The 57671-nt window shown below is 45.1% G+C and carries 45 protein-coding genes and 1 pseudogene (2 of these 46 running past the window's edge); 8 read left to right on the top strand and 38 right to left on the bottom strand.

What is annotated here, in order from left to right; genetic code table 11:
• Positions 1–1779 carry the 5' portion of a glycoside hydrolase family 3 protein gene (locus AC0QUU_RS03255; RefSeq protein WP_474544564.1) on the bottom strand. The gene continues 762 nt to the left of window position 1, outside the view, so only the first 1779 of its 2541 coding nucleotides appear in the window; it begins with the start codon at positions 1777–1779; its stop codon lies off the left edge, out of view.
• Positions 1780–1967: 188 nt separating this feature from the next.
• On the opposite strand from AC0QUU_RS03255, the gene AC0QUU_RS03250 reads away from it, so the two are divergent.
• Positions 1968–2831: a phosphoribosylaminoimidazolesuccinocarboxamide synthase gene (locus tag AC0QUU_RS03250; protein WP_474544563.1), complete on the top strand. Its 864-nt coding sequence runs from the start codon at positions 1968–1970 to the stop codon at positions 2829–2831.
• Positions 2832–3099: 268 nt separating this feature from the next.
• Here AC0QUU_RS03250 and AC0QUU_RS03245 read toward each other — a convergent pair whose 3' ends face one another.
• Entirely contained in the window at positions 3100–3462 is a 363-nt protein-coding gene (locus tag AC0QUU_RS03245) for a molecular chaperone Hsp90 (RefSeq protein WP_474544562.1), read from the bottom strand.
• A gap of 283 nt (positions 3463–3745) precedes the next feature.
• On the opposite strand from AC0QUU_RS03245, the gene AC0QUU_RS03240 reads away from it, so the two are divergent.
• Positions 3746–4351, top strand: a complete 606-nt coding sequence (locus AC0QUU_RS03240) for a helix-turn-helix domain-containing protein (RefSeq protein ID WP_474544561.1) — start codon at positions 3746–3748, stop codon at positions 4349–4351.
• Positions 4352–4369: 18 nt separating this feature from the next.
• Here AC0QUU_RS03240 and AC0QUU_RS03235 read toward each other — a convergent pair whose 3' ends face one another.
• The 9 genes from AC0QUU_RS03235 to AC0QUU_RS03195 form a co-directional block, all read right to left on the bottom strand.
• Positions 4370–5005: an ATP-binding cassette domain-containing protein gene (locus tag AC0QUU_RS03235; RefSeq protein WP_474544560.1), complete on the bottom strand. Its 636-nt coding sequence runs from the start codon at positions 5003–5005 to the stop codon at positions 4370–4372.
• A 14-nt stretch (positions 5006–5019) separates the two neighbouring features.
• Positions 5020–6243: an ABC transporter permease gene (locus AC0QUU_RS03230; protein WP_474544559.1), complete on the bottom strand. Its 1224-nt coding sequence runs from the start codon at positions 6241–6243 to the stop codon at positions 5020–5022.
• A 151-nt stretch (positions 6244–6394) separates the two neighbouring features.
• Entirely contained in the window at positions 6395–7726 is a 1332-nt protein-coding gene (locus AC0QUU_RS03225; protein ID WP_474544558.1) for an ABC transporter permease, read from the bottom strand.
• A 244-nt stretch (positions 7727–7970) separates the two neighbouring features.
• The gene (locus tag AC0QUU_RS03220) at positions 7971–9332 is read right to left on the bottom strand and encodes a sensor histidine kinase (protein WP_474544557.1); all 1362 of its coding nucleotides are present in this window, start codon (positions 9330–9332) and stop codon (positions 7971–7973) included.
• Positions 9313–9993 (bottom strand): response regulator transcription factor, encoded by a 681-nt coding sequence (locus AC0QUU_RS03215; protein ID WP_474544556.1) that lies wholly within the window; start codon positions 9991–9993, stop codon positions 9313–9315. The genes AC0QUU_RS03220 and AC0QUU_RS03215 overlap by 20 nt, the downstream gene beginning before the upstream one ends.
• Positions 9994–10352: 359 nt before the next feature.
• A complete protein-coding gene (locus AC0QUU_RS03210) occupies positions 10353–11426 on the bottom strand; it encodes a helix-turn-helix domain-containing protein (RefSeq protein ID WP_474544555.1) in 1074 nt (357 codons plus the stop codon).
• A gap of 118 nt (positions 11427–11544) precedes the next feature.
• Complete coding sequence (locus AC0QUU_RS03205; protein ID WP_474544554.1) at positions 11545–13638, bottom strand: TIGR02452 family protein; 2094 nt, start codon at positions 13636–13638, stop codon at positions 11545–11547.
• Positions 13639–13871: 233 nt separating this feature from the next.
• On the bottom strand, positions 13872–14231 hold the full coding sequence (locus AC0QUU_RS03200) for a hypothetical protein (RefSeq protein ID WP_474544553.1): 360 nt from the start codon (positions 14229–14231) through the stop codon (positions 13872–13874).
• A gap of 204 nt (positions 14232–14435) precedes the next feature.
• The gene (locus AC0QUU_RS03195) at positions 14436–15089 is read right to left on the bottom strand and encodes a DUF4317 family protein (protein WP_474544552.1); all 654 of its coding nucleotides are present in this window, start codon (positions 15087–15089) and stop codon (positions 14436–14438) included.
• A gap of 297 nt (positions 15090–15386) precedes the next feature.
• Here AC0QUU_RS03195 and AC0QUU_RS03190 point away from each other — a divergent pair.
• Positions 15387–15883 (top strand): annotated as a pseudogene (locus AC0QUU_RS03190) (MerR family transcriptional regulator); the annotation flags it as partial.
• 348 nt (positions 15884–16231) lie between these two features.
• Here AC0QUU_RS03190 and AC0QUU_RS03185 read toward each other — a convergent pair.
• Together AC0QUU_RS03185 and AC0QUU_RS03180 are read right to left on the bottom strand one after the other, a co-directional pair.
• Positions 16232–16570, bottom strand: a complete 339-nt coding sequence (locus tag AC0QUU_RS03185) for a type II toxin-antitoxin system RelE/ParE family toxin (protein ID WP_474544551.1) — start codon at positions 16568–16570, stop codon at positions 16232–16234.
• Entirely contained in the window at positions 16570–16875 is a 306-nt protein-coding gene (locus AC0QUU_RS03180; RefSeq protein WP_474544550.1) for a type II toxin-antitoxin system RelB/DinJ family antitoxin, read from the bottom strand. Before AC0QUU_RS03180 ends, AC0QUU_RS03185 begins: the two co-directional genes overlap by 1 nt.
• Before the next feature lie 257 nt (positions 16876–17132).
• Between AC0QUU_RS03180 and AC0QUU_RS03175 the strand changes: the two genes are divergently transcribed.
• Positions 17133–17747: a hypothetical protein gene (locus tag AC0QUU_RS03175; RefSeq protein WP_474544549.1), complete on the top strand. Its 615-nt coding sequence runs from the start codon at positions 17133–17135 to the stop codon at positions 17745–17747.
• A gap of 47 nt (positions 17748–17794) precedes the next feature.
• On the opposite strand, the gene AC0QUU_RS03170 is transcribed toward AC0QUU_RS03175, so the two are convergent.
• The 4 genes from AC0QUU_RS03170 to AC0QUU_RS03155 form a co-directional block, all read right to left on the bottom strand.
• Positions 17795–18607, bottom strand: a complete 813-nt coding sequence (locus AC0QUU_RS03170) for an HAD-IIA family hydrolase (protein WP_474544548.1) — start codon at positions 18605–18607, stop codon at positions 17795–17797.
• A gap of 156 nt (positions 18608–18763) precedes the next feature.
• Entirely contained in the window at positions 18764–19564 is an 801-nt protein-coding gene (locus AC0QUU_RS03165; RefSeq protein WP_087151638.1) for a helix-turn-helix transcriptional regulator, read from the bottom strand.
• A 470-nt stretch (positions 19565–20034) separates the two neighbouring features.
• Positions 20035–21432, bottom strand: coding sequence for an MFS transporter (locus AC0QUU_RS03160; RefSeq protein WP_087173574.1), 1398 nt, complete (start codon positions 21430–21432; stop codon positions 20035–20037).
• Between the two features lie 169 nt (positions 21433–21601).
• On the bottom strand, positions 21602–24640 hold the full coding sequence (locus tag AC0QUU_RS03155) for a glycoside hydrolase family 2 TIM barrel-domain containing protein (protein ID WP_474544547.1): 3039 nt from the start codon (positions 24638–24640) through the stop codon (positions 21602–21604).
• Between the two features lie 202 nt (positions 24641–24842).
• On the opposite strand from AC0QUU_RS03155, the gene AC0QUU_RS03150 reads away from it, so the two are divergent.
• Entirely contained in the window at positions 24843–25706 is an 864-nt protein-coding gene (locus AC0QUU_RS03150; RefSeq protein WP_474544546.1) for a helix-turn-helix domain-containing protein, read from the top strand.
• 72 nt (positions 25707–25778) lie between these two features.
• Here AC0QUU_RS03150 and AC0QUU_RS03145 read toward each other — a convergent pair whose 3' ends face one another.
• The 21 genes from AC0QUU_RS03145 to AC0QUU_RS03045 all read right to left on the bottom strand — a co-directional run bounded on the left by AC0QUU_RS03145 (position 25779) and on the right by AC0QUU_RS03045 (position 53936).
• The gene (locus AC0QUU_RS03145; RefSeq protein ID WP_474544545.1) at positions 25779–26675 is read right to left on the bottom strand and encodes a helix-turn-helix domain-containing protein; all 897 of its coding nucleotides are present in this window, start codon (positions 26673–26675) and stop codon (positions 25779–25781) included.
• A gap of 182 nt (positions 26676–26857) precedes the next feature.
• Positions 26858–27865, bottom strand: a complete 1008-nt coding sequence (locus AC0QUU_RS03140) for a response regulator (protein WP_474544544.1) — start codon at positions 27863–27865, stop codon at positions 26858–26860.
• On the bottom strand, positions 27858–27980 hold the full coding sequence (locus AC0QUU_RS03135; protein ID WP_474544543.1) for a hypothetical protein: 123 nt from the start codon (positions 27978–27980) through the stop codon (positions 27858–27860). Before AC0QUU_RS03135 ends, AC0QUU_RS03140 begins: the two co-directional genes overlap by 8 nt.
• A 383-nt stretch (positions 27981–28363) precedes the next feature.
• Positions 28364–29911, bottom strand: a complete 1548-nt coding sequence (gene guaA, locus AC0QUU_RS03130; RefSeq protein WP_474544542.1) for a glutamine-hydrolyzing GMP synthase — start codon at positions 29909–29911, stop codon at positions 28364–28366.
• A 104-nt stretch (positions 29912–30015) separates the two neighbouring features.
• Entirely contained in the window at positions 30016–30645 is a 630-nt protein-coding gene (locus tag AC0QUU_RS03125) for a 4Fe-4S binding protein (RefSeq protein ID WP_474544541.1), read from the bottom strand.
• Entirely contained in the window at positions 30642–31325 is a 684-nt protein-coding gene (locus AC0QUU_RS03120) for a rubredoxin-like domain-containing protein (protein WP_474544540.1), read from the bottom strand. The genes AC0QUU_RS03125 and AC0QUU_RS03120 overlap by 4 nt, the downstream gene beginning before the upstream one ends.
• A gap of 300 nt (positions 31326–31625) precedes the next feature.
• Positions 31626–31853, bottom strand: a complete 228-nt coding sequence (locus AC0QUU_RS03115; RefSeq protein ID WP_474544539.1) for an HPr family phosphocarrier protein — start codon at positions 31851–31853, stop codon at positions 31626–31628.
• Between the two features lie 146 nt (positions 31854–31999).
• Entirely contained in the window at positions 32000–33529 is a 1530-nt protein-coding gene (locus AC0QUU_RS03110) for a response regulator (protein WP_474544538.1), read from the bottom strand.
• Positions 33530–33766: 237 nt separating this feature from the next.
• Positions 33767–34603 (bottom strand): carbohydrate ABC transporter permease, encoded by an 837-nt coding sequence (locus AC0QUU_RS03105; RefSeq protein WP_474544537.1) that lies wholly within the window; start codon positions 34601–34603, stop codon positions 33767–33769.
• Positions 34604–35446 carry a carbohydrate ABC transporter permease gene (locus tag AC0QUU_RS03100; protein WP_474544536.1) on the bottom strand — a complete coding sequence of 281 codons (843 nt, stop codon included), beginning with the start codon at positions 35444–35446 and terminating at the stop codon, positions 34604–34606.
• A gap of 178 nt (positions 35447–35624) precedes the next feature.
• Positions 35625–36920, bottom strand: coding sequence for an ABC transporter substrate-binding protein (locus tag AC0QUU_RS03095; protein WP_474544535.1), 1296 nt, complete (start codon positions 36918–36920; stop codon positions 35625–35627).
• 171 nt (positions 36921–37091) lie between these two features.
• Positions 37092–38432, bottom strand: coding sequence for an ABC transporter substrate-binding protein (locus tag AC0QUU_RS03090; protein ID WP_474544534.1), 1341 nt, complete (start codon positions 38430–38432; stop codon positions 37092–37094).
• Complete coding sequence (locus AC0QUU_RS03085; protein WP_474544533.1) at positions 38422–40209, bottom strand: sensor histidine kinase; 1788 nt, start codon at positions 40207–40209, stop codon at positions 38422–38424. Before AC0QUU_RS03085 ends, AC0QUU_RS03090 begins: the two co-directional genes overlap by 11 nt.
• A gap of 19 nt (positions 40210–40228) precedes the next feature.
• A complete protein-coding gene (locus AC0QUU_RS03080) occupies positions 40229–41821 on the bottom strand; it encodes a response regulator transcription factor (RefSeq protein WP_474544532.1) in 1593 nt (530 codons plus the stop codon).
• 201 nt (positions 41822–42022) lie between these two features.
• Positions 42023–42277 (bottom strand): sporulation transcriptional regulator SpoIIID, encoded by a 255-nt coding sequence (spoIIID, locus tag AC0QUU_RS03075; protein WP_474544531.1) that lies wholly within the window; start codon positions 42275–42277, stop codon positions 42023–42025.
• Between the two features lie 147 nt (positions 42278–42424).
• Positions 42425–42772, bottom strand: coding sequence for a hypothetical protein (locus AC0QUU_RS03070; RefSeq protein ID WP_474544530.1), 348 nt, complete (start codon positions 42770–42772; stop codon positions 42425–42427).
• A 183-nt stretch (positions 42773–42955) separates the two neighbouring features.
• Positions 42956–45055, bottom strand: coding sequence for a sodium-translocating pyrophosphatase (locus tag AC0QUU_RS03065; protein WP_474544529.1), 2100 nt, complete (start codon positions 45053–45055; stop codon positions 42956–42958).
• A gap of 318 nt (positions 45056–45373) precedes the next feature.
• Positions 45374–47299: a 1,4-alpha-glucan branching protein GlgB gene (glgB, locus tag AC0QUU_RS03060; RefSeq protein WP_474544528.1), complete on the bottom strand. Its 1926-nt coding sequence runs from the start codon at positions 47297–47299 to the stop codon at positions 45374–45376.
• A gap of 255 nt (positions 47300–47554) precedes the next feature.
• Positions 47555–50704, bottom strand: coding sequence for a hypothetical protein (locus AC0QUU_RS03055; RefSeq protein WP_474544527.1), 3150 nt, complete (start codon positions 50702–50704; stop codon positions 47555–47557).
• Positions 50705–51766: 1062 nt separating this feature from the next.
• Positions 51767–53233, bottom strand: a complete 1467-nt coding sequence (locus AC0QUU_RS03050) for a sensor histidine kinase (protein ID WP_474544526.1) — start codon at positions 53231–53233, stop codon at positions 51767–51769.
• Positions 53202–53936 carry a response regulator transcription factor gene (locus AC0QUU_RS03045; RefSeq protein ID WP_474544525.1) on the bottom strand — a complete coding sequence of 245 codons (735 nt, stop codon included), beginning with the start codon at positions 53934–53936 and terminating at the stop codon, positions 53202–53204. The genes AC0QUU_RS03050 and AC0QUU_RS03045 overlap by 32 nt, the downstream gene beginning before the upstream one ends.
• A gap of 139 nt (positions 53937–54075) precedes the next feature.
• Here AC0QUU_RS03045 and AC0QUU_RS03040 point away from each other — a divergent pair, with 139 nt between their 5' ends.
• The 3 genes in view from AC0QUU_RS03040 to AC0QUU_RS03030 are tightly spaced (at most 2 nt apart) and all read left to right on the top strand, a layout consistent with a single transcriptional unit that may run on beyond the window.
• Positions 54076–56883, top strand: coding sequence for a YfhO family protein (locus AC0QUU_RS03040; protein ID WP_474544524.1), 2808 nt, complete (start codon positions 54076–54078; stop codon positions 56881–56883).
• Positions 56884–56885: 2 nt separating this feature from the next.
• Complete coding sequence (locus AC0QUU_RS03035) at positions 56886–57278, top strand: GtrA family protein (protein WP_474544523.1); 393 nt, start codon at positions 56886–56888, stop codon at positions 57276–57278.
• Positions 57271–57671: the 5' end (the start) of a glycosyltransferase family 2 protein gene (locus tag AC0QUU_RS03030; RefSeq protein WP_474544522.1), read on the top strand. Its footprint extends 520 nt past the window's final position; the window shows 401 of its 921 coding nt (coding positions 1–401); the start codon lies at positions 57271–57273; the stop codon falls past the right edge of the window. The genes AC0QUU_RS03035 and AC0QUU_RS03030 overlap by 8 nt, the downstream gene beginning before the upstream one ends.

Genomic DNA, 57671 nt, shown 5'->3' with positions numbered 1-57671 from the left:
ACATGGCTGTTTCTCCGGATTTCCCAGGCTGAATCTGGTCAGCACTTTCGGGAAATATTTCATGGCTGACATAGATGGCGCAACACCTTTTACCTTTCCGCTTCTTGTGACTGTGGACATCCGCTGCAAACGGAGTCCGGCAGGCCCGTCCGCCAGACAGACATTTGGGATTCCTTTTCCCAGCAGCCGTCCGGTAGTATAACCTGCTGACCCCGGAGCTTCGAAAAATCTGGGGCCGCCGCCATGTACTCCCGCGCCCACAAGCAGTTCACACAGCTCATCATCATCCAGAGAATCCAGAAGTTTCGAAACTTCCCCTTCGCGAGGAATCTCCGGCAGCACGTACCGGTGCGTCTTCGCCGCAATTTTCTCCGCGCTGACTGCAATCCGCTCCACATCTGTATCCTGTATATCCGCCGTATCATCCAGCTGCGGAGGATCAATCTCTTTTACTTTGCTCATTCCCCTACATACAGACCGGCAGACCTCTGTCACTGCATCCCGATCCAGCGTAAGTACGGCAGCCGGCCATGTATTCCGGCTGGATGTTCCCAGACGCAGCACATAGTCTCCGGCCTCCAGCACATAGCTGGCATCTTCTTCCCGAAAATATGCCAGATCTCTCAGATCAAAATCAAGCTGCAGCTCCATGCTTTCTCCCGGCGCCAGCTCCCGGGTCTTGCCGAATGCGGCCAGTTTCTGATACTCTTTCGGCGCCCCGGTCTGCGGACAGCTTACATAGAGCTGGACCACTTCTTTTCCCGAAAACCGGCTGCCTGTATTGGTCACTTTAACTTTTACCTGTACCGATACGGCACCGTCCGCCTGGCGTACATTCACCTGCTCCTTTTCCACAGAAAAGTCTGTGTAGGAGAGACCATAACCGAAAGGATACCGGGGTTCTACTCCGAAACTGTCAAAATAACGATATCCCACATAAATACCTTCCCGGTAATACTCTTCATCCACATTTCCGTTCAGGTAGCTGTATTCCATTGCGCAGGGAATATCTTCATATTTTCCGGACCATGTATCTGCCGTTTTTCCCGAAGGAGATATCTTTCCGCTGATCAGATCCGCGAACGCCCTGCCGCCTTCCATTCCCTGCTGGGCAAAGAAAACAACGCTGTTAATGCCATGGATTCTGTCCAGGAAACTCATGTCAAAGACTGAGCCTGTATTGATTACTACAATTGTCCTGTCATATCCTCCGGCGCATGTCTTCAGGTTGGCCAGTTCCGCGTCAGACAGAGAATATTCTCTGCCCTCAAGCCTTTTGTCTCCGCCCTCGCCTGCCTGACGCGCAATTACATAAATACATGTATCCGTATCAGAGGCCTGAATATCCGTCTCTGTAACCGGCTGCCCGAAAGGATACTGATAGGGAACACTCATAAAATTCATGATTTCGGAAGGTTTCATCCGCATGATCTTCCGCCGGAACTCTTTCCGGTACGCTTCCTCACCTTCCCGGTACAGTCCGGCATACTCCTCAATCCATTTCTTTGTCGTCACAGTAAATCCGGCCTGCTCCAGACCTTCCAGGATGGTCACTGCATGCCGCTCATTTACCTCACCTGAACCGGTTCCGCCTTTGATCGTCATCCCTGCTCCGGCTCCGTACAGCGCAATTTTCCCGGGAACGAGGGGAAGTGTTCCGTCATTTTCCAGCAGTACGATCCCTTCCAGCGCCGCCCGATAGGAAATCTCTTTGTTTGCTTCTTCCAGAGGCGTTACCCTGTCTGTAAACACCGCTTTATTTCTGATCTTTATTTTCATGGCCGGTTCCTCCTTTTTCTCTTATGCTATTATAAGGCAAACCACACAGATTTTGTAAAAAAATAAAAAAAGTATTGTTTTTTATTCTCATCCTGCTTATTCTATTATAGGAACACAAACGGCAGTCCGGCCGCGCACAGCCCTTCCGGACCGCCAGAAACATATTATAAACAGACGAGGTATACAAAATGAAACCGATTAAAGAAGGAAAAGTACGCGAAATCTATGACAACGGCGACAGCCTGATTCTGGTTGCGACTGACCGGATCAGCTGTTTTGACGTTATCCTGAAAAACATGATTACCAAAAAAGGAACCGTGCTCACACAGATGTCCAAGTTCTGGTTTAACATGACAAAGGATATCCTGCCGAATCATATGATTTCCACAGATGTAAAAGATATGCCGGAATTTTTCCGGAAACCGGAATTTGACGGAAACAGCATGATGTGCAAGAAGCTGAACATGCTTCCCATCGAATGTATTGTCCGCGGATATATTACAGGCAGCGGCTGGGCAAGCTATCAGAAAGACGGCACTGTATGCGGCATCCGCCTGCCGGAAGGGCTCAAAGAATCCGATAAACTGCCGGAACCCATCTATACACCGTCCACAAAGGCTGAGATCGGCGACCACGATGAGAATATTTCCTATGAGCAGAGCATTGCTCATCTTGAAAAGGCATTCCCGGGCAAAGGGGAAGAATACGCTTCCAAGCTCCGCGACTACACCATCGCTCTTTACAAAAAATGCGCGGATTATGCCCTGAGCCGCGGTATCATTATCGCAGATACCAAGTTCGAATTCGGTCTGGACGAAAACGGCAATATCGTGCTGGGCGACGAGATGCTCACACCGGACAGCTCCCGTTTCTGGCCGGCTGACGGATATGAGCCGGGACACGGCCAGCCCTCCTTTGACAAACAGTTTGCCCGCGACTGGCTCAAGGCCAACCCGGACAACGACTGGACGCTTCCGGATGATATCGTGCAGAAGACAATTGATAAATATCTGCAGGGATATGAGATGCTGACAGGAGAGAAACTGCAGTAATACGGTTTCAATTAAAGACAGATTCAGCAGAACCGGTCACTCCAGTCTTTCTAAATGAATACTGACATAAAATCATTCCTGCAGTATATGCAAGAACAGGAAATAGTACTGTCACAGACAGTTTTATGATATTCCACATATCAGCATTATACTGCGGGAATTTTATACTTCAGACAGCAACATTCACTTCTGCCTTCTTTCGGGTAAAAACCACCTGTTCTGTATATTTTTTTAAGCAATTCACAGGGATACTTTTCTATAAAATATCTTATTTTAACATTTCCTCTTTCTTCTCCAGAATCGCCGCAACAGCAGCACATGCCGGACAGTCACAGTATTTTCCGCCTGCGGCCTTAATCTGACGTCCGTGTTCAGCTACACCTTTTGCAGCTTCCTCACCGCCGAATACTTTCGCGCCCATCTCTGACTCCGCAAATGCAATCAGATTGTCTACCGGCATAATGTCAGCTTCCAGCTCCTCAATGTATCTGGCTGTCTCTTCCGGCTCTTTGTCTGTACCGGCAGCATCCAGCCATGCCTGCGCCGCTGCTTTTGCCTCTGCACTGCAGGAATGCGCTGCCATAAGATCCTTTGTTTTTTCAATAACAAAATCACGTACTTCTTTTGTCATAACAAAAACCTTCTTTCTTATAAATTTGTCTCTATTGTATCACAGGATCCAGGATTTTACGATATACTTCCCTTAACCGGAAAAATTATCGGGAAAATATATCAAATCCGGAATTCTGCCGGATTTACTGATGTCATTTTCTTACTGCTGCGGTATAATCCTGAAGAAGGAGGTATCGGCCCCGGTAAACGATCCGTAGAGTTTCCGGAACTTATAAAGTAAAGTCTTCATCGGTTTTAAAAACATTCTAAATATTATATCTTTACAGCAGGAGGTGAACACCATGGATGCAGAAAAATTCGGCGCTTTTATCGCAGTATGCAGGAAAGAAAAAAATATGACACAGGCAGAACTGGCACAGAAACTGAAAGTAACAGATAAAGCGGTAAGCCGCTGGGAAAGAGGAAAAGGATTTCCCGATATCAGTATTCTTGTCCCTCTGTCTGACGCTCTTGATATTTCTCTTCCGGAACTGATGAATTCCGGAAAATCGAGCAAAAGAAACGATAATATTTCTAATATTGATTTAAAATATATGATAACTGATATGGCTGAAATGGATAACAAAAACCGGCAGGACAATCGTATCATTGCATGGACTGCATATCCGGTCGTAATCATAACCGCACTCTGGGCTGTATTATCCGGTCATGCAAGTATTCTCGCGGCATGGATATTCGGCGCCGCCGTCGCTCTTGCCATAACAGGGCTCTGTCTCTTTGCCGTTAATCAGAACGATACTTCCGGCCGCAGAATCTATGGTATATTTATGATTCTCGGAACAGGACTTTCTTTACTGTTTTCATATTTAATGGGATTCAACAGTTCAATCCTGTTGTGTGTGGTATTTATCCTGTTCAGTACCGTAGTGGGAATCGCCATCCGGTAAAACAGAACATCCCTGTTTTCAGGAGCGATTCTGCATCAACACTCCTCTCTTCAGACGAAAGACCACATCCGCCTGATCTGCCAGCTCACCGGAATGGGTCACTACAATCACACACTTATTCATCCTGTGAGCACTGTCTTTGAGTATTTCCGTAATGTCTCTGGCGGTATCTTCGTCCAGACTGCCGGTAGGCTCATCCGCCAGAATAACCGGCGATTCACTGGCCAGGGCCCGGGCGATGGCCACCCTCTGCTGCTGTCCGCCGGAAAGTTTCAGCACATTGCGCCGGGTCTCTTCTTCTGTCAGACCCAGGCGCTCCAGGATCGGCAGGGGCGGCAGTTTTGATGTCAGCGCCACATTCTCCCGGGGCGTCAGATAATCAATCAGATTGTAGCTCTGAAAAATAAAAGCCACATGATTTTTCCGGTGATCGGCAAGTCCCGTTCCGGCAATATCCTGACCTTTATACAGAATCTGTCCGACTCCGGGACTGTCCAGACCTCCCAGCAGAGACAGCAGTGTAGTCTTACCGCATCCGGAAGGACCCAGAATGGCATACAGCTTTCCCTGTTCCATCTGCGCACTGACTCCCTTCAGAATCCGTTTCTTATTATTGTAGGAATATTGAACATTCTTTAGTTCCAAAATACACATGGGTATGATCCTCCTTAATTCATCTTTGTCAGTATTTCTTTCGGCTTCAGCCGCAGAACGGGAATCCCCGCGGCGGTCACAGAGAAAATAATCAGCACAGTTCCGGCGCCGTACACAAACAGAATATCCTGTCCGTTTACCCCGACCTGTATCTGCGTCAGTTCAACGGGATCCTCTGTCTGTTCCGTCTGTTCATTTCCGCTTAGCCGGGCCGCCTCATATTCCGGGGCAGCAGCCTGTTTCAGCAGATATTCCCCGGCGAATCCGGTGATGTTCCTGCTGCAGACAGCCGCAACGGCAAACGCGCAGACCGCGGTCAGGCATACCTCTGCCAGATGCTGAAGCAGTATATTCCATCTGCCGATTCCCATTGCCAGGTAAACACCGGTTTCATGTACCCGGCCCCGCATCCACATAGCAAGGATCAGGATCAGCAGAGCGGCACTGACAGCCGGAACAGCCAGAGACAGGATAACAACGATCTGTTCCAGAGCCTCCAGAGATTTCCTGGCATTTTCATAGTCCACCGCATGCTTCGTAAAAGTACACTGATCCCAGGAAACTCCTTCCAGCTCCCGGATCTGCTGAATAAGCGCATCCAGTTTTTCCGGATCGTCAACCTGAAAATCCGCAGATTCAAAATAAGCATCTCCCCCTTCCGGAAACAGTTCGCAATAACTCTGAACGTCAATAAAAATGGTATTTTCATAAAGCACATGAGAAAGAAGCACCTCATCCTCCTGTGGTTCTGTGCTTTCAAAAATTCCCTTGATCTCTACCTGCACAGACTTACCCGCAATGCCTTCCCCGGTCATTACATCATCTGATACCATCTGTTCGTTCAGACTCAGCAGTATGGTATCGCCGATCTGCAGATCATTTTCCTCCGCCAGCCAGCGATGGATCACTGCCGCATATTTTCCCCCTTCGGTTACAGGACTCCCCTCCTCAATTTCAAATCCCTTTTCTGTAAAAAATTCATCCTTCTCCGTAAACGAATCTGCTACCACTTTTCCCGCATGTTCGAAGCCTTCCACAACCTGAAAGGCGCCCTCTGTCCTGATCTGCAGCGGTGTCCCGTCCTCATGCAGATATTCTGCATAGGAGGCGGAGCGTCCGTTGTATCCTATGATTCCCGGGAGCTGCCGGATTGCCTGCAGCACCTCTCCCGTCAGCTGGCCGCCGGACGCTCCGGCATCTATGGTGAAAGCGCCCTTCAGGGACTGACGTACATTCAAAGCAGCTGTTTTTGTAGCTCTTTGGATAGAAAAACAAATCAAAAGCAACATTCCAATTACCAACAAGAGTAAAAAAAGTAAAAGGGTTTTCCCTTTTTTCCGGACGTTATACAGAACCGCCCGCCTGATCCAGTTCATCCTGTGCCTCCTCTCATTCCATCATGGAAAGAATTTCTCTGGGTTTATATCTGAAAACAGGGATGCAGGAAAGAAGAACCGCCGCTGACAGAATAAGCGCGCCGCCGGCGCATACCCTCGCAAAGTCCCACTCTGATACAGCTGCAGTCCCGGCTGCGATACCTGATTCAAACAGACCGGTAATCCATCCGGCAGACCATCTGCTCGCAAACCACGCCGCGCCAAAAGCGGGAACTGCTGTCAGAGCCGTCTCTGCCATGTGCTGAAGCACCAGCGCTGTTTTCGGAATTCCCATGGCCAGCAGGATGCCTGTCTCCCGCAGACGGCTTTTCAACCAGAAGGAAAGAAACAGAGCCACAACTCCTGCGCTTATCACTATAATAACAATAATCAGAGTCCGGATCAGAATTGTTGTATTTGATATAGAACCTGCGGCGCGCTCGTATACTTCATCATTGACTGTCACATTGAAGTTATTCCAGTTAATGCTGTCAATTTCCTGAACGCTGCGGATAATGCTCTCCAGCTGTTCCGGGTCATCCACATAGAAATCCGCATACTCATACCCCTCCCGCTCAGCTTCATCATCCACCCAGTCTATAAGAGATTTGGTCACACACATAGGCGCAAATATATAATTTTCATAGATATTGTAAGGAGCCATACTGCTCCGGTCTTCCTGTGAGGCAAGAATCCGGAACATTCCTACAATCTCCGCCTCCACACTTTTATCTCCGGCATTTACCGCTCCGGTCACCCAGTCCGGGCGGTAGATCAGCACCCGGTCTCCCAGGGAAAGACCGTGCTTTTCCGCCAGATCCTCACTGATTATAATGCCGTCCTCATCCTGGTCTGTAATGTGCCGTCCCTGCGTAAGCTGGAATGCCTGACTCAGAAAAAGCTCGTCATATTCGGTAAAAAAAGAGCCGATCACATTTGCCTGGTAATCCAGATCCGTGTCATCCCACAGGGACGTATCGTAAATCATCCTGTACGGATTTCCGGACAGATCCGTCAGATTATAATAGCCGATTTCTTTGGCGGTATATCCTTTGATTCCCTCCACTTTCCGGATCTCATCAAGCATGGCGTCCGTCACAAATTCCTGCTGAATCACAGACATACCTCCGCCCATGCTGTTCATACTGCCGGTAGAAAGATTCCGTTCCACCGTAAAACTTGCTCCCGTTGTTCCTCTCAGCTTAGCGGAAGTATTTTCCGAAGCCTCCATTGCAGAGAGACCGCTCAGCACAAATGTAGCCGCAAGAAGCAGTACCGCAAAGAGAAGCAATGTACGCCCTCTGCTCCGCAGAGTATACAGCCCCGCCCGTTTCAGTAAATTCATCGTCTGTAACCTCCTGTATTTGATAGGACGATGATAGAGGAGGAAAGTGGAGCCTTGATGAAGTCCGGAAGTATTTTCGGTGGAGCTGTCTGAACTTTATTCCTTTATACAGGCAGGAAATATTCGCCGTCACCTTTCATATGGTTCACTTTTTTTGAAAAAATTTTTCAGACATAGAAATACCGGGAACCGAACCGAAGGGTTCTGCTCCCGGTCTGATCCTGCCATGCCGGTTTCTGACGTCTCAGAAAGCCGCCGCAAACCGCACGCCCTTTTCTGTATTTTCCATTTTATATGAAATCCCGTGATGGTCAAGTATTGTTTTTGTAATATAGAGCCCCAGGCCGCTGCCGCCGCTGTTCCGGCTGCGGGACTGCTCTGCCCGGTAAAAAGGCATAAATATATTCTTCAGATCCTCTTCCTCTATGCGGGCATCCGTATTCTCAACACAGAAAACGCCATTCTTCAGGGACACTGTAATTACAGCCCCTTCTCCGGAATAGGCCGCGGCATTTCCAAGCACATTGGTGAAAACCTTTTCCAGCAGGCGCCCGTCCCCCTCATAATGAAAATCCTGCTCGATCTCCATGCGCAGCCGCATCTGTCTGTCCTCGATCCGCCCCTTTATCTTCTGGCAGCTTTTCCGGAGCATCCTGCTGATATTCAGATCTGTCCGGATCAGCTGAAAATCACTGCCGCCCATTCTTGCGGCGAACAGAATTTCTTTCACAATCTCTTCCATATCATTTACCGTCTTCATGCAGTGGCGCAGATACCGGTCCCTGTCTCTGTATTCGCCGACCTGGCAGATCATCCCCTCCAGTTCCCCTTTCATAATGGCTATGGGAGTTTTCAGTTCATGGGACACTGCGGTAAAAAAATCAATCCGCTGCTTTTCCTGTTCCCGCTCTTTTTCAATGTCCTGCTGCAGTTTTTCATTTGCCGACTGCAGACTGTCCAGCGCCTCCGCCAGCCTGTCGGACATTTCATTCAGGCTGGCCGCCAGAACACCGATCTCATCGGACCGCTTCACTTCACATTTCCATGTCATGTCCAGCCCGGTCATCCGCCTGGCAACGCTGCATATACGGATCAGCGGCCTGGAGAAATACCGGGAACAGACAAAGGCGCCCATTACAGAGATGAGAAGGATAATGGCCGCAATAAGAGGAATGAGGTTCAGCAGTATGCCATATGACTGAGATACCGGCACAAGAGAAACCTCCGCGAAAATCCGGTACGTCTGTCCATTTTCCGCAAAGGACGCTGAACAGCTCAGAGATTTTGCAGGCGTTTCCCCTGCCTCATCATCCGCGAAGTTGACTCCGAACACATTTTCCTCGCTTTCAGCATCAATCCTGACCGAGGCATTATTTTTCATGGAAAATTCCAGAATCCTGTCAGAACTTGCCTCCCAGCCCTCCGCCTCCAGCGTCTCCGTCAGCTCATAGAAGTCCTCCGTTACCTGGCCCTCCATCTCAGTCCGGTAGTTTTTCGGCAGAAAAATCAGAACCATCCCGTAAATAATAATACAGCAGCCGGCCAGAAGAGCCAGCATGGCAATAAATGTTTTCGCCTGAATGCTTTCACGGATTCTCTTTCTCAATTCTGTACCCCACCCCTCTGACCGTCTCAATATAATCCCCGCCCAGTTTCCTGCGGATGTTTTTTATATGCGTGTTTACGATCTTTTCATCTCCGAAATAATCATATCCCCAGATGCTGTCAAGCAGACTTTCTCTTGAGAATACCCGCCCCTGATTTTCCATCAGAAGCCGGAGAATCTCAAACTCACGGGCTGTCAGAGAAACATTTTCTCCGCCGACAGATACATCATAATTATCCGGATCCATTACAATATCCCGATAACGAAGCTGTGTATCTTCCTCTCCGGCGCCGCCTTTCTCCATACGGCGCAGCACCGCTTCAATCCGCCGCACAACCAGAGGCATGGAAAAAGGCTTTGTTATATAGTCGTCCGCCAGAGCGTCGAAGCCTTTCATCTGGCTGAAATCGTCATCCAGCGCCGTAAGCATAATAACAGGCGTACTGCTTTCTCTCCGGATCATTTCGCACACGGAAAAGCCGTTTATCTTCGGCAGTAATATATCAAGCAGAACCAGATCCGGACGGCATTCGCGGAATCTGGCGATTCCTTCCGCGCCGTCATCCGCGGACACAGCCCGGTATCCGGCGTCCTCCAGAAATGCCCGGATAATATTCTGGATGGGCTTCTCATCTTCAATAATCAAAATCGTTTTCGGCATCCCGCGCACCTCCCTGATGGGCAGTGTAGCACAGAAATATGGAGATTTGGTGGAGCGGCACGCCTTTTTTATCAAAAGCAGCCGGGAAATTTAATCCTTTACTTTCTGCCTCTGAATATTCTTCCGCAGATTTCTTTGCATCTGCACCGGATGGAATGCTTCATTACACGGAAGATTCCCCACATTCCCGAATCACAGACCGGATCATACCTCAGGAACTGGGGATTCAGGGAAACCCGGGCTGACGGCTTATGTTTCAGTTCGAGAGGCACGGTGGGATAATTGAAATACGGAACCGGACGGTCCGGATCATGATCCCCATAGCGGTTGTATATCCTGTTAATTTAGCGTTCTTTATACTATATGTCAGTCCCTGGAATTTGGAGAGTTCTTTTTCCGGCCGCAGGGATCAGGTTCTGATACCTGCTGTCATTTTTCAGAAATCCAAAGTTTTCTTCGTCCCGAAAACATTTCCTAAGATTTTCTTTTATTTCCCCCAGATCTTCCTCTTTTATTTCTTTAAACTCCATATGCTCATAGAGGGATGAATTTCTGAAACTTTCGATTTCTTCTACGCCGGAAATCATCTCTTCCATTGCAGCAATCACCGTATCAGCGTCTTTTTCCAGAGCAGCGATTTCAAGGAAACTCGAAACCTCGTAATATTTCCCCATCTCGAAAAACTTTGCCGCCTCGGCCTGCTTCCGAACGATGCTCCGCGCCTTTTCCATATCATTTTCTTTCAGCGCAAGCAGATAAATGCCGTGAAGTTCCATGCTTACTCTCTGATAATCTGTAAACAGAAGTTCTTCATAGGCTTTATATGCTTCCTGCATCCGCCCTGTCTCAGCATAAATCTGCGCCTGTTTCCTTTTTCTTTCCGGATTCTGTATGGAAAAATACTCCAGATATTTTTCTGCTTTATCATACTGCTTCTTCCTCATATAAAATCCGGCCAGAGAATCCGCCGCGCTCATCCGTATAGCCTCATCTTTACTGTCCAGCAGGCGTGTGTATAAAGAAGTCAGATACGGATCGTACTGCGCTTTGTCCGGAACTTCCCGTATCGTCCGGTAGGCATCAAGACAGAGCGCGAGATTCAGAATCAGCGGTTCACAGTTCGGATACTGTTCCAGCTTTTTCCTGGCCCACCCAAAGGCCTCTTCATATGATCCTGTCTTCAGCTTCTGATCCGCTTCCATGATAATTCCGTTAATCTCTTCCGCTGTCAGATCTTCCCGGTATGACAGCAGGGTATCCAGTGAAATATCCAGCAGCCTGGCAATGGGCGCCAGGAGCGTAATGTCCGGATAGGAATTTTCATTCTCCCACTTATTTACTGCCGGGGCAGTCACGCCAAGCCGGACTGCCATCTCTTCCTGGGTCAGATTCCTGATTTTCCTGTATTTTCTGATTACTTTTCCCAATGACATATGATCATCTCCTTATGCTGTTTTTGCATCGGCCTTTGCTAATACAAGAATAGCAGAGGAAACATGTCCGGGCAATTGAATCTGAGTTAAACAGGAAGTTATAAAAATTAACCGTTGTTCATGTTTCAGGAACAAACCGGTGCATTTTTATATATTTGCATTCCCATGCCGGATCATAATAATAACTGTACTCCCTCATCTGGCAGCCATGACACAGGTCATCCGCCATCTCTAGAATCACATCCTTAAGTTCCAGATTCTCCTTCCATTTCTCTTCCATAGCGCTGTACCCAAGTAGAGCGCCGAGAATATTTCCTGTCACTGCCCCGGTAGAATCGCTGTCGCCCTTATGATTCACGGAAGCAATGATTCCGGCGGAAAAATCATCCTTATACCTGAGAGCACAGTACAGAGAGATTCCCAGAGTCTCTTCCGTTACCCAGCCCTCGCCAAGAGCATGAATATTCTCCAGATCATCCGCGGCATTCTCCGACAGCTCCACCGCCAGATTCATAATGCGGATCAGTTCCTCCAGGTGCCGGTCCCCGGCAAAAAGCTGTTCCATCATATCCCGGGCATCCAGTACAATTTCCTTCAGATCCGTATTTTCATCTGTCAGAATTCTGCTGATAATATGGGGCACTGCCGCCGCAGGCATGTAGCCGAGCGAATGGCCGTGTGTAATGGCCGCAAGCTGAGCGCCTTCCAGATCCAGTTCCCGCAGCCCTCCGGAATAATTCTCTCCCGGGCGGTACAGCAGCGCAAGGGGCGCCACCCTCATAATACCGCCGCAGCCCTTGCTGTTGTTCGCAGGATTTCTGATATAGTCCTTCCGGTTATCATTCTTTGCCGTCAGAGCGTCCAGACAGGTGTTCCCAGGCGCCCGGCGGGAATACAGTTCCGGCACATCAAGCAGCCAGGAAACGCCGCCTTCTTCCGTATAGCGCTCATGCCGGTTTACTTCCCGCATGGTACTTTGCTGTGTCTTCAGCCAGTCATAATACGCGCTCTTTACATATTCTCTGGGCGGCCCGGCAATCCCCCGCATCCGTCCGCGGGTCGCCCCGGCCAGCAGACCGTTTGCCGTAAACAGCGTCATCTGCGTATCATCGGAAATCAGGGCCTTCCCTGACCGGGAATCCGTCTCATACTCTGTAATCCCTTCAGGCCCGTATGTATCAAAAATCTGTTTCTCCCTCCAGAACTCAACGGCGTATCCCAGCGCGTCGCCGGCAGCGCCGCCGGCCATACACCCGCGGACCGCATCCAGGTGTTTTTCCGTTTCCCTGATCCTGGCCTGCGCCGCCTGATTTTCCTTCTCGTCTTCTTCCCGGTAAAAATGGCTGAAATTTCTGAAAAACTGCCGGAAATTGTACTGATCCGGAGAGTGATCCAGAACCGCGAAATCGATACGGCGGAAAAAATCCACAGCTGACATGCCGTCATAATCAAACTCCTTTATCGCCTTATAAAACAGATCCGACATAACGCGCGCGTCATTGCCGAAGGCGCCGCAGCCGAATGCTCCAAGGACCAGCACCTTATAGCCAAGATACGCCGCCGTTTTCAGCATGCCGGTAATCCGTTTATAAACCATTTCCCGATACTCCTCGTCCGACATTCCTTCCAGCCCCCTCTGGACCATCGGAGCCGCGCAGGTCATAACCGATACAATAACCGAGTCCTCAAGAAGATTACCGTTCTCGTCTTTCAGGATCTCCACATCCGGCGTAATAATGATTCCGTCGGATCCCATATAAGTATGAAGATTTCTGTTGTAGGAATAGTAAGCCCAGGCCTCCCTGCCTTCAAGAGACAGAAGCAGCGAGCTCCTGCGGCACAGATCTTCCTCCTGGGCCTTTGCCCCTCTCCTGACTCCGCCGCCCGGATTCACCGGATTTGCCAGGTTCAGAACAAGGATCCGGTTCTCCCCTTTGCCCTTCAGCAGATAAGAGCATTCCCTGCAGCGTTCCACAGCAAGAGAAAAAGAGTCCATATTTACACAGTCCACACCGATTCTTCCCATAACAACGGTATGGGAAATTTCTTTGCTTTCACTGATCTTCTCAATATCGTGCGGCAGATAAACAGAAGCATGTTCCATCTGGCGGCGGGAAAGTTTCAGTTTTATTTTCTTCCCATCTGTTATGTAATACCCCTTCTCCAGGATTTCCATGGTATCCTGGAAAATATTCATGTTATTCTGACTCATAGGCGCCTCCTTGTGAAATGATATTCTGTTCTGCAGATTATAAACACATACGGCTTATCCTTCATGGTTCTTCGCCCTTCCAATCCGTATACAGACAGTATACCATGAAAACCGGTATTTTCAGAAATCATCTGCAGTACAGACAGCTCCATCCCGGGACATTCCGGCAGGTTTGCCGGCAGAATTTATCTGCCGGCCCGGACTTGCCTGAGGGAAATTTGCCTGAGGGAAATTTACCTGAGGAGAATTTTCCCTTTTCCGTCAATATCAATTTTTAAATCCTCAAAGCCTCCGGTCAGAAAGCATACCCTGTATTTCCCGTCCCTCCGGCAGAAGACCGCTTCACAGAAAAGTTCTCCCATTGCCGCCAGGCGTCTCTCTCCCAGAGCCTCCACCCCGGCCAGCACTGCGTTTTCCGCCTCCAGCTGGAGCCGTTCCGGCATCTCCCGGTAGTGCAGACAGAGGTGTCCTTCCTCCAGAGGATTTCTGCAGATGCATTTTTTAAACGCGCTCCCTGCCATCATGTACACGGCAAAAGCTGCCGCCAGCTGTCTGTCGTACTTCTTTTCACAGTTTGAATAATTATTTGCCATCTTTTCTTCCTCCTTGACAAAAAGTTTTTCAGAGCAAGCATCAAAAAACCGATTTTGCAAAAGGGCGCACTTTGAGCCTTGACTCCAAATGCACTCTCCACAAAATCGGTTATAATAAAATTCAAACTTTAATGGTAAAGAAGTACTCTACCGTTACTTATCTTATCATTCTCTGCCTTCCGCGTCAACCGGAAAACAGAAGAATTACAATAACATTTCCTCCAGTTCTCTGTGGGGCCGCGACACATCTGACTGGTAAATATCAATGCAGTTCATCAGCGCTCCGCCTTCCGCATATGACGGAAAGAGAAACCCGCACTCCGGGCTTCCCGCCTCGTAATCCCCGGTAACCGGACAGACCGCGCAGATCAGATACTCAAACATCTGCTCCGACTCTCCCAGCCTGACATGATCCGCCGCCTTGGCCGGAATATCATACCGGTCATGAAATACAAAGATCCCGTACTCATGATCTGAACGATATTTTTCTCCTGTCATCTCGTAGAAAATCTCAAGCAGGGCATCGTTCTCCAGCCCTGAGCTGCGGATTCCCAGCAGGAGCTGATACATGCTCTCCTTTCCCCTGGAATATTCAGGAATCACATAACGCTTCAGATTGCCGTTCGTCTGCGCAAAAGGAATCGCCCTGGCAATCTCCAGGTTCTTCGCCCGGTCCGCTCCCGACAGCTTAAGAAAACGGGTGTTGAATGTGCCGTCAATAAACCCGTCCGGATCCATATATGCCCCTGCGATCCGTGTGATTGAAGTCCGCTTCACTGTCATGCGGCGGGTGAGGGCAAGCATGTCCTCGCGGTCAATCTTAAGAGAACGCCGGGGTGTGTTAATGTCTGTGTTCATAGTGTTTACTCCTTGTCAAGTCAGATTCCGGGCCGCTGAGGTGTTTCAGAGAAGTTCCAGCGGTCTTTTATACAAAGGATCTGATTCACACCTGTTTTTCTCACATTATACGCTCCGCCGGGAACACTGTAAACAACCAAACCATACACAAACAACCAGAACAGATTTTTTCATCTGTTTTATCAAAGAATCTCTTGACTCTCACGCAGCGTGATATTGTATTCTTTTCTCAGAGGAACATAACAGATGCTGACCGGTCATCACTGTTCTGACCCTTTTATGAGAGGAGCTGTTTCAATGAAAAGTATAAGCCAGGTTGCCAGACTGACTGGCATCAGCGTACGGACACTGCAATACTATGATGAGATCGGACTGTTAAAGCCCAGTGAACTCACTTCATCCGGCTACCGCCTGTATGATGATAACGCGCTGCAGACCTTGCAGCAGATTCTGTTTTTTAAGGAGCTGGGATTTTCGTTAAAAGAAATCAGACAGATTCTTGAGAATCCGGATTTTGACAGAATCACCGCCTTTAAAGAACAGAAAAAATGTTCCGGCTGAAACGTAACCGAATCGAACGGCTTATACAGCTTCTCGAACGGCTTGAAAAAGGAGAACAATGTATGAGTTTTAAAGAATTTGATCTTTCCGATTACATCAGCGCTTTGGAGGATTTTAAATCCAGTCAGGCTGAAACCGTCATTGAGCACTGGGGAAGTATTGAGAATTTTGATCTGTTTATTCAGAAAATCAAGGATGATGAAGAGCATGTTGCAAGGCTTGCAATCCAGCAGTTGTATACCACATATCGGTCAGTGGTAAACTTTCTTTACGCTTAAATTCTAGCAAGTGCAAAAGAAAAAGTCCATAAAACCTTGCATTAAATTGTATGCGAAAAATTTCAAATTATTTATTAATTTACTCAATCTTGGCGTGCCGCTCGATATTATTAATCGTATTTGTTTAAGTACTGTATGGATTCACGTCATTATTCAAACTCGCAAAATCAAATTTGGTTCTATACTGTTTTGTATAGGAAATTTGATTTGTAATGGTTCTATTTGGCTCCAACTGTCTCGGTTCTATGGTCTGCCGCCGTTGGTGTTATCAATTTGTTATCATGCTGATGTTATCACGCTCGCTTAAGTGTCTGGTTCTGACATATGCCTTGCCTTCAGTCTTACATGCACATTTGAAGCTCCATATAACACATCTGTGACTGTCACTTTATCCTGATCTACAATGTAACAGACAAGATAATTGTCAATTACCATTCTGCGCATTCTCCAAGATTGTTCCGGCTCTGCCTCAAAAAACGGACATCTCTCAGGATTACTTTCCAAAGTGAGAATTGCATCTGCAATACGGTTATATTGACCCATAGCATTCTCCGGCGCCAGAAGAACATCTGCTATATAATCATAGATCTCTTCCATATCGGCAAGGGCTGTCTGGGTAATTTCTACAATCCGTTTTTCCATCACCTATGAGTCTCCCTAAACTTTTCAAATGCTTCTGCAGCGTTCTCTGTCCTTCCGGCTCTGTAATCATCATAACCCTTCTGAAGCTTCGCATGAAGAGCCGCATCTGTCATCTGAGAGGCATCTATATCTACCGGTGCCTTTGGAAGCGTAACGGGAAACGGAATCCCTCCAACTAAAACTACTTGATTCAGGAACATATCGACAGCCGTTGACATTGGTATGCCCAGACGCGAAAGAACTGTCTCTGCCTCTGATTTTAATGTGGGATTAATCCGTAGATTAAGTGTTGCTGATTTCTCCATAATGTCACCTCCGTTTACGCTTTAATTGTAACGTCTTCGTCGTTACGTGTCAATAATGAGTTGTAGAATAGTTTAATACTATTTCTTCTTTTTTAGCCCATATCGACTATAACCTCTGTATATTCTTAACTTCCTGACTTTTTCTCACTCAAACTCGCAAAATCAAATTTAGTTCTATACAATTTTGTATAGGAATTTTAATTCTATTTGATTTTATTTGTTTCCAACTGTCATATCTCTATGGTCTGTTTCTGCTAGTGTTATCAATCTGTTATCACAATTTTGTTATCATTTATATTTTTCTGTATATCAATATTTCCACCTATATCACCACAGGCAATCGAGAAGGATTTGAACATTGGGCAAAACTGAATAATCTGAAAGAAGCTGCCAAGACATTTAATTACCTCTCTGAAAATAATCTGCTGAACTATGAAGACTTCCAACAGCATATCTCTGATGTTGAAAATTCAATTAAGGCAACTGAACATCGAATTGAAGAAATCGGAAATGAAATAAACACACAGAAAGTCATCCAAAAGCATTGCGATTCTTACCGGCTCTGTCGTAAAGTTATCGAAGCTGGAAAATCAGCACCAAACCAGAAAGACTATCGAAGCAGGCACCAGGCAGAATACCAGCTCCATGATTCATTAAAAAAAGAGCTTCAGGATCTCGGTGTTACCAAAATCCCAAGCTCTGAGAAAATTCAGAAGAAAATCAAGAATCTGGAAACTGAACATGTCGCCACTATTAAAGAAAAACAGGAATTGCAGAAGAAGCAAAAAACACTGAATATAATTCAACAGAATTTTACTTCATTACTTGATTTTTCACACTTAGCTTCTCATGATCATACTCCTACGTTGTAGGTAAGATGCGTAGCATCTTACCTGCAACATTTCCAGTTATCTTGTACTTATTTCTTCTTTGAATTTGCCATCGTAGCAATATCTCCCACACCATTTAAAACCATAGTTGGACGATATGCATAAGTTTTAAGTGTATCTTTCGTTGAGCATCCTGAGAGAACCAATACAGTAGACATACCACTTTCCATACCTGAAATCACATCTGTATCCATGCGATCTCCAACCATTACAGCTTCTGCGGAATGACATCCAAGCATATTTAAACCTGTTCGCATCATCAATGGATTCGGTTTCCCACAGAAATATGCCTGTGTGCCTGTTGCCATTTCTATAGGTGCAACCAATGCACGACAAGCAGGAGCAATGCCGTTCTCAATCGGTCCGGAAACATCTGAGTTTGCTCCGATCAGCTTTGCACCTTTCAGAACCAAATTCGTTGCTTTTGTTAATGTATCCAATGAATAGGATCGTCCCTCTCCCACAACAACATAATCCGGATTCACATCATTCATTGTGATACCTACATCATAAAGTGCATTTAACAGACCGGCTTCTCCTATCACAAATGCTGAACATCCTGCCGCCTGTTCTTTTAAAAAAGCTGCTGTTGCCAATGCACTGGTATAAAAATGTTCTTCCGGCACATCAAGTCCCATCCTTGCCAGTTTCTGATTTAATTCCCGTGGTGTATACCCGCTATTATTTGTCAAAAATAAGTATTCCTTCTTTTCATCATGTAACCACTGAATGAATTCTGGAACACCTGGCAATATCTGATTGCCATGATAAATCACACCATCCATATCGCAGATGAACCCTTTTTTCTCGTTAAAATCAATTATGGAATTTCCCATATTCATATATGCCCTGCCTTTCTTTTTCTTTAGAGTACGCCTTGTTCTTTTACTTCTGAAAAATCTATTTTCTACGACCATTGTAATATCGTATCATACGCACATAAAATCAAATACATAACGGCGTGAAATCAAAGTGAATTATTCTATCAGCAGAACCTTTTATGACAATATATCTTTTACACATGTACTCCGATAGTCACTAGGCGATATTTTATATCTTTCCTTAAATACCCGGTTAAATGTTCTCTGACTTTCAAAGCCACTATCCAGGCAAATATTTGTAATAGAATCACTCGTATTTTCCAAACGATGACATGCGTAGTTGAGCCTTGCATCGTTAAGATACTGGTTGAAATTCCTATGAAATGTTTTGGAAAAGAGTCTGGATAAGACATATTTGCTTACTCCAAGGTCTTTCGCCATCTCTTCCAGTGAAAGCTTCTTTTTGAAATTTGCTGATATATAGGAAACCGTCTGGTAAATAAGGTCATTGCTCCCCACATGGCTCTTCTCTACCAGATTCAGTTTTCCTATGCAGCGTGCCAACACAATTTGAAGATAAGCCTGTGCGACTGTAATATCCGACTGTTCTGTCTCTAAAATCGCATTGATAACCCTATATACCTCCGGCTCAACCTTTTCCGCTTTGATAACTGGATATTCAGGAGCCATGGACTGCATGATATCTGCAAATTTACCAATCGTAAATGGCGATGCGATCAGATAAGTCGCTTTATTTACACCGGGTGTCAGTACCTGATAGTGATGAATAATATCCGGAAATACAAAGCCTATATCTCCTTTTTCCATATGGTAAAGTTCCTGTCCGACACCAAGCTCTAATGTTCCACTTGTTACACAAACAATCTCCAGTGCATTATGAAGATGTGGTTCAATATGTTTTGACTTTTTATTTACTGCTATGATCTCCTCTTTTGTGTCAACATATTTTAACTGCATGAAATACTCCCCTTTGCAACATTTGTCTATATCTTCTTTCGATTTGGCAAGCAATCCTTTTTCATCTATCCTATAATCAACTTGTAAACAAGGAAAGGAGGAATCGCAAATGAGCAATCTTAAAAAATATCTGAACGACCTTTTAGTATTCTACGCTGACTATTTTGAGCATCCATATCATGTATAAATACTAAAAGGACTATTTTGTGAAAACTGAATATTTTTTCTTAAGACCATTTCACAAAAATGAAGTGGTCCTTTTTTTTATAAACTTTCAATAAATCTTTTGAATGCAGCTTTCCCTTCCTCTGCCCAGTCAGCATGGGCAGCCATCCCGTTAAGCATTCCAATTGCTTCTTCTATATTCAAAATACTGTCCCCCGCTCTTTTGCCTGTTTCATTGTTTCATAATATGTAAAAAGCATTGCCTAATTGAAGATTCAATCAGACAATGCTTTTTCCTTCAAATCTTACTCCATGTCTGATGCATCTGTTACTTCATCTGCAGTAATCCCTTTTTCTGCTTTCAGTTTCTTATTTGCACCTTCTACATTCATTCTTGAAAGTACAAACATAATCAATACATCAAAGATTAATGGAAGCCACAGATACATAAACTGCATCATATCAAGTGCTGATTGTGGCTGAGTTGCATTTGTTCCTACATAGCCGCTGAACTCGAGCATCCATCCAACAACAGCTGTTCCAATACCTCCACCGATCTTTACACCAAGAGACGTACAAGAGTACATAGTTCCGTCAATTCTCTTTCCCTGTGTAAGATAAGTGTATTCAGAGCAGGATGCGATAACCGCATTCATATCTCCCTGCCATGGTCCCTGTCCTAATGCTGCAAGAGCCGTAAATGCCATCATCAGCGGAACGCTACCCATATATCCGGCAACAACAACAAGTGCTCTACCGATAACTGCTAAGATATAACCTCTTAAGTTCAGTTTGTACATACCTTTCCACTTACCAACTAAAGTTGGTGTGAAAATCAAAGCAATAATCAGTGGAATATTAACTGCCCATGCAAACTGTCCGAACAAGTTTTTGTTTTTCAGTACCCATGTCATGTAATAAATACCGGCTCCAATCATGGCACTGTATAACTGCTGTAAAATGTAAGTTCCACAGATCATCATGTAATATTTGTTTTTGATAAGAAGCTTAAATGCCTGTACCATTCCGTACTTCTCATCCTCATTTTTTACTTCTCCTTCGTTAAGTTCCTCTTCTGGAAGTTCTTTAACAGAAAGAGCAGAAATTGTATTTACAATAAGACCAATAATTGCATAAATAATTGCTACAGTTCTCCATGCAGCTGCATCTCCACCACACTTATCTACAAATCCAACTGTAATTGCCTGAATCAGAACGCTTGTTGAAAATGCAAAAATGAAACGGTAAGATCCCATCTGCACACGTTCTTTGCTGTTCTTTGTGATGAGTGATGTAAGTGCTGAATATGCAATATTATTAGCTGTATAAAACACACCATTTAACAGTGTATAAGAAATAAAGAACCATGCATATTTAGCGGTTGTTCCCCAGCTGACTGGTACTGCAAAACAGCAGACTAATGTAATGGCACATCCAATATAGCCATACAACATCCAAGGCTTTGCTTTTCCCATTTTGCTGTGTGTTTTGTCGATCATTGATCCAAAGAATATATCTGTAAAACCATCAAATAATTTTGATACGGCAATCAGGGTACCTACGACACCAGCAGCAAGTCCTACTAAGTCTGTCAGATAGACCATCATAAAAGATGTCAGGAACGCATAGACTACATTACCTGCGATATCACCTGAACCATATCCAATTTTGTTATACCATTTTAAATACTTTTTTTCTTCCATAGAATTCTTTTGCTCCTCATATTCATCGCACTTAGAATCTCAAGATGCCTAACAGTATGGTGCCTAATTCTAAATTTTTTGCTTTGTTTTTATCTGATTGTTCTGTATATCCGGACTTTACAAAACACCCAGACTCTCCTTCCTTGTTAACGGGTTACTTAAAACTTTATTATCCCTTTACATACGGAACCAGAGTAAACTGGAACCGGAATAATACATCATTAAATCGATACTGATCCAATACAACCGGACCACAACTGTTAGAACCTATTCCATTTAATGCATAGTCAACACAAAATATCACGCTGTCTGATTCTGTCAATTCATAATTATGCGTTTTCTTCTCAAGTTCTTCCTGTGTATAATAAGAAGCATTGAATGAAAATGCCTTTTCTGCGGATGCCACAATTCCATATCGGCTGTTGTTAAGCTCTACATATTCACAATCATAATGGCTTCCGTTTTCCTGTGGACGGATATAGTCCTCATGTAAATCCCCTACATTTGCCCGGTACAGACCGTGACTCGCTGCCTGATGTTTATCACGATAGCTCTCCTGTGGTCCCATTCCAAAGTATCTGGCATCTGAAAGTTTCTTATCCAAAAACATTCTCACTCCAAATCTCGGAAGATCCGGGAACTCTCCATCTTTTGTTACTGCTATATCTGCATCAATCTTTCCTGCAGCATCTATTTTCCATGTAATCGTCACATCAAGAATCTTCTGTACCGTCTCTGCCACAACGGAAGCATGGCTTGTAATCTTCACACCATGTTTTCCCTGTGCAACCTCTGTCGTATAGGCTCTTGTGTAAGCCTTATCATAGTGAGCTTTCTTCCATTCAGACTTGATGTACATATCGTTATCTGTTGGAGCTCTCCAAATATTCAACTCCATCGGATGATTCAGATATTCCCGTCCTGCAAATTTCATCTCTGTAAAGAGAGCCGTACGTCTGTCTATGGTGTAGGAAAATTCACGACCTTTGATATGAATCTGTGTATCATTTTCATTCACCTGTAATTCAGAGTTCGTTGCTGTTTTTTCCATCCATTTCTCTGCGAGCTGACATTTTGCATCTTTCTGACTTACCTCAATTTCATCAAATCCCAGAATGTGGTCTTCCTCTAACAGTGGCATTTCTTTTTTCAGATGGTAAATAAGTTTTAAATAGCATTTTCCGCTTTCTGGAACATTGACTTTCAGATTTGTCTTTCCTTCACTGTGTGGTGCCACAGACACTTCTGAAAGTTTACCTTTTCCGATTACAAGACCATCTTGCGTCAGTTCATAACTGATGTTTACATAATCATTCAGGTCATCAAAATCCATATAATTGTGAAGTACCAGCTCTCCACTTTCTTTATCATAAGAAACCACCCTTGCCGGACGATAGACATTCTTGTATTCCAAAAGTCCTGTGTGGGCAGTTCTGTCCGGATATACTAATCCATCCATGCAGAAATTGCCATCATGGATATCTTCGCCATGATCTCCTCCGTAGGCATAGATTGTCTTTCCATTCTCAGCAGTGCCATGAGCAATCGCATGGTCACACCATTCCCAGACAAAGCCGCCGCACATTTTATCATTATCCTGTATCATCTGGAAGTAATCTTCAAAATCTCCAGGGCCATTTCCCATGCTGTGGCAATATTCTACCAGAAGGAATGGTTTGCTTCCGTCCTTGTCCAGATATTCCTGAATCTCGGAAAGTGCCGGGTACATACGGCTGTACACATCCAAGTTGCTGTAATCATATGTTTCATCATAATTACGGTATCTTGCACTCTCATACTGTGTGATACGGTCCGGATCAAATTTCTTTGTCCAAGCAAGTGCTTTTTCAAAGTTGCAACCATAAGCACTTTCATTTCCCATTGACCACATGACAATACAAAAACGGTTTTTATCACGTTCTACCATGAGTTTCACACGGTCAACGATAGCTGCTTCCCACGCCGGATCATCCGCAATTTTTTCATTCCACCGCTTGAATCGATTGTAATCCGTGTCTTCTTTTCTGTAGAGCATAAATGGTCCATGAGCCTCTATATCTGCTTCATCTATCACCATAAATCCATACTTGTCACACATTTCATAGAAAAATGGTGCATTCGGATAATGGCTGGAACGGATAGCGTTAAAATTGTGCTGCTTCATTAGCGTAAGATCGGTTGTAATCTGTTCCACACTAATTGTAAATCCAGTAACCGGATCGGAATCATGTCGATTGACACCACGGAATTTAATCTTCTGTCCGTTTAAGTAAATAACCTGATCTTTGATCTCTATCTTTCTGAGTGCGATATGATCTACAATTACTTCATTTTCTGTTTCAAGGATCAGTTTGTACAGGTATGGATTTTCTGTATTCCAAAGCTCCGGACTTGCAATCTCTAACACCGCTGTTCCTTCTTCGGTAATACTTCCTACTGCGACAACTGCTCCATTTTTATCTTCAATCGAAATTTTTACATTTGCCGGAGAGTAGAATTTCACATCAAGTTCTATCTTTGCAAGCATATCCTCAATCTTTGTTTTTATATGATAATCGCTGATTGCCTGCTCCGGACGTTTCAAAATGTACACATCCCGGAAAATTCCACTCATACGGAATTTGTCCTGATCTTCCAAGTAAGAACCGTCACACCACTTCATTACCAATACTGCTATGGTATTCTTTCCATCCTGAAGAAGGTCGGTAATATCAAACTCACTGGTCATATGAGAAACCTGGCTGTATCCCACATAAGAACCATTGACCCATACATAAAAGCAACTGTCTACTCCCTCAAAATTTAAAAATGCTTTTGGTGCATTTTCATCTTTATGATAGTCAAAAGTATGTGCATATGCTCCACACGGGATATCCTGTGGTACATACGGTGGATCAAATGGGAACGGATACCGGATGTTTGTATACTGGTGTGTGTCATATCCTGCCATCTGCCATACACTCGGAACCTGAATCTCGTCAAAGTTTTCTGTATCATAATCCTTCTCAAAAAAAGATTCCTGAATATCATAGATGCTGTTATAATACTGAAATTTCCAAGTTCCGTTTAATAACTGCATACGGTCTGATTCTTCCCTGTGTTCCACCAGGTTGTCCATTCTTTTGGATGCCGGAACATAATAGGCTCTGGCTGGCATTGTGTTTTCATGCAGTACACTTAAATCCTCATAATAACGTGGTACAATCATAAATAACTCTCCTTCAATACATATACATTTTTTTATACGTTGTTCTCCCACAGCAAGTCTTGTTCTTTACTTTTTTGTTTACGTTTCTTTGTTTTTCTATACATAGCTTATCCTAATCCGCAAAATATGTCTATGAATTGGATTAGACAAAATATGCACTAAATGATACAATGGTAAAAAGTAGGAAAAGAGGTGCTGCCCTATGTATATGAATACTGGTTATCTGAACCACTCCCATATGGATTTCAAAGACAAAAGTCGCCCACTGATTGTAGGAAGCTGTGGTACTTATCGCCTTTCCAGCCATCCAAAATTACCAACCTACCGTCCAAGGGGACGCCTGGATTATCAGATCATCTATATCACTGCCGGTTGTGGACATTTTCATTTTGACAATGTAGATAATGAAACGATTGTTCCCGCCGGTAATATTGTACTGTACAGACCGAAAGAGATTCAGAAATATGAATATTATGGGGAAGATAAGACAGAAGTATACTGGATTCACTTTACTGGCAGCAATGTAAAAAATATCTTGCGTCAATATGGATTTCCGGATAAAGAACGGGTTTTCCAAGTCGGCACATCTATGGAATATGAACGGGTTTTTAAGCGTATTATCATCGAACTCCAACGCTGTCAGGATGATTATGAGGAAATGCTTGTTCTTCTGCTTCGTCATCTACTAATCACTTTCCACCGAGAACTGACACGAGAACATATCCTGAAAAACGAATACCTGGATCAGGAAATGAACACTGCAGTTACCTATTTCAGCGAAAATTATAATCAGGACATCAACATAGAGGATTACGCAGCCTCACGAGGCATGAGTGTCAGTTGGTTTATCCGGAATTTCAAAAAATACACCGGTTCCACACCAATGCAATTCATCGTAGGAATCCGGATCAACAATGCTCAGATGTTACTTGAAACAACAACCTATTCCATCAATGAAATCTCTAAAATCGTCGGATATGATAACCAGCTGTATTTCAGTCGGCTTTTTCACAAGCTGAAAGGATATTCACCGCGAGAATACCGAAAGCTGAGAAACAAATTCTGAAATCCACAAAGAGGATACCACAGAATCATCAAAGCAATGATTTGTGGTATCCTCTTCTCTCTTTTACTATTCTTATTTTACGAACTCAACCGAATAATAATACATATACTCATTATCTGTATCTATGTATTCACCTTTAATATCCTGTATCGGCAACGAACTCACTCCTTGTTCGCCATAGATCAGTGCTGCCAATCCTTGCTCTGTTCCGTATTCTATCGGGCTTTTGTTCTCTATAGACGTTGCAGATCTGCCATAATATTCTCTGTTTGCAACACCCTCCAAGATTGGCATTTCTGTCATATATTTTGAATATTCATCTGCCGCAATAAGCTTTGCAGTAAAATTATCAAAATCCGGCGTAATAACAATCAATCCATTTTTTGCAGATTTCACATCCTCATAGGAAAGTTCCAAAACCTTCTTATGAGAAATTCGTTTTCCAGACTGGTATTCTGACAAGTAAACATACAATGTTTGAAATGTATCTTTTGAATTGTATCGAAACATCATGGTTCCATCAATTCCAGATAACAATTCAGCTGTTTTCATTTCTACACTATCTGGTGCTACTGCTTCTATATAATTTTGTGGTTGCCGCAATTTATTACATACCATGATTCCAAAAACAATAACACATACTCCCACCGCAATAAGAAGTACAGCAATAATTTTCTTTAAATAACGTTGCTTATAACTGCTATCTTTGGTTATCTGTATCAATGTATCTTCTGATTTTTTTTCTACATTAGTTACCTCAATATCTTCACCTGCCAAAAATTCATTAAGACTGATTCCTAATATTTCACATAATTCTAAATACACAGACACATCTGGTAAACAGATCCCTCGTTCCCACTTAGAAACTGACTTATCACTCTTCCCCAGTTTCTCAGCGAGCTGTTTTTGAGTCATACCAAGTTTTTTTCTTTTTTCTGCAATATAGCTTCCGATTTTCACAAGGTCCATAGCCATTCCCCCTTTTGGGATTATAGTATCTATTTTCTCAGAAAAAGTACACCCCTTAATGGTAGAATCATGCTGTATTCAACAGATTTTCATTGAATTACCAGAAATTGCTGGAATAGAATCTTCTGATTTTTTGAAGGCGGAAAAAGCGGTCAACCATAAAGATCAACCGCTTAGAATTGTTATTTACCCAAAAACGAATATACCTCTACCAACAATCCTTTGCTATTGGAATTTTTCCCGATTGTATATTTCCAAATCGTATTCATCAGTTTCTTTTCATCCAACGGCTTCGATAAGTGTTCATTCATTCCAGCTTCTTTGCTTTGTTTTTTATCTTCCAGAAACGCATTTGCAGTCATTGCAAAAATAGGAATTGTTTTTGCTTCTTGCCGTTCCAGTGATCTAATTGTTTTTGTAGCAGTCAGTCCATCCATCACCGGCATCATAATATCCATGAGAATCACATCAAAATAATGCACCTCTGATTTCGCAAAAATATCGACTGCCTCTTTTCCATCTTTTGCAGTGACGACATTGATTCCAGCATTTTCCAGAATAAACTTAGCAATCTCCATATTCAACTCATTATCTTCTACCAAAAGTGCTGTCAATCCCGAAAGATTTTTCGATAAATTTTCCTCTTCCAGCGTGTCTTCTTCTTTATAATCTGAATCGAGTTCAAATGAAATTGTAACTGTGAAGGTTGTACCGACATTTAATTCGCTTTCTACCGCAATCTTTCCGCCCATCATTTCTGTGAGTTGTTTGGCAATCGGCATTCCAAGCCCAATTCCCATATAACTGGTCCTTGCACTGGAATCTTCTTGTGCGAACGGTTCAAACACATGAGAAAGAAAACTTTTACTCATACCACGCCCTGTATCTGAGCATCTAAACTTATAGGTTGCCTTTCCACCTTCACATGCTACTTCCTCTGTACAAAAAAAGATAGAACCACCTACCCGGTTATACTTGATTGCGTTTCCATCAATGTTCTGCAGAATCTGTTTTAAATGAAGTGGACTTCCAAGTAATTTACGGTGCTTGATTTTACTATGATCCACAGAAATCGTCAACCCTCTTAAGTCCGCATTCATTCTGGCAACACCATTTACTTCCTGCAGAACTGTAATTAGGTCAAAAGGTGTATGCTCAAGCGTAGTTGTACCGGATTCCAATTTATTCATATCCCTGTTCTTCCAGTTCTTTGTTCAAGTTACCAATGATTTCATAAGCCGATGTCTGTTTTACTTCCAGAAGCTCACATATATCAGCCGCCTTTAAAAAAAGTTTATTCTGCATAATCAGTACCTCCTGTATTTTGAATATTTATCTTTTCATATACTCTGTACTGACAGGTGCAAAACAGGACATCCTATTTCGGATTTTTGCAAAAATTATTTTTTTTACGGTTGCTTCCATAATGTAGCTGGTATCAGGAGCTCATTGAAAAAGGGTATAAAAAAAAACAGTTTGCTCCAACGGAAAATACTTCCATTAAAACAAACTGTTCTTTAATTTCCACTAATTATATCTTTCTGAATTTGGATGATTTTACGAAAATCTCGTCATTGTCCGGAATAAAAGCAAGAGAAAAAATAAATTTTAACTCCATTTGCACTCCACCGGGCAATTCAGAAGTCCCGCAAAGCCTTTATTTACGGGCTTTTTCGCATTTTTGTCCGCTATTCAAACTCTATCGTCCCCGGCGGCTTACTGGTCAGATCATAAAATACCCTGTTAACCCCCCGCACTTCATTTATAATCCTGCTCATTACTTTATTAAGCACCTCATACGGAATCTCCGCCGCCTCTGCCGTCATAAAGTCAATTGTCTTCACCGCTCTCAGCGCCACTGCGTAGTCATAGGTTCTCTCATCTCCCATAACCCCGACGGAACGCATATTCGTCAGAGCCGCAAAATACTGATTGATCTCTCTGTCCAGACCTGCATTGGCGATTTCTTCTCTGTAAATCGCATCCGCATCCTGCACGATACGTACTTTTTCTGCGGTAACTTCTCCGATAATACGGATTCCAAGCCCCGGTCCCGGGAACGGCTGACGGAATACCAGTTCCTCCGGAATTCCCAGCTCCAGACCCGCTTTGCGAACTTCGTCTTTAAACAGATCCCGCAGCGGCTCGATGATTTCTTTGAAATCAACGTAATCCGGGAGTCCGCCCACATTGTGGTGGGACTTAATCACTGCGGACTCGCCGCCCAGGCCACTTTCTACCACGTCCGGATAGATAGTTCCCTGTGCAAGGAAATCTACGGCTCCGATCTTCTTCGCCTCTTCTTCAAACACCCGGATAAATTCTTCGCCGATAATCTTACGCTTCTGCTCCGGCTCGGTCACCCCTGCCAGTTTGTTATAATATCTCTCCTGAGCATTTACACGGATAAAGTTCAGGTCGAAGTTGCCTTCCGGTCCGAAGACAGCTTCCACTTCGTCGCCCTCATTCTTACGAAGAAGGCCATGGTCTACGAAGACGCAGGTCAGCTGTTTTCCGATGGCTCTGGAGAGCAGTCCTGCTGCCACGGAAGAATCCACGCCGCCTGAGAGCGCCAGCAGCACTTTGCCGTCTCCAACTTTTTCGCGGATCGCTTTTACGGAGTTTTCCACGAACGCATCCATTTTCCAGTCGCCGATGCAGCCGCATACATTTTTTACAAAGTTATTGATCATCTTTGTGCCTTCCGCCGTATGCAGTACTTCCGGGTGGAACTGGATCGCGTACAGTTTCTCCGCCTCATTTTCAGCCGCTGCCACCGGACAGTCTGCCGTATGGGCGGAAATTTCAAATCCCGGCGCCGTTTTCGCTATGTAGTCGAAATGGCTCATCCAGCAGATCGTCGGCGTTGATACATTTTCAAATACTTTGGACGCGGTCTTGTCGATCAGCACTTCTGTCTTTCCGTACTCTCTGACATCCGCTTTCTTCACTTCACCGCCCAGCACATGCATCATAAGCTGCGCGCCGTAGCAGAGTCCGAGAACCGGTATTCCCAGTTTAAACAGCTCGTCTGAGTAGGTCGGTGAATCGGGCAGATAGCAGCTGTTCGGTCCTCCGGTGAGAATGATTCCCTTCGGGTTCATTGCTTTGATCTTTTCAATATCCGTTTTGTAAGAATAAATCTCACAGTACACATTACATTCCCTGACACGTCTTGCGACAAGCTGATTATACTGCCCGCCGAAGTCAAGGACGATTACTAATTCGTTCTTCAAGGCTTTCCTCCTGATTATGTGCCCCGGACGGCACGTTTTCTTTTCTCCTAACAATTATAGTTGAGGCGGCCTCTTTTTACAAGCACTTCATGATCCGGCTTCCGCTATTCCTCAATCAGTTCCAGATTTTCGCCCCTTGTCTTACACACCGGGCAGACCGGTTCTTCCCCTTCCGGCACCTCAAAAACTGCCCCGCAGATTTTACATTTATACTGTTTCACTCCGCCGCCTTTTTCTTCCTCATTGCACGGGATCAGCTTCAGCAGCTCTTCCGCCGCCTCTGCGGGAAAATCATCCGAAGGCGGATTTTTCACCAGTTCCTTCAGAAGCTGCCGGGCATTGGCGCTCTGGGGAAGCATATATCCCGACTCCCTGAGCAGGTCTTCATTTACCAGGCGGACCGATTTTGCAAATGCAGTCATCAGCCGGTACAGACCGTCAGTTTCCGCGGTCTCCGCCAGCTGAAGGGCGATCTTTTCCTGCCAGGCTTTTCCTTCTGCCAGCGCAAAGGAGGGACCGGTTACCGCTTCTGTCTTCTTCTGCTGAGGAGGGTACTCTGCGGGCACCATGGAAATGGCGCCGCTGGGGCAGGCTCTGGCACAGACTCCGCAGCCCAGACATTTCTCCACATCAATAATACTGTTTTCCGTATCGGTAGCGCCTACCGGACAGACATACAGACAAAGGCAGTCTTTTGTACACAGGCGCAGATTTCTTACAGCAATCTCTTTCATGCAGGAACCCTCCTTTCCACTTTTTCAAACTTCCAGGCAGGTACTTTGCACACAGGACACAGTTCCGGCGCCTGATCTCCCACATAGACAAATCCGCAGACCGTGCAGACCCAGATCTGCGTGTCTTTCAGAAAACTTTCTCCTTCCCTTTCGTACCTCTGAAGGAGAGAATTCAGAATATTCGTTACCTTCCCTCCCCAGGTACAAATGCGGAGGGTTCCCCTGTCCTTCTCCGCTTCCGCTGCAGCTCTGAGTACCGGATACCCTTCCTGCAGGTCATTCCGGATCAGACCGGACAGTTTCTCCATGTCTGCATCCGCCTCATCCGGCGTTATGGATGCAAAATAATCCGCTATCTGACGATACAGCGCTGCTTCTCTTTCTTTATACTGTTTTTCACATCCCCGCGCCAGATTGGAGCAGATAGCTGACATCACTCCCGGAGACAGTTTTTCCATGTCTCCGTCACGCGAAGAGACAGCTGCCCGCACAGTTTTTTCCCCGGAATCCGCGGCAGTTTCCCGGGCTTGTCCGGACTTGTCATTCTGATCTTTTACCGCAAATGCGCTCTTGCCTGCGCCGCACACGGGACAGGCCCAGGCATCCGGAAGGCCGGCAAACGGCGTCCCCTCTTTTGCCTCATCATACACATAGCCGCAAATGGAACAGACGTACTTCATAGACATCCTCCTCTCTTTTCATGCCATGTCTGATATCAGGTCAGACAGCACTGAATCTTTTTCAGCAGTACGCAAAGCATATCATTTACGCGTCTGCCTCCGCAAATATTTTCAAATAATTCTGTTCTAATTATCTTTATTTCAGAATATTTTGTCAATATATAAAAGCAGACAAAAAAGAGAGATCCCAGTATATTTTTCATACACCGGGATCCCCTGTAATCACTCTTTATTCTATTCTGCCAGTCTTCATATCTTCTCTCTCATTCAGAAACCGGCTGGCCGCCGCATTTCCGGAAACTATGCCGCATATTTGGCAAGTTCTGTCTGAAGATCTTCACAGTTGTCTGAATGCACCTGCAGTTCCAGCGTGCTGTTGAGTCCAAGATGCATAATTCCAAGCAATGATTTTGCGTCTACTACAATTCTTCCTCTTTTGACGTCAACATCAAAGTCATACCTGGATACTGTGTTTACGAATTCAACAATTTCATCCGGGGTTTTAAACGTAAGTTTCATGTCGCTCATTATTCATCTCACCTCGCTTTTCATCTTACTGTGACTGATGCCGGCATTCTGTTCGCCGTATACTTTGATTCTCACCTGAATCAAGCGTATCATACCACACTTTCCCAGTTTGAAAAGGGTGAAATTTTTTGAATAGGTAGAATTTTTTAATGAACTGACTTACGATATTCCGTCGGCAGCACCCCTACTTCCTCTTTGAATACCCGACTCATATATTTGGGATCCGCGTATCCGGTCAGCTCCGCGATCTGATTCAGTTTCAGTCTTGTATTCAGGAGCAGCCCTTTAATCCGTTCAATTCTGTAATGTCTGACTGTCTCCGTAAAACCTGTTCCCGTCTCCTTTTTAAACTGAGAACTCAGGTACTCTTCAGATACAAAAAGACGTCCCGCGATCTCCTCGAGAGTAAGACCCTGATCATAATATTTCCGTACCAGTTCCACGGCTTTCTGAACCAAAGGACTGTACCGCGTATCTCCTTCTTCCGAAAATGCATTAAAATTTATAACATTGAGAAACTCTTCCATCGTACTGCGGATCTGGCCCCAGCTCATGGCAACCGTAATTGACTGCATACAGCTCTGGATCCTGAGTTCCGATTCAATTTCATGCTGAGTTTTATACGCATTTACCACCGCAAGATTAAAGCGGATCAAACATTCCTTCATTTCCGCCGGACTGTGGGGCTGACTTCTCAGCCGGTCATAGAGCCGGTAATAACATTTCTTTATTTCCTCTCCTTCCAGCTCAAGCACAGCCTGCCTTGCCTGCCTCTCCAGCTCCGCCGGATACTTTACGGGAACCACCGCAAGCCTTTCCACGTCTTCTTTCCGTATCAGATCTCCCCGGTCAAAAAGGAGATTCCATTCCCGCATGCGTTCAATTCTTTTCAGGCCTTCCAGCAATTCAAGACCATTTTTCATATCGGCCCAGACACATACGATTTCACCCCGGAAGCTTCCGCATACCGCCGGCACCGCATGTTCTTTGAAGAAAAGATAAGCCTCCGTCTGATCTTCCATACGATATATAACGGCAGTCAGCACTCTCCATGCATCAACCTCCAGCACACAGGCAGAAAAATTTTTATCCGCCGCCGCGTTCTCAAGGAACCGGCGCACATCTTCCCGCTGCTCTGTATAATTACTCCCCAGCCATACCGTACAGACAGATATCGGCTCATCCAGCGTAAATCCGTATTTTTCCCGCGTCATAGAATGAAACCTTCCGTCCGGATGAATCTGACCGTTCAGGCAGCCCCGGAAAATATTCTCCACTGTAAATGCCGCCGCTATTGCCTGCTCATTTTCCAGCTTTTCTCTTACACTGAGTACTGCCTTTTTCAACTGAGCCTTTTTCAGCGGCTTCAGAATATAATTGTCAACGCTCAGTTCAATAGCCTGTCTGGCTTTATTAAAATCCGTATCCGCGGTCAGGACAATAACCCTGCACGAAACGCCCTCGCCGCGCAGCTTCTTCAGCATAGTTACTCCGCCCATTCTGGACAGCTGAACGTCCATAATCACCAGATCCGGACGCGCTTCACTGATCAGCTCATATCCTTCTCTTCCATCTGACGCGGTGCCTGCCACTTTATATTCCGGCCCGGACTTCTCCAGCAGCTTTATCAGCTCTTCTCTGACCTGCGCTTCGCCGTCTACGATTACAATCCGCATTCATGACTCCCTTCTCATTTGTCTGTTCGTACCGTCCCGTCAGCCACATATCCGTACGTATATTCCGGAAACGGCTGCCGCTTTTCTCCTGACAGATCCGTATCTCTGCCAGGAGAAGCTGCTTTCAGTATAACACACTATGAAGGCGGATGCGGATATTTCTCTTGCCCGCGGTATCGCGCAGAATACATAGAACAGGCAGTCCATAACAGACTGCCTGAAACTCACTCATATTTTTTATCCCTTCACCGCGCCTGCTGCCACACCTTTGATAATATGCTTCTGGCAGGCCAGGTAAAAGACAACAACCGGAATTACCGCCAGAATCAGAGCCGCCATGATCGCGCCCATATCCACGCGTCCGTAGCTTCCCTTCATATACTGAATTGCAATGGATATCGTTTTATATTTATTCAGATCCAGCACCAGATACGGAAGCAGAAAATCATTCCAGATCCACATCGTCTCCAGAATTCCCACGGAAATATAGGTAGGCTTCATAATCGGAAGCACCACATTGAAAAACGTGCGGAGAGGCGTACAGCCGTCGATCATTGCCGCTTCTTCAATTTCCAGTGGAATAGACTTCACAAAACCGCAGAACATAAAGACCGCCAGCCCGGCTCCGAATCCCAGATATATAATAATAATCCCCCACGGAGTATTCAGTCTGGTCCGGTCCGCTACCAGAGAAAGTGTAAACATAACCATCTGAAACGGCACAACCATGGAAAATACACACAGCAGATATAAAGCCTTTGTGAACTTCGTCTTTACCCTTGTAATATACCATGCGCACATGGAAGTACATACAAGAATCACAAGTACTGAGCCGACCGTAATAAAAACCGTCCAGCCGACTGCATCCAGAAGCTCATATTTATCAATCGCGGTCACATAGTTTTCTATACTGTTCCATGTTTTCTCAATAGGCAGTTTAAAAGGCTCTTTATTGATATAAACCTTTTTCTTAAATGAATTCATAAGCACGATCAGAATCGGCGCTATATATACCAGACCCAGGATGGTAAAAACCCCTGTACCGATCATGCTCAGTCTCCGTTTCTTTTTCATTTACTGCTGCACCTCCTTTGAGCGGGTCGCACGAAGCTGTATCAGGCCGATTCCGACCACAATAACAAAGAATATAACGGCCTTCGCCTGCCCGACGCCTTCCCATCCGGTACGTCCGTAAAAGGTATTGAAAATATTCAGCGCCATCATCTCAGACATTTTTGCCGGCTCACCTGCCGTCAGGGACAGGTTCTGGTCAAACAGCTTGAAGCCGTTTGTAATGGACAGGAACATACAGATTGTAATAGACGGCATCATCATCGGAATCGTTACCCGGAAAAGTCTCTGAATACCGGATGCACCGTCAATCTGTGCCGCTTCCATTACGTCTCCCGGTATAGACTGAAGTCCTGCGATATAGATAATCATCATGTAACCGATCTGCTGCCAGCTGACAAGAATAATCAGTCCCCAGAAGCCATACCACTCGTTCAGTCCCAGAGCTGTATTGTATTTTGCCAGTATTCCGTTGAAAATCAGCTGCCAGATATAACCGAGCACAATGCCGCCGATCAGGTTCGGCATGAAGAAGATTGTCCGGAAAATGTTGGTTCCTTTCATCTTCTGTGTCAGCGCCATTGCAAGCGCGAATGCAATTACATTTATTACAATAAGCGATACTACGGCAAACAGAACCGTATACCAGAAGGAATGTCTGAATACCGTATCCTTAAATGCTTCCACATAATTAGACAGTCCCACAAACTTCGCGTCTGTAACTGTGGTAAACTCACAGAATGACAGCCATATTCCCATAATAAACGGAATAATAAAGCCCAGTATAAACGCGCAGAACGTAGGGAGTACAAAAATCGGCATATACCGCCGGATCGCTTTTTCCATGAAATCCTCCTTTCAGTCACCGGAAGTACCAAAAAGCACATTCCGGGATTCTAAGCGGCCGCAGGGTCCCGTCAGGCCCGGACTTCGGCTCGCCGCTGTTTCAAAAAGCGGCGGCAGACCGCTTCTGCCCGCCGCTTTTCCTCTTACATAACACCGTTAAAATCCGGCTGTTTTTCATTTACTTCGCTGCCGCTGCCTCTGCTGCCCATCCGTCAACAAATGCGCTTACAACTTTATCCCAGTTGGCGTCTGTCTGGTCTGCCGCATAGGCCGTAAGAGCAGAGCCCACACCGTTCTTCCACTCTTCAGAAGGCATGGTTGAGAATACCCATGTCACAGGAGTTTTTCCTTCTTCCATATACTTGTTTGCTTCATTAACAAGTGTATTTTCCGACTCAAGATTAGAGGAGAACGGAATTACAAATCCCATGTCTCTGCACATTGCCTCTACTCCTTCATCAGAAGTAACGCACCAGTTCATAAAGTCAAGCGTTGCCTGAATGTCGTCTTCCGAAGCCTTCGAGTTTACACACCAGTAGTTTTCTGTTCCTGTACATACACCCTGATTTTCTTCGCCGTCAACGCCGATGTAAATCGGAAGAATGCCAAGGTTCTCGTCCCCAATGTCTGCAATGTTGTTATACTCCCATGTTCCGTTCTGATAGAACACTGCTTCTTCTGTTACAAAATCAGCTGTTGCGTCATCTGCTGTTTTTGTAGAGATCTCCGTGGGCTCACAGGTTGCATTGTTGATATACAGATCCCAGATCTGACGGTAATTGTCCAGATAAGTTCCTTTGATCGCATCTGTATTGTCGATTCCTTCGTCCTTGTACTCGTAGTAGATCGGAAGGTTAGCAAGATGTGTCTTGAATCTCCAGTCAGAGGAGCCGTCCATTCCCGCGGATGTAAATGCAGAAAATCCAAGTTCATCCTTGCGCGCCGTAATATCTTCCACGACTTTTTTAAAGCTGTCAAAATCTGTAATATCGTCCGCGGAATATCCTGCCTTCTCCAGAAGTGCTTTATTATAGATAATGCCGTAGTTCTCAATTACATAAGCAATTCCCGCCATCTTGTCTCCGTCCATCAGAGCGAAGCTGTCGTCTGTCAGCTCTCCGGCAATATCAGAGCCGGACAGATCATAGCAGTAATCTTTCCAGCTTGCCAGTCCTACCGGTCCGTTTACCTGGAACAGTGTGGGAGCATCGGTCTTTGCCATTTCTGATTTCAGTGTTTTCTCATACTCTCCTGAAGCCGCTGTCAGAACAGTTACCGGGACGCCGGTCTCCTCTGTATAGGTTTCCGCCAGCTCCTGCCAGTATTCGTCTGCCTCCGGTTTGAAATTCAGATAATAAACTTTTCCTTTCGCATCTTTTCCACTGCCGCTGCCTCCGTCACTTCCGCATCCTGCTGCCATTCCTGTTATCATTGCGGCTGCCAGCACAATTGACAATACTCTTTTCTTTTTCATATTCGTCCTCCACCTTTCTGAAAACATCGGTTTTCCTTTATCTGAGGGTATTATAGCAATGACCGCAGTCCGTCCGTTATCAAATACAAAACCTTCATTATCAAAAAAAATACCTGGCATCAGCGTATACAGGACCGTTCCACTGTCCGGTACGCCAATGCCAGGTTATTTTCACTGTTCTTCCAGAAATTTCTGAATGCTTTCGTCTTCTTTTGCCGTAAATTCCTCCGGGTTCATCTTCCCCCGGGCCAGTTCCGGCAGAATCTCGCCTAAAGTTTCTTCCTGCAGGATTGAATTCCATTTCACCTGATAATTCGGCACAAGCTGAGGGCCGTTCTTATAGGCAGCTATGTAGTCTCTCTCTGCGGGAATCATTTCTTCCGGATCCTTTGCAAAAAGTTCTTCCCTCTGCTCCATATTCAGCCGGGTACGGAGTTTTAAAAGCGCCGCCGCTCCCTCTTTTACTTCTTCACTGTAACCGGACACGATAGCCCAGCCAAAAGTCTCCGGCGAAGAGATCATTTTATTTTCCGGGAACGCGGAAAAACGCACCTTGTCCTGCCATTCCTCCGGTATCTGATCCATCATCCAGTACCCGTTCGGAATCATTGCCGCGCGGCCGGAAAAGAAATTTTCATAAGATACGTCAAAATCCGCATACAATGCATCCTCTGTCGTGTAGGAAAATAATCTCTGCAGAGTCCGGGCAATCCGCAGGCCGCTCTCATTCTGATAGGTTTCCGGATAGAACTCTTCCATAAATTCTGCGCCTTCTTCTGAAGAGGCAGCCTCGGCCGTGGCAATCAGCATCGGCGCCCAGGCCGTTCCTTCGGTATGAAGCGCCAGCGGCGTAATCCCGCAGCTTTCCAGCTGCTCACAGCACTTCCAGAATTCCTCCCATGTTTCCGGGAACGATTCAATTCCCGCCCGGGCAAACAGCTCCTCATTCCAGAACATGCCCGAGCAGGAGAAGGCCGCTGTGCTGATCGGTCCCAGATAGATGCTCCCGTCCTCTTCGCTGCACGATTCAAGCACGGAAGGTTCTATCATAGATTTCCACTCTTCATCCGTATAGATATAATCCGACAGTTCTTCGATCCGGCCGTCCTGTATCATCATATAGTAAAAAGCCGGAAGCATTCTCAGATCTGTAATTACCGCAGGGAGCGTGTCCGTTACATTCTGCCGTTTCAGATTCTGCCGGTACTCCTCTTCTGTCTCCATGATCCACTCCACATCTGCCTGCCATTTTCCGTCATAGATCCGGTTAAATTCCTGAATCAAAGTTTCCTCATTCCGAATGCCTGTGGAGGAATCTACAATAAGAACAACAGGAATCGATACCTCTTCTTCTCCGTCCGGGGTCTGCACATTCTTCCCAGAACATCCCGCCGCAGTCACAGCCAGCAGCAGCGCGGCCGCAGCCGCCTGCAGTCTCCTGCTTTTATGTCTGTGTCCCTGATATTTCGCCCGCCGGTTCTCATAACTGTATTTTTTTCTTTTATTGTTCATGCTGTTCCTGTCCGCTCCCTCCGGGAATCTTTATCGTACATGTAGTTCCCTCTTCCTCTGCCCTGCAGTAAAATGCCGCCCTGTCTCCATATTTCAGGCGGAGCCGGGTCAGAATATTTACCACGCCATATCCGTGTTTCTTATCCGGAAAACAGTTTTTCAGTTCTCCCACCGGCATATCATTCATACCGTTGATTTTTTCCATCATATCCGGGGCGATGGACGTTCCGTTATTGGCAACACTCAGGTATAAATCTCCATCCTTCTTCCATACTGCAATTTCTATTCTGCCTCCCACAAAAATGTCCTGAAATCCGTACTTTACCGCATTTTCTACAAGAGGCTGCAGAATCAGCTTCAGAACATAGGTATCTGCCGCGTCCACCTGGCAGTCAATTTTGTAGGAAAAAAGATCCTGATTGCGGATCTGCTGAATCTCCATATAACTCTTTACATTTTCCAGCTCGTCTTCCACTGTCACGATTTCGCTTCCCTTGCTCAGAGACAGCCGCAGGTATCTGGAAAGCGCCTGAATCATACGCATGGTTGTCTCTTCCCCGTTAATCCTCGCAAGCATGTAAATCGTATCCAGTGTATTATACAGGAAATGCGGATTGATCTGGCTGATCAGCATATTCAGTTCCGTTGTGCGCAGTTCCCGCTCCTGATCTTTGATCTCGTCCAGAAGCCGCCGGATATTGCCCAGCATTTCATTATAGGACCGGCCGATCTCATCCAGCTCCGTATTTGTGTGCAGCTCGATTGTCCGTTCAAAATTATTGCCGTCAAACTCTGTCATAGCGTCTTTTATCGTCTGAATCGGCTTTGTAAATCTCCGTGAAAAATAAATACTCAGAACAACTGCAACCGCTATAACCACAAGATATATTCCCGCAAATACAAGGAATATGGGGATCAGTCCCTGGTTCAGGACCCGGTCCGGAACAAATGAAAAAACGGTCAGTCCGCTGTCCGCATCCCGGTATGCCGACACTACGCCGCTCTTTACCCGCTCTCCGGCATATATCATCCCCGTGTCCTGTTTTTCCGCAATCTGCTCCGCCATTCCGTCCGGCACACCTTCTCCTTCTTCAAAATTCTCCGGAGCAGAAGAAAGACAGATCTGCCCGTCGCCGTCAATAATTCCTACGGCAGCCTCGTCCGCCAGTTCCGGACTTATCCCTGCTATTTCCTGCAGAAATCCGGGCTCCATTTTAAAAAACAGCATTCCGGGCCCGTGGGCGTACTCCAGGCTCCTAACATATCTCCCGATAAAAAGAGCCTCTTCTCCGGTACCGAACAGTGTATCCTCTGCCCAGAACCACTTTGTCTTTGAATATTCCTCTCCCAGATATTTTTCAAATCCGCTCTCTTCTATATCTTTATAGGACACATCTGAATAGGATCTGCTGTATACATTTCCCTTATTATCCACATAACAGTAGGCAGCCACATGGTCCAGGTCTATATAAGCAAAATACTTGCTCAGAGCAATATATCTTACTTCCTCCAGCCCCTGATTTTTCAGGCTCTGCTGCACATCATCATACAGAATACACTCTGCTGTTGTCTCATCACTTTTCCGGTACATATTTTCCAGCGTAAGCCCCATCCGTTCCGTCATAAACTCATATTTATCAATAATTGAACGCGTCAGTCTGTTCCTTACACTTATGATTACCCCCACGCTGGACAGCAGAAGCGCAAGTCCCAGAAGAGCAGCGGTATACTTCAGATACCTGCGCTGTATTCCCGATGTTTTCCTGTTCTTTTTCATAATTTCTCATACCTTTTTGTTACGTCTCATACTCTTTTCTGTATTCACTGGGAAGTCTTCCTGTATACTGCTTGAACAGATGGGAGAAATAGGACGGATTGTGAATCCCTACCGCATCGCAGATGTCTCCGATACTGCCGCCGCCTGCCTCAAGCAGCGCCTTTGCCTTCTCCATTCTCTGCTGCATCAGATACTTTTTAAAAGTCACATGAAATGTATGTTTAAACACTCTGCCGAAATAGACCGGATTCAGATAAATATGCGCGGCCACCGATACAATGGACAGATCTTCATCCTGAAGGTGATCCTCTATGTAAGCCACAGCCTCAGACATATACTCTTTAAAATATCTCGTCTCATCCTTTTCAGCCTCTTTTTCCCTTGCATCAATGGCATCACACAGGATCTTATAACATACATCTACCGTCTTCGCCGCATTCAGATTCTCAAGATTATAGTAATAATTACGGAACTTCTCTTTAATCTCTTCCGTCAGCCCATAAGAATCCTGCAGCATGAACTCACTCTTCAGCATAACGCGGTGGAGAAATTTGCACTGCCGTTCTTCTTCGTGAGGAAGACCGTAAATAAGCTGAATGAACGCTTCTTTCAGTTCTTTCTTATTATTTCTCCGCACGGCATTTACAATCAGATTATCCATATCCGCTGCCAGCTCTTCCCCCGGCGCCACTTCCACTTCTTCTGAGGCGGTAAACGCACTTGCACCGGATATACTGGCCATCCCAAACAGTTTCTTCGCTTCTATATAACTTTTCTTTATCCCTTCGATTTTTTTATATGGTTTTGAAATGGAGGCCACTACCGGGCTTTTTTCCTCTTTCTTTACATGTTCCAGCAGCTGTTTTAATTCAAGAACCGCCTCTTTATCCGTAGTCCGGATGATAAACGCGCTTTCTTCTGTTTCACCTTCTGCCCTCCAGTAAGCGAACTTCTTTCCCACCACTTCTTCCAGATGCTTCATAAGCGTAAAACGGGAAGCCTCATAGTCCAGAGAATTTGTTATCTTATAAGCCAGATCAATATCCACACATACTGTAATAAACCGATCCTCATTTCCCGGCATATTTCCCAGCGTCCGGAACACTTCTTCCACTTTCTCTTCAGGAATTCTGTTCTGTACATACTTCTGAATCACCACCTGCAGAAAACTGTCACTGTCTTTTACAAGAAGCTTTTCCCAGCTATCATACTTCGCTTCATGCTCCATCCGTTCCATGCACATCTTATACGCGCCCTGCATTGTTTCCTGTAGTTTCTCGTCCTCAATGGGCTTCAGCAGATAGGCATAGGCGCCCAGGTCGCATGCCTGCTGTGCATAGTCAAAATCCCGGTACGCACTCAGCACAATAAAAAGGCACTCAAGCTCTGTCTTCTGAATCTCTTCCATAACCATCAGTCCGGTAATCTGCTTCATCCGGATATCAGTCAGCACAACATGCGGCTTCACCTCTTCGATTACTTTGATCGCCTGCTCCCCGCTCTGCGCCGTTCCCGCCACCTGAAAGCCCATACTCTTCCAGTCATAAGTATTCAGAAGCCCCTGCAGCAAAATAGGTTCGTCATCTACAATTACCAGCTTTAATAACTTCATAAAATTCTCCAGTCCATATACTGAGTCTATCTTAACATATTCCACCTCTATTTTAATCTTTTATTTCCAAAGCCATTATAAAAAAACATACCTGTCATGCAAAAAAATAAACACGACAGAAACCTGCAGCCGGCAATAAATAAAAGCAGGACTGAAACCCGGAGGAATCCGGGGCAGTCCTGCTTTTATTCTCCTGTCCTTTTAGCCATGCTGATGAAGATACTTCTCCCTTGTCGCCATTCCGCCCCGGATATGGCGCTCAGATTTATTGGTGTCAAGCACCTTGCGTGCCTCCTTGGCAAGGGAGGGATTGATCTGGAGGAGCCGTTCGGTGACATCCTTATGTACCGTGCTCTTACTGATCCGGAATTGCTTCGCCGTCTGCCTCACAGTCGCGTTATTCTCTATAATATAATCAGCAATCTCCACGGCTCTTTCCTCAATATAATCTTTCAAAAAAATCCCCCTGCAAACATCATTTTTACAATGTATGCAGGGGAAAAGGAAGTCATGCTCATTTAACACTACTTTAGCGTCTGTATCTCCACCCGTATTCCTTTTTCAGTCTTTCGTAAATCTCGAATACTACCGGGCAGACCTCGATTACATCCAGCACACTGTAAAGGCTGTCTGCCTTTCAATCATTTCATCCAGGTACTCCAGTTTCTTCTCCAGCATTTCACGGCTTCGGAACTCATAAGTCAGAAAATCTTCCATATATTCTTCCATGTAATCCAAAACATAATCGCATGACAAATGACTGGTAAACCATGTAAACATTTCGTTTCTGACTTCTTCGGTACAATTCTCCAGTATTTCTTTCCATTTGTCATAACATGTGTTGGCGATCTGCGATGTGCCGCCGTCCGAATCATCTATATCTACATTCCCAATCGTTTTGAAAACATAATTTATCAGGTCAAATGCCTGCCGCCAGCAGTTTCTTGCCATCAATGTATCCGCTTTGTCTTCCAGCTCTTCCCGCCCTCAACCGCCTGACCAGTTCACTGGCTGCACCCTTCACACTGCCGGACGAGTCGGGGATTTTCACCCCTCAACCGTACGCCCGCCGGGCACACTGCCCAAAAACAAGCCGGGAAAAATCCCGGCTCATTTATCCTTCTGTTCATTCACTTAGAAAATATGATAATTTACAACCAGCGCAGCAAACACGATAGAAACCATCGAAAGCAGCTTGATCAGGATATTGATGGACGGTCCTGACGTATCTTTAAACGGATCTCCTACCGTATCTCCTACGACAGCCGCCTTATGACATTCGCTTCCCTTGCCTCCGTGTGCGCCGCCTTCAATATATTTCTTGGCATTGTCCCATGCGCCTCCGGCATTGGCCATAAAGATTGCCATCAGGAAACCGGTTGCCGTTGAACCGGTCAGCAGTCCGATTACTCCGTTGTAACCCAGAACCAGTCCGGTTATAACAGGGGTAATAATTGCCAGCAGTGTAGGAAGAATCATTTCATGAAGACTTGCCTTTGTACAGATATCCACACAAGTCTCATAGTCCGGATCCGCGTTTCCCTGCATCAGGCCCTTGATTTCTCTGAACTGGCGGCGAACCTCAACAACAATACTCTGAGCCGCGCGTCCTACTGATTCCATTGTCAAAGCCGCGAATACAAACGGCAGACATGCTCCGATAAAGATTCCTACAAGGACAGTGGGGTTCATTACGCTCATATCCAGAACAACTTTGTCACCGCCTACTTCCTGTACTTTCTCTACATAAGAAGCAATCAGAGCCAGAGCTGTCAGGGCTGCAGAACCAATCGCAAATCCTTTACCTGTGGCAGCTGTTGTATTTCCGAGAGAGTCCAGAGCGTCTGTACGTTTTCTGACCTCAGCTTCAAGGCCTGCCATCTCCGCAATACCGCCCGCATTGTCCGCGATGGGACCGTATGCGTCTGTTGCAAGGGTAATACCCAGTGTGGAAAGCATACCTACTGCTGCCAGAGCGATTCCATAAAGACCTCGCGTTGTTTCAATGAAGCCACCGGACAATGCATATGCCGCCATAACGCAGACTGCTATTATAATAATCGGAACTGCGGTGGAAAGCATACCAAGGCTCAGGCCGCCGATAATAATTGTTGCAGATCCTGTCTCTGATTTACCAGCCAGGTTCTTTGTTGGTTTGTATGTATCAGAAGTAAAGTATTCTGTAAAGAATCCGATCAGCACTCCTGCCAGTAATCCTGCCAGAATTGCAAAATAGAATCCGATGTAGTGTTCGCCAAGGATAAACCATACAAGCGGAAACGCAACAACTGCAATAATAACCGCGCTTGTATTTGTCCCCCGTCTCAGCGCTTTCAGCAAAGTACTCTGATCCGTATCTTCTCCGGTTTTTACAAGAAGCGAGCCAAGGATAGATGCAAGCACGCCGACTGCTGCCAGAACCATGGGAATAATTACTGCATTAACACGGTCTACTTCTGCAATCTTATTAAATGCGATAACTCCCAGAGAGCAGGCTGACAGAATAGATCCTACATAAGATTCATAAAGATCCGCGCCCATTCCCGCAACGTCACCTACATTATCACCTACATTATCCGCGATAACCGCCGGGTTTCTGGGATCATCCTCAGGGATTCCGGCTTCTACCTTTCCAACCAGATCCGCTCCCACATCAGCAGCTTTCGTATAAATGCCGCCGCCTACACGGGCAAACAGTGCCATTGAAGATGCCCCCATTCCAAAGGTAAGCATTGTACTTGTGATATCTTCAATTGAAAGTTTGAAAACCAGTTTCAGAAGCAGATACCAGATTGAAATATCCAGCAGCCCTAGTCCGACTACTGTAAATCCCATTACAGAACCCGCCGAAAAAGCAACGTTCAGACCTTTATTCAGACTTTTCTGACAGGCTGCCGCTGTTCTTGCATTCGCCCTTGTTGCAATCTGCATTCCCACAAATCCGGAAAGGCCTGAGAAAAATCCACCCGTTACAAAAGCAAACGGAACATAAGGTGTCAGGAAGCCTGTAATCGCCATCACAAGAAGGATCACAAACATAATTGCGAAAAATCCGATAAGGATTTTGTACTGGCGTCTCAGATACGCCATTGCTCCCTGATGGATGGATGCCGAAATCTTTTTCATCCTGTCGCTTCCTTCCGGGAAACGTAGTACCTTCTGCGCCCTGCTCGCTACAAAGAGAAGCGCAATGATGGAGCCGAAGAGTGTCAGTAGTGCCAATTGATTGTCCATATAAGTCTTTCCTCCATTCCTTTGAGCATTTTACCTGCCGGAATATTCAAGGCAGATATATAATAAGTATGTGTACGCAGTCTATTATAACACTTTAACAAAAATTTTAGAAGATTTTTCTTATTTTATTTCATTTTTCACACTTTTTTCATTTCAAAACAATTCGCATCTCAATCTCATTGTGCAAAATCACAGCAACTGCATATAACGCAAAAAGCATGCGGGATTTGTTAAATTCACAGACAGCGAAAAAGCAGATGAAGCAATGCCTCATCTGCTTTTTCGCTGTCTGCCGGCCGCGTCGCCGGCAAAAATTATTTAAAATTCAAATACCGCAACTCCATATGCCGGAAGCGGATATGCAAAAGAATATTTCTGGCCGTCGCATTCCTGTTTTACCGGTTTATATAACAATGGCCTGGGTTCACCCTTTCCGCCGTACTCTGCGTCATCGCTGTTGAGCACCAGTTTCATCTGTTTTCTTCTCGGCACTCCTACCCGGTAATCCGGCCTCTCCATAGGAGTGAAATTGCAGACTACAAGAAGATTCTTCTTATTGTCTTTCGAGTGACGGATAAAGCTGTAGATACTCCGGAAAATATCATCCGCATTCACCCACTCAAAACCTGCCGGTTCTGTATCCAGCTCATACATAGCCTTATTCTTTTTATAAAGATGCAGCAGTGCGCGATACCAGTTCTGAATCTGCTGGTGCTCCGGCTCTGCCAGAAGGAACCAGTCAAGCTCTCTCTCTTCACTCCACTCACGGAGCTGAGCGAAATCCTGCCCCATAAACAGAAGCTTCTTGCCCGGATGGCACATCATAAATGCGTATCCGGCTTTCAGGTTTGCATACTTATCAAACCCAAGCCCCGGCATTTTATTGATCATGGAGCACTTCAGATGTACAACCTCATCATGAGAAAGGACGAGAATATAATTCTCGCTGTATGCGTACTGCATAGCAAATGTCATCATATGATGCGCATTTTTTCTGAAATACGGATCCAGTTTCATATACTCCGTAAAGTCATGCATCCAGCCCATGTTCCACTTCAGGCTGAAGCCCAGTCCGCCGTCCTCCGGCGCTCCCGTAACCTTCGGCCAGGCCGTAGATTCCTCTGCAATCATCACAGCCCCTTTATTTCTGCCCAGAACAACAGAATTCAGATGTTTAAAAAACTCTATTGCTTCGAGATTTTCATTTCCTCCATATTTGTTCGCAACCCACTGACCATCCTGTTTTCCGTAATCCAGATACAGCATGGAAGCCACAGCATCAACACGAAGCCCGTCCACATGGAAATGCTCAATCCAGAACAGCGCATTGGCAATCAGGAAATTGCACACTTCCGGTTTGCCGTAGTCAAATATTTTTGTACCCCAGTCCGGATGTTCTCCTTTTCGGGGATCTGCGTATTCAAATGTAGGAGTGCCGTCAAAGTCAGCCAGACCATGTGCATCTCTCGGAAAATGAGCCGGTACCCAGTCCAGAATAACTCCGATATTATTCCTGTGAAGATAATTAATCATATATGCAAAATCTTCCGGAGTACCATATCTGGAAGTCGGTGCATAATAGCCGGTTACCTGATAGCCCCATGAACCGTCATACGGATGTTCGGCCATTCCCATAAGCTCCACATGAGTATATCCCATATCTTTTACATACTTTGTAACAGCCTCTGCAAATTCCCTGTAAGTATAAAACCCTTCATCTTCTCTGCCCGGATGCCTCATCCAGGAACCCAGATGCACTTCATAAATAGACATGGGATTCTCTTTGCTGTTCCATGTCTTTCTCATCTCCATCCATGCATCATCTGTCCATTTCAGATGAGAAATGTCTGTAACTACAGACGCTGTTCCCGGTCTCAGCTCCGCATAATTCGCGAATGGATCCGCTTTGAAAGTCCGTTTCCCCTGCTGCGTCTCAATGCAGAATTTATACAGATCGCCCTCCTTGATGCCGGGAATAAAAAGAGTATAAATTCCCATCGGCTCCTGGCGTTCCATATAATTCGCCTCGAAATCCCACTCATTAAAATCTCCTACCACAGCAACCCTGCGTGCATGTGGAGCCCATACTGCAAAATAAACTCCCTCCTGCCCGTCAACAGTAACTTTATGCGCTCCCATCTTCTGATAGATCTCATAGTGATTTCCCTGACCAAACAGATATTGATCCAGTTCACCGATCTCAAAAGGCTGCACTGTTTTCTTTGTACTTTTTTTGTTTCCCATAAGGACACCTCGCCGCTCGATTTTTTGCAGTCGGCCAGCCCGGCTTTTCGTGCTTTTATAAAACGTCTGTGCTTCCGCCCCATGTCTGCCGGCTGCATTTCAATATATTCTATTATACTTTATACCGTCCAAAAAAGAAAGAGAAAAGCATGTCAGCACGCAAAAATAGACAGCCACTATATGACTGTCTATTTTCTCCACTTATCCGGTTCCATATGCTTTAACCGGCCCTATTCATATACTGAAAGTCTATGTCTAAACATTAAAATCCTTCTCAGACAGAAGAATTCTGTCTGCGTCATCTGTGTTTTTGCCGAATACTCTTCTCACAAGCTTTTTCGCAGATGCCTTCTGGGAATGCGCAATAGCCTTGTCCATAATTTCCTTAACTTCAGCTACCGTAACAGCATGATCCTCTCTCTGAAGAGAATCAATCCGGCTGTAAAGAGCTAAAATTCCCATTTCGTCAATACGGTATCCGTTCTCCTGAGCATATGTCTGTCCGAAAGTCACCAGCTCATCATTAATAAAGATCGGGACCTCCAGCCGTGATGTAAACTTTCTTCGGAATTCACGGTTTGAAGACAGAAGACGATCCAGAGGCTTTCTCTGCTCTTCAAGAACAATCAGAAGCTCACCCGTGTCTTTTTCCATTGCTTTATTAAGACGCGCGACTGTCTTTTCGTCCATTCGTCCTGCCTTTTCAATGATCAGGGCTCCACCATATAACTTGCTGAAAATATCTCCTATTTTTTTCTTATTAAGAGAATCGCCGGTCACAATAGCCACTTTACCCTGACGGATATTTCTCTGTTTCTGAATTGCCTTAACTACATCAACTGCCAGTACGGTTTTTCCGTTTCCTTTATTTCCGATAATCAGAAGGTTACCTGTTTTTGACGTTCCGCCGCGGTTTGTGCAGTTTTTATCCTGCTCAAGAACATCCACAAGCTGCTCGCTCATTCCTCGCACGGGAACAAAATATGAAAACAGTTTCTTCTGTTCCTCTGTAAGTCCGGCTCTCGTGCCGATTTCACTCTGCATCTCCAGGTCATACCGTCCATGTACAATAAAACCTGTATCAGACATAGAAAGAGCATCGGATATTTCTGTAAGCGGAAGCGGAGCTGTCTTTCCGGTAGCAATCAGCTTGGCTGTCTCTTTTCTGCTAAGTGGAGTAGTGGCAGAAAGAATATCCATTCCATCATCCTCATCCGGAATCTCTCTGTCATCCGGCTCATCGCTATGCTTGGGATCTACACGGAATTCTTCTTCAATATCCGGCCTGCTGTTTTCAGCGTCTTCCTCCTCGTCCTCTTCCACTATTTCTTCCTCGTCTTCAAAATATTCCTCGTCTTCATCAAGTAAATCCGGGCCGTCAAAATACTCTTCTTCATCCGCGGCTTCCTCGTCTTCTGCGTCAAAATATTCTTCAGCATCATCAGTTATTTCATCGTCATCGAAATACTCCTCTTCATCAAGAAATTCGTCCAGATCATCAATTCGCAGCTCTTCTGTAACTTTTCCCATGTTTTCATGCGGCTCTTCCGGTTTCTTTTCTTTCTTGACTTTTGGCTCCTCAACAGGCGCAACGCCCTCAATTTCATCAATTAATCTCTGAATATCCGGTGGCAGAATCGGCTCCGGCTTTTTCTTTTCTTCTATATCCATCGTCTCCTCTTCTTCTATTTCTCCTCCCTCTGGAATTTTGCTCTCTTCCTCCAGAAATTCTTCTGCTTCATCCTCTGGGATCTCACTGTCCTCCTCTGGAAGTTCTTCCGCTTCATCTTCCAGAATCTCACTGTCCTCCTCTGGAAGTTCTTCCGCTTCATCTTCCAGAATCTCATCGTCCTCCTCCGGAAGGTCTTCCGCTTCATCTTCCAGAATCTCATCGTCCTCCTCCGGAAGGTCTTCCGCTTCATCTTCCAGAATCTCGCCTTCCTCCTCTGGAAGTTCTTCCGCTTCATCTTCCAGAATCTCGCCGTCTTCCCCGGAAAGTTCTTCTGCTTCATCCACTGAAAGATCAGCATCTTCCGGCATAGTGATTAATTCTTCTGCTTCCTCAATTAAGGCTTCTATGTCCTGATCGGGCTGTATTTCTTCTTCTGCCGTCTCAGCAGCGGAAGCCTGAACCTGCTGTTCCCAGCCGGCAAGGATATCCTCGAAACTCATCTGCCCCTTAATCTGATCATCGTCTGCCAAAACTTTTTCTTCTCCGTCAGAAACTTTTTCTTCCTCTATAACCACTGTCTCATTTTCTGTATTTTCAAGTGACTCATCTTTATCTTCTGTTTCTTCTTCATCATCCTCCGGTACAATCTCTGTCATTTTGCCGGATACAGATGCCGGTTTGTTCTTTTTCACTTTCTGCACGGCTTTGTCAGCCATCTCCAGATCTGCGACTGCCTCTATTTCTTCAATCGCCTCTTCCAGATCAGATATATCCGGTTCTTCCTCTTCCTGATCTTTTCCTGCACCGGATTTTTCCGGATGGAGCAATTGTTTTAAAGCTTCATCCAGCGGCATCACATCGCCAAGCTGCTTTTTCTTTTCAACAGGTTTTCCTTCCGTTTCTTCTGTCTCCGCAGCTACATCCGCCACCTGTGATTCTTCCTCTGTATCTTCAGGCAGTACTTCCTCCGTTTCATCATCTTCTGCTTCTGGGAGCCCTTCCACAGGGATCTCTTCTTCTGTCTTTTCTGACTGCCCGTCATCTTCACCTTTTTCCTGAGCTTCCTTTGCCTCCGCATATGTCAGCAAATCAGGCATCTCTTCTGTCTCGGCAGACGTTTTTTCAAATCTGTGATCATATTTTTCCTGCTGCGACGGAGTCAGCGGCTTATACTGCATCTTCAGCTCCATTGCCTTATATACATACTTGCCTTCACTGAACCAGAGAATAAGATCATCGCACTCTTCCAGGCACTCAGCCGTCATACCGGCTTCCTGATAAAGTTTTGCCAGTTCATATGCCCACTCTTCAATATATTCCGATTTTTTAAACTCCTCCAGAGCCTCAATCTGCTGCTCAACAGGCGCTCTCTGCTCACGCAGAATCTGATACCGCAGGATATACTGATTCGGATCTTTTGGCGCTATCTGTACAAAATCGTCATAATAATCTATAGCTTCATCCACATTGCCTGTTTTCAACGCAAGCGTACAGAGGCGGCTGATGATTTTCCTGCTGCCTTCAGCACGGTGATAAGCAATATTAAGTACGTCATAGCTTTTTTGAAATTCCCTGTTCTTTTCATATATATCACTGACCTGAACCAGCATGGAAGCATTGCGTACTCTGCGCCATTCAATTGTGTCCGCTATGTCCGCAGCTTTTCTATATGCGCCGTCTTCCATAAGTTCAAGCATCTGTTCTGTTTTTAACTTATATTCATACTTATCCACCGCATTCACCTCATTGATAAATTTGTATTTCTTCGGTCAAAATAGCTCAGCCTGTCGATTTTTACACCGGCCGATACTCTTTCAATAGTTTATCATATGAATACCTCAATGTCAAAAAAATGCACCCTCAATTGACATTGACGATGCATTTTATGAATTATTTAATTTTTTCATTATTTTTATTTTATATAAAATCGGAGGCATTTCTTGATTCTGTTCCTGTGAGACCTCTGCCATCTGTTATCTGATTCCGGCCGATTTATTAAGACCAGCTTACTAAATCTACCCTCCTTCAATAACAAATTGAGGTTCATAGTAAAATCCTTCTGTTTTAACTTTCGTTTCAACTCCGGTAACATTTCATACTTTTAAAGAACGTCCTCAGTTATTCTTCCTATAATCCTCCGGTTGCAGCAGTACCATTTCCCGATATTCCCGCCGCCTGCTGAATTATTCCTTCTATAACTGCACACTCTTTACTATGTAATGCTATTCTACTCAATGTTTCTTTACACATCTTTCGAAACTCTGCTATATGTGGTATCTATATTCAATACGTCTGCAAATGCTAAATCTTTTGATTTTCATCCAGATTCCGAACTCTCCGATTGATCCTTTTCATATTATATTTTCTGGATTATTAATCTTATCTACAGCAAAGGTCTCTTTCTTCACAGGAACTCACATCTGCCGTACCACTGACATATTGATGAAAAACTGAAATCACACTGTCCATGGGACTTACCTCCTGTTGTCTGTTATTTTTAACCTAATCGAACATCTGAATTATTGTTCTCTTAGATAAATACCCTTTTGAGATTTTTCTTTTGACTCTATCTCTTTTGGATGGTTTTATAATAGCACCGGGGAGTGTATTTGTCAACACATTTCCTTTTTTTATTTTAAATAAATTTATTATTTTGTATTTATTTTAGAATTTTCTGATTATTTATTCTTTTTATTGTGTTTATCTGGACTTGCTTCCACAACATTTATGACTGCATAAAAATATTTTCAGATAATTCAGACAGTCAGTACAGACTATCTCATGTTAATCTGTTTTTAGATGCTTATATTCACAATATATGTATTATTTTCTCTCTCAATATGCATGCTTCCCTTATGCATCCTCACCATCTTTTCCGTACTTTTCAGGCCGATTCTGCTGCTTTCAACCTCATCCCCTGAAGATTTAATACCGTTCGCAAGAACAATTTTTGTCTTTCCATGTTCCCGTTCTGCTTCTACAGTAACTTTGTGCTTTTTATCACCATACTTTAAAATATTGGAAAAAAGATTACTGAAAATACGTTTGAGCATAATCTCGTCTCCCGACATACATCCTTCCGGAAGCACCAGCGTCTGTTCTACCGAAAAACCGGCAAGACGGATAAATTCACAGTTATCTTCCAGAATATCATTTAATACCGAAACCGGCATCTGCTTAAGCTCCGCCGTCTCGTCTACTTCATATACCAGCGCATACTCAAACATCCGGTCTGTCAGAACACGGATATCATCTGCTTTATGAATACATTTTTCAACATATTCATCACGGGCACTTTCCGGACAGCGTTTTAATTTCAGAATATCCAGATAGCCTCTGAGAACAGTAAGGGGAGTTCTCAGATCATGAGAAATGGCTGTAATCAGATCCCGGTTCGCACGATGGACGCTCTCTTCTTTTTTAATGTTCATATCCAGAGTCTCCCTCAAAGAATCCAGTTCCTTCGCCAGCATCCCCACTTCACCTTCTCCGCAGTAGGGCACCGGATGCGCCAGATCTCCCTGAGCCATATTGCTGATTTTATCCTTTACCTTAAAAATCCTCTTCATCACACGGCCCATAAATACCAGGATACCGGCCAGAAATACAAAAACACAGAGGAGAATAGAAAAGATCATATAAGGATAGATAAACTGACTTCTGTGATAGGAATAGTAAATTACATCAAAAGTTCCATTTTGAAATTCAACCGGGATATCGCCGTACTGACTTCCCAGAATTTCCTGGCTCATAGACAGCAAGGAACCAAAAGGGTAAACTCTCATAATATCCGTAATCTGTCCGCAGCGGTATAATCCGTCGTCCTGTCCGTAAACATATACCCCCGTGTACTCATCTGTTACGCTGTCCAGAAATGGCTGAATTTCTTTCTGGCCTTCTGTATCATCCTCTGCGGCAGGAACAGAATAATTCTTTGCCTCCCGCTGCAGATTTTCCTCAAACTCTTCTGAATCAAACCATTTTACCAGTCCCGAACTTTCCAGAAATGTCGCGGCATCTGCCTGGTGTACCCACAGAAACCAGAACAGCCCCAGACTGACTGCGCCCATAACAAGAATCAGAAGAAGCAGTTTTGTACTGATCTTCCATCTTTTGATTCGTCTTTCTTCCAGCATCTTTTTTACACGATTCATCCGCGCCACTCTTGTTCCTCCCGGTATCGGCAGTATAACGCCTGCCTTTTCGTATTCATTCAGAAATTTCTCAAAATCACCCGCAATAGTATCCTTTTCCCCATACATTTTTTATCAGTACAGGATTTTTAGGATTTTTTTCTATCTTCCGGCGGAGATTCCGGATATGAACCATAACGGTATTTCCCGCTCCATAATAATAGGGTTCCTGCCAGACCGATTCATACAGCCGCTCCGCTGAAAATGTCTGCCCTTTATTCTTCACCATTAAATGAAGCAGTGCGTATTCCGTATCTGTCAGCTCAATGGGATTTCCATCCCGGCTGACCGAACGCCTCGTCTCATTAATTTCCAGATTATAGAAACGGATAACTGACTCTGCAGGGATCTCTTCATTTTCTGTTCTGATTCCGTTCCCTTTTCCTCCGTATGCCTGATATCTTCTGATCAAAGCCTTTGCCCGGCTGACCAGTTCATTGTAAGAAAAAGGTTTGGCCAGGAAATCATCTCCTCCGCTGGAAAAACCAAGCATTTTATCCCCCTCCTGAGATTTCGCGCTCAGAAACAAAATAGGAGCATTGCTGTACCTTCGAATTTCTTTGCATGTTTTATATCCGTTCATTCCGGGCATCATTATATCAAGGATAATCAGATCAAAATCCTGCGTTTTTGTCTCTTTTAATGCCGTATCCCCTGTTTCTGCTTCTACGATGTCAAACCCTTCTCCTTCCAGCAGAATATGAAGGATTTCTCTTATTTCGGGATTGTCATCCACTACAAGAATAGCGGCTTTCTGCGTCACTGAATCCATAGTTTTACCCCCTGTCTACTGACCGTATGGTAACACATTTTTATGAGGACTGCATATTTCTTAAGAATTCTTTAGATTCCCTTGGGGCTTTTGTTTAGAAAACCACTGTATTCTTATATGGAGAAAAAGGAGAAGACCCATGAAACAGAAACACAGTACATTTTTCAACAGACTATCTTCCGGGCTGCGGAGCCGCACAGAAGCCAAAGCATTTTCACGGATAAAATGCTGCCTGCCTCTGTTTGCTCTGATTCTGCTCTTTGCAGCCCTCATTATTCTGATGGTACCGGAAGGCGCTGTTTTCGGTTCCCATACAGACTGGCTGAGCCAGCATGTTACTCTGGCCGAAACAATCCGTAATGCCTGTCTGGAACAGCATACGCTTCTTCCGGACTGGCTGGAACTGGGCGGCGGCGCTAACGGCTACCAGTTTTCTTATTATGGATTTCTCAGACCGGATATTCTGATAGGATGTCTGCTGCCTCAGGTACCAATGGCTTATATTCTAATTGCCTATATGTTTCTGATCTACCTGGCGTCTGTACTTCTCTGTTTTTTCTGGCTGCGCTCTGAGGAAATCCGTCCTCTGTTCGCCTTTATCGGAAGTGTGCTCTTTATGACGGCAGGATCAATGTTTCACATGCATCGCCAGATCATGTTTGTTAACTATATGCCTTTTCTGCTTCTTGCTTTTCTGTGTATCTCAAAAAAGCGCACAAAATGTCTGCCGATCTGCTTTGCCTTAATTATCCTTCACAGCTTTTATTTCGCTGCCGCAGCTTTTGCAGCAGCTGGCTGGTACTGGCTCCGCCGGGAAGGAAAAGGATTCTGGAAAAAATATTTTGTGAAGAGTTATCTGGGCTCCTGTGTTCTGGCTGCAGCCATGTCAGCAGCCCTTCTCATCCCTACCGGCCTGGTGCTGCTGGAACATCGGAGAACCGGAAGCAACCCTTTGCTTCCGGAACTGTTTGCTCCAAACCCGGTACTGAACAGTCTGCTGTTCGATGAATACGGCATGGGACTGACGCTCGTCTGCCTTTATGTCATACTGGCAGGACTGGGCAGAAAAGCTTTTCGGGCGGACTGTCTGCTCTTTCTTCTTATGGGACTGTTCGGCATCTTTTCCTATGTAATGAACCTGACTCTTTACGCAAGACCGAAAATACTGATTCCTTTTATGCCTCTTGTAATACTATCGTGTGTCCGCTTCCTGCAGAATGAACCATACGAAAAAGAAGGCGGAAGGCATCATCCGTATCCCCTCTGGCCCTTTACAGTCATACTTCCGGTTGTACTTCTGTGGTTCAGCCAGGAACAGTTTTGCTGGGGACTGATGGAATCCGGTCTGCTTCTGGCATATTGTCTGATTCAGCGATACAGGCTGAACCGGTACCGCTTGTCTGTATACAGCGCTTCCCCGGAAACAGCGCCCGGGAAACACCTGTCCGCGCCCTCTCCTTTCAGGCGGATTTCCGGCTGCGCCCTGTGTCTGTTTCTCCTACTGGCAGCGCCGGTTCAGATCAGTCTGGCCACAGCCGGAACAGAAGAGTGGGTACAGAAAACAGAACTTTCCCAGGGACTCTCAAAAGATGACGTACTCTCTGCCAGAGCTTCTGATGAATCCGGTTCCGGATCTGCAGATAATTCTGCAGACGGACAGAAAGATGCTACGGCAGCTATAAAAACCACAGACTTTCCGACTTTCCTGACGGATCCTCTGTATCGTTTTGACAGTCTGACCGAACCGCTGAACAGCAGCAATGAACTGCTGATTCCCGGTCAGTCCAAAACAACGATGTATTCCTCCATTACAAACCACAGCTACTCTGATTTTTATTATGACAGGCTGCTGACGCCAATCCGCATCAACAACCGGGTTGCCTTTCTGGCATCGGACAATCCTTTCCTGTTTCGGCTGATGGGCGTCCGCTGGCTTGAAACAACAGAAGATAATGTCCCGGAAGGCTATCAGGTAATCTATCAGTCCGGCGAAAATGTGATTGCAGAAAATCCGAATGTCCTTCCCAAGGTATATTTCACAGAAGATACTCTGTCTCAATCTTTCTTTGACAGTCTGGAAACATACGACCGGCTGGATGCCCTGACCCGCTTTACAGTAGTCGATAATTCCGAAACAGACGGAGAAGGTACAGATAATACAGCTGCAGGAAACACTTCATCGGGTACCGGCGGAGACCTTTGCGCATATGAGAGCCGGATGGAAACCTGGTTTCCTGATCTTTCCGCTCTTTCTCTTCCGGAAGGCCTTGAGATTACAGAAACGCCCTTTGGTTATCAGATCACGGCTGAAAAAGAATGTACTCTTTCTGTCAATATTGAACAGCCGCCCTCCGGAAAAATTGTTCTGCTTGACTTTGAAGTGGATAATCTGACCAGCTCTGCCGTGGTAATTGATATAAATGATATTCGCAATAAACTTTCCGGCCGTTTTGCGGCTTACCCGAACGGCAACGATTGCTTCCACTATCAGTTCTTGGAAGCTGATTCCGGCAGTGGATTCCGACATCTTGAAATCACTTTTGGAAAAGGCTGTTACGCCATCCGCAATGTACAATGGCATCTTTATGACAAAGATCTGCGGGATGCCGGGAGCTATACGCCGCTTAGAACAAAGGCTGCTGACAGCACTGCGGACACGTCTGATTCTGTTCTGGTCTCCGGTACTATAGAGGCAGAAAACAGCGGGTATCTGGCCACATCCATTCCGGCACAAAACGGTCTGGAGATTCTGGTTGACGGAAAACCGGCCGACTCGGTAACTGTAAACTGTGCCTTTGCCGGGATCCGTCTTGAAAAAGGCTCACATGAAATAGAAATTCATTTTACCGCTCCGGGGAAAAAAGCCGGATGCATTATCAGCTCCGCCGGCATCGCCATGTACGGAGTATATCTCTTACTTAATACTGTAAAGAAAAGGGGGAACTAACCATGAAATCCAAAAAGGAACTGATCTGTTATCTCATCAGCGGAGGCATTACTACGGCAGTAAACTATGTACTGTATGGCGGACTGTTGTTTCTGCACCTGTCTTACATCGCCGCCAACAGTATTGCCTGGGCAGGAGCGGTTCTGACTGCATATATTCTTAACCGGCGGCTTGTTTTTCACTCGCGGAACAAAATATGGAAAGAGCTTCCCTCTTTTGCCGCTCTGCGCTTTCTGACGCTTCTTGTGGAAAATGTACTTCTCTGGCTGCTGATCGACCATCTGTATATTCTTCCGCTTCCGGCCAAACTGCTGGTCAGCGTAATAACTGTAGTCGGAAATTACGTATTCTGCAAATACGGAGTCTTTAAAAAGGAGGAGATCTGTCATGGATAAAATCAGTATTATCGTACCCTGTTATAATGAAGAAAAAGTGCTGTCCGCGTTTTACCGGGAAACCACAGCAGCAGTAAAGGACATTACAGATGCGGAATGCGAGTTTATATTTGTGGACGACGGAAGCCGTGACCGCACGCCGGAAATTCTGCACAGCCTTTCCCTGGCAGATGAACGGTGCAAATATATTTCCTTTTCCAGAAACTTCGGCAAAGAAGCCGCCATGTACGCGGGCCTTCAGAATGCGTCCGGCGATTACTGTGTATTTATGGACGCGGATCTGCAGCATCCGCCAAAGCTTTTAAAGGAAATGTACAATGTGGTAAAAAATGAAGGCTATGACTGCTGCGCGGGACTCAGAGAAGACCGGGAAGGCGAAGGGCATATGCGTAA

This window comes from Mediterraneibacter sp. HA8405 (genome assembly GCF_056148955.1).
Note: the sequence above shows the minus strand (reverse complement) of the source record. Positions and strands in the feature narration are given on the sequence as shown.

Coding starts and splice junctions, on each gene's coding strand:
- AC0QUU_RS03205 (WP_474544554.1), bottom strand. CDS start 13,638: ATGAGTCAGAATAACATGAATATTTTCCAGGATACCATGGAAATCCTG.
- AC0QUU_RS03160 (WP_087173574.1), bottom strand. CDS start 21,432: ATGGAAGAAAAAAAGTATTTAAAATGGTATAACAAAATTGGATATGGT.
- AC0QUU_RS03080 (WP_474544532.1), bottom strand. CDS start 41,821: ATGAAGTTATTAAAGCTGGTAATTGTAGATGACGAACCTATTTTGCTG.
- AC0QUU_RS03040 (WP_474544524.1), top strand. CDS start 54,076: ATGAAACAGAAACACAGTACATTTTTCAACAGACTATCTTCCGGGCTG.
- AC0QUU_RS03215 (WP_474544556.1), bottom strand. CDS start 9,993: ATGCCGAAAACGATTTTGATTATTGAAGATGAGAAGCCCATCCAGAAT.
- AC0QUU_RS03165 (WP_087151638.1), bottom strand. CDS start 19,564: ATGCAGTTAAAATATGTTGACACAAAAGAGGAGATCATAGCAGTAAAT.
- AC0QUU_RS03120 (WP_474544540.1), bottom strand. CDS start 31,325: ATGAAGTACGTCTGTTCCATTTGCGGCTATGTGTATGATGAGGCAAAA.
- glgB (WP_474544528.1), bottom strand. CDS start 47,299: ATGGGAAACAAAAAAAGTACAAAGAAAACAGTGCAGCCTTTTGAGATC.
- AC0QUU_RS03235 (WP_474544560.1), bottom strand. CDS start 5,005: ATGTGTATTTTGGAACTAAAGAATGTTCAATATTCCTACAATAATAAG.
- AC0QUU_RS03170 (WP_474544548.1), bottom strand. CDS start 18,607: ATGAATATGGGAAATTCCATAATTGATTTTAACGAGAAAAAAGGGTTC.
- AC0QUU_RS03240 (WP_474544561.1), top strand. CDS start 3,746: ATGGATGCAGAAAAATTCGGCGCTTTTATCGCAGTATGCAGGAAAGAA.
- AC0QUU_RS03210 (WP_474544555.1), bottom strand. CDS start 11,426: ATGTCATTGGGAAAAGTAATCAGAAAATACAGGAAAATCAGGAATCTG.
- AC0QUU_RS03045 (WP_474544525.1), bottom strand. CDS start 53,936: ATGGATTCAGTGACGCAGAAAGCCGCTATTCTTGTAGTGGATGACAAT.
- AC0QUU_RS03150 (WP_474544546.1), top strand. CDS start 24,843: ATGTATATGAATACTGGTTATCTGAACCACTCCCATATGGATTTCAAA.
- AC0QUU_RS03195 (WP_474544552.1), bottom strand. CDS start 15,089: ATGAACACAGACATTAACACACCCCGGCGTTCTCTTAAGATTGACCGC.
- AC0QUU_RS03225 (WP_474544558.1), bottom strand. CDS start 7,726: ATGAATTTACTGAAACGGGCGGGGCTGTATACTCTGCGGAGCAGAGGG.
- AC0QUU_RS03100 (WP_474544536.1), bottom strand. CDS start 35,446: ATGGAAAAAGCGATCCGGCGGTATATGCCGATTTTTGTACTCCCTACG.
- AC0QUU_RS03070 (WP_474544530.1), bottom strand. CDS start 42,772: ATGGCAAGAAACTGCTGGCGGCAGGCATTTGACCTGATAAATTATGTT.
- AC0QUU_RS03085 (WP_474544533.1), bottom strand. CDS start 40,209: ATGAAAAAGAACAGGAAAACATCGGGAATACAGCGCAGGTATCTGAAG.
- AC0QUU_RS03135 (WP_474544543.1), bottom strand. CDS start 27,980: ATGCAGAATAAACTTTTTTTAAAGGCGGCTGATATATGTGAGCTTCTG.
- AC0QUU_RS03125 (WP_474544541.1), bottom strand. CDS start 30,645: ATGAAAGAGATTGCTGTAAGAAATCTGCGCCTGTGTACAAAAGACTGC.
- AC0QUU_RS03185 (WP_474544551.1), bottom strand. CDS start 16,570: ATGGAAAAACGGATTGTAGAAATTACCCAGACAGCCCTTGCCGATATG.
- AC0QUU_RS03115 (WP_474544539.1), bottom strand. CDS start 31,853: ATGAGCGACATGAAACTTACGTTTAAAACCCCGGATGAAATTGTTGAA.
- AC0QUU_RS03140 (WP_474544544.1), bottom strand. CDS start 27,865: ATGAATAAATTGGAATCCGGTACAACTACGCTTGAGCATACACCTTTT.
- AC0QUU_RS03245 (WP_474544562.1), bottom strand. CDS start 3,462: ATGACAAAAGAAGTACGTGATTTTGTTATTGAAAAAACAAAGGATCTT.
- AC0QUU_RS03155 (WP_474544547.1), bottom strand. CDS start 24,640: ATGATTGTACCACGTTATTATGAGGATTTAAGTGTACTGCATGAAAAC.
- AC0QUU_RS03110 (WP_474544538.1), bottom strand. CDS start 33,529: ATGCGGATTGTAATCGTAGACGGCGAAGCGCAGGTCAGAGAAGAGCTG.
- AC0QUU_RS03180 (WP_474544550.1), bottom strand. CDS start 16,875: ATGGAGAAATCAGCAACACTTAATCTACGGATTAATCCCACATTAAAA.
- AC0QUU_RS03250 (WP_474544563.1), top strand. CDS start 1,968: ATGAAACCGATTAAAGAAGGAAAAGTACGCGAAATCTATGACAACGGC.
- AC0QUU_RS03105 (WP_474544537.1), bottom strand. CDS start 34,603: ATGAAAAAGAAACGGAGACTGAGCATGATCGGTACAGGGGTTTTTACC.
- AC0QUU_RS03095 (WP_474544535.1), bottom strand. CDS start 36,920: ATGAAAAAGAAAAGAGTATTGTCAATTGTGCTGGCAGCCGCAATGATA.
- AC0QUU_RS03090 (WP_474544534.1), bottom strand. CDS start 38,432: ATGAACAATAAAAGAAAAAAATACAGTTATGAGAACCGGCGGGCGAAA.
- AC0QUU_RS03050 (WP_474544526.1), bottom strand. CDS start 53,233: ATGTATGGGGAAAAGGATACTATTGCGGGTGATTTTGAGAAATTTCTG.
- AC0QUU_RS03145 (WP_474544545.1), bottom strand. CDS start 26,675: ATGGACCTTGTGAAAATCGGAAGCTATATTGCAGAAAAAAGAAAAAAA.
- AC0QUU_RS03200 (WP_474544553.1), bottom strand. CDS start 14,231: ATGGCAAATAATTATTCAAACTGTGAAAAGAAGTACGACAGACAGCTG.
- AC0QUU_RS03035 (WP_474544523.1), top strand. CDS start 56,886: ATGAAATCCAAAAAGGAACTGATCTGTTATCTCATCAGCGGAGGCATT.
- AC0QUU_RS03065 (WP_474544529.1), bottom strand. CDS start 45,055: ATGGACAATCAATTGGCACTACTGACACTCTTCGGCTCCATCATTGCG.